Consider the following 56,953-nt stretch of genomic DNA (forward strand, 5'->3'; position numbering starts at 1 on the left):
CGCGGCCATGCTCGGGCCGATCCGGATCGCCGGATGCGGCGTCGAGGTCGACGTCACCCTTCCCTCCGGTGTCTCCACGCAGGAGGTGCAGGGGCGGCGCAGGAAGCTGGCGGAGAACCTGGCCCGGCATGAGCACGAGGTGTTCATCACCCTGCCCACCGCCGCCCGCACCGTCCGCCTGTGGATCGCGGACTCCGGCGCCCTGGACGAGCCGATCGGCCCCTCCCCGCTGGTCACCGACGAGACGCTGACCGCCGACTACACCAAGGGCAAGGCCCCGTGGGGCCAGGACCTGCGCGGCGACGCGGCGGCCCTGAGCCTGTATCAGCGACACCTGCTCATCACGGGCCTGTCCAACCAGGGCAAGACCGCCGCCCTGCGCGCCCTCGCTCTCTGGCTGGCGCTGGACAAGTCGGTGGAGTTCCGGGTCGCGGACCTCAAAGGCGCAGGGGACTGGGCCATGTTCGACGGGCTCGCCACGGTCCTGATCCAGGGCCCGACCGACGAGCACGTCATCGAGGCAACCGAGATGGTCGAGGGCCTGGTGGCGGAGATGGAGCGGCGTCTCCAGGCCCCGCCCGGAACGAAGTTCAACCCGCTCATCGGCCTGGTGGACGAGGCACAGGTGGCGTTCATGTGCCCGGTCAAGGACGACGACGGCCGCCCCTACGGCGGCTCGAAGGCCACTTCCCGGTACTTCATGGCCGCCCGCAAGGTCCACAACCAGGGTCGCGCCGTCGACGTGTTGCTGTACGAGGGGACGCAGGACCCCACCGACCAGAACCTCCCCAAGCTCGTCCGCGAAGGCGCCCACACCCGCATCTCCCTCGCCCTGGGCACCGAATCCCAGGCCCGCATGGCGCTGGGAGACAAGGCGGTCGACGGCGGAGCGGCACCCAACCTGCTCCGCCCCGGCCTGGACAAGGGCACGGTCGTGGTCGCCTCCGACGGCATCAAGATCCCCGCCGGACAGGCCTCCATCACGGTGCGCACGCACTACATCGACACCGAGACCGCGACGGTCATCGCGGAGCGGGCCAAGGCGCTGCGGGACGGGGTCACCACCCTGCACGTCATCGACTCCGGCGAGGAGCGGGACGCGCTCGCGGACATCTTCGGCGTCCTCGGAGACACTCCGCGCGTGCTGACGGCCGATGTCCTCAAGCGGCTGTCCGCGCTCAGCGAGAAGACCTACGGCACCTGGACGCCCGGTGATCTCAAGCAGGTGTTGGAGGAGGCCGGGGCGGGGCCGTACAAGTCCGACGGCCGCATGGTCGTCGGCCGCGAACGCGTCGCCCGCGCCCTGGCCAACCGCGACGACGAAGGTTCCGCTTCCGCCGAAGCCTGACAGGGAAGCACCCCCGAACCGGCAGGGAGGCAGGGAGAACTCCCTCACCCCCTCCCTGACCCACCTCTCTGGGTCTGACCTGCGGAAACAGCGATCTAGGGAGGTAGGGAGGCACCCCGCCGCCACCTGCGGAAACCCCCTCCACGGGCCATCCGGCAGGGGTGCCTCCGCCTCCCTGAACGACCGCAACCACCGATTCCGGTTGCGGTCCCCACGGATGTCGAAAGCGGCCCCCGCCTCGCCAAAGTCTGGGGCCGCTCTCGTCTGCCAGTACCGGACAAGAGAACTGGAGACACCCAGCATGACCCAACCCACCGACATTCGGCGAGAGCACGCCGCCCGACCGTTACTGCTGGACCTGTTCTGCTGCGCCGGCGGCGCGGCCATGGGCTACCGGCGGGCCGGGTTCGACGTCGTCGGCGTCGACATCCGCCCGCGCCCCAACTACCCCTTCGCCTTCATCCGGGCCGATGCCCTGGAGTACCTGGCGGACCTGATCGCCACCGGCGAGATCGAACGGTTCGCCCTCGTCCACACCTCGCCGCCGTGCCAGGCCGGATGCGCGCTGACCGTGGGCACCAACCGGTCCAAGGGTTGGGGCGGTACCCACGTCGACCTCGTCCCGCCCACGCGGGTGCTGTTGGAGGCGTCCGGTCTGCCGTACGTCATCGAGCAGCCCAACGGGCGGGCCAAGATCCGCAAGGACCTGACCCTGTGTGGCGAGCAGTTCTCCCTCGGGGTGCTGCGGCACCGCAACTTCGAACTCGGCCGCTGGTCCGTCACTCGGCCCGCCCATCCCAAGCACCGGGGACGGGTCCGGGGGTGGCGGCACGGCGAGTTCTTCGACGGCCCGTATGTCGCCGCGTACGGCAACGGCGGCGGCAAGCCCTCCGTGCCCGAGTTGCAGGCGGCTATGGGCATCACGTGGACCGACGTCCGCGAGGAACTGACTGAGGCCATCCCGCCCGCCTACACCCACTGGATCGGCGCCCAGTTCCTCGCCCAGGTGCGTGCGGGGGTGACTGCGTGAATAGCATCCCCGTCACCGCCCTCGGCCTCGCCGAAGGCGGCTTGCCGGTGTTGCCCTTGCGGGCCGACAAGCGGCCCTTCGGCAACTGTGGCGCCTGCGAGGACCTCGCCTGCGGCGGACGGCCGAACATGCGGGTCCCCGGCCCGTGCGCCTGCCCGTGGCCGTGCCACGGCTGGGCGGCGGCCACCACCGACCCGAACGTCGTCGGCTCCCCGCAGTGGGCGGCGGCGTGGCGGCGGGCGCGGGCGATCGGTTACCACCCCGGCGGTGCCGGCGTGACCGTGGTCGACCTCGACAACCCGGCCGCCATCGACTGGGCCCGCTCCGTGCTTCCGCCCACCACGACCGTGGCGACCAAGCGCGGGGAGCACTGGATCTACCGGGGCACCGTCCGGTCGGTGAACGCCGTCCGCGACGGCATCGACATCAAGTCCACGATGTCCTACGCCCGCTGGCTCGGACCCGGCACCGGCCCCATGACCGACGTCCCCGCCGCCGTGCACGAGCTGGTGAAGGTAAAGCCCGCCGCCCGGCCCGCACCCCGCGCTGTCACGGCGCCCGCTCCGGCAGGCGGCGGGAAGTGCCAGCACCGCTCACCCGTCTACCTGGAGCGCGGCATCGCCATGGCGGAGCAGCGCATCAGCACCGCCACCAGCGGGGTGCACGCGACGGTGTACCGGACCTTCCTCGCGGTGCTCTCCGCACACGGCCGCTGCGGCTGCCTCACCGAAGCGCACATCGGGCGCCTGTTCATGGCGGCGCAGGTCAAGGGCGAATCCGTCCGGCACTGCGAGACCGCCTGGTCCAACGCCACCACGGCTCTGGGGATGTAGCCATGTCTGAGGACGAGAAGAACCCGGCCCGCCAGATCATCAGCGACTACGCACGGGCCCATTTCCGCTACTTCCGCACGGTCGACGGCACCGTCTACGCCCAGCGCAACGGCCACCCCGTCGCCCGCCCCATCCGCTCCCAGGGCACCACCGGCAGCCACCGGCAGGAACTCATGGTCGGCCTGTTCCGCGACGGGCTCGGCGTCTTCAACGGAACCGCCCTGAAGGAGGCACTCGACTTGATCGAAGCACTCGCGCTCACCGAGGACGTCCAGCCCATCCACATCCGCGTCGCCCCCGGATACGACGGCGCCACCTGGCTCGACCTCGGCCGCGACGACGGCCAGTCCGTCCGCATCCACCCCAACGGCTGGGACATCCGCACCCCCGACCCCCGCGAGGTCTGCTGGCGCCGCACCCAGCTCACCGGCGAACTGCCCCTGCCCGTCAAGGGCACCGACGGCAAGGGCATCGACCGACTGATGCGGCTGTGCAACTTCGCCAACGCCCAGGGCGAGGCCCTCGCCCTCGCCTGGCTGATCGGCTGCCTCGGCCCCGACGCCCCCGTCCCCGCCCCGTTCCTCACCGGGCCGCAGGGGGCGGGCAAGTCCACGGCCGGGAAGATGCTGGTGCGGATCATCGAGGGCATGAGCGGCGATCTCCGGCGGGCTCCGAAGGACGAGGAGAACCTGATCACCGCCGTCGCAGCCGGGTGGATCACCGGCCTGGACAACCTCTCCCACCTCGGCCCCGACCTCTCCGACCTCATGTGCTGCATCGTCACCGGCGCGGAGAACATCAAGCGCGCCCTGTTCACCGACGGAGACGTCGTCCGCTCCCGCTACCGCCGGCCGATGCTGCTCACCGGCATCGACGTCGGCGTCATCCGCCCCGACCTCGCCGAACGCCTCCTCCCCCTCCGCCTGGAACGCCCCAGGGTGCGGCGGACCGAGGCGGAACTGTGGGGCGAGTTCGCCGAAGCCCTGCCCGTGATCCTCGGCTCCGTCCTCGACCTCGCCGTCGAGGTCCGCGCCGCGCAGGCCGACATCCCCACCGACCTACGGATGGCCGACTTCGCCCACCTATGCGCCCAGCTCGACATGGCCCGGAACTTCGGCGCGCTGGACGCTTACCGGGCGAGCCTGGACGACCTGAACGATGACGTCATCGAGGGCGACATCCTCGCCCAGACCGTCCTCAAGCGCGCCGCCGACATCGAACCCGGCAGCGAGCTGCGGATGACGTCGGCCGAGTGGCTGCACGCCCTCACCCAGCTCTACACCGAAGAGGGAGAGTTCCGGCCCCTACCCAAGGGCTGGCCCACCACCGGCAAAGTCCTCTCCGACCGCCTCAAGCGCCTCCAACCCGTCCTGGCCGCACGCGGCCTCCTGGTCGACTGGGGCCGCACCAAGACGGCCCGCTACATCGAGATGACCCGACCCGCGCCCCCGGCCGACGAGCAGCAGCAGGCGTTCTAGAACCCGCGCCACGTGGCTCCGGCCGCACAGGCAAGAGGAGCACGCCGCGCCCTGGCGACGGGGTGCTCCTCTTGCTCTTCGGCGGCTCGCCGCCGCCCAAGGGACGTGCCGCTTCGCGGCTCCCCATTCGCGTCTGAAGGCGCGCACAACAACAAAGACAACCCCGTCTTTTTCCTAAGTAGAAAGACGCTGCGTCACCTACGTCACCACGGCCCCAAAAACCGCACCTGACCTGCACCGACAGGGGTGACGCAGAGCCCGAATTCCTGCGTCATCCTGCGTCATCTGCGTCACCCCGGTGACGGACGAGTGCGTCACGGGTGACACAGGCCTCCAACCCCTGCGTCACCTGAAACCGCAGGTCAGACCCCCGAATGACGCAGATGACGCGATGACGCAGAAATTCCCACCTCGGACACACACGCCGCCTGCGCCCGCAGGCCGTCCCCTCTCGCCCGGAGGAGTGCACCGGATGAATGACCGAGACCTCGACTCGCGAGTCGACCACACGCTCGTCCTGCTGAGGGTCGAGGAGGCCGCCCGCCGCCTCCAGATCGGCCGGACTCTCTGCTACCGCTACATCCGCACCGGAGAGCTGGAGTCCGTCCCCGTCGGCCGACTCCGCCGGGTCCCCGCCGAGGCCGTCATCGAATTCGCCGCCCAGCTTCGCCGTGCCCACCGGCCGGCCGCCTAAAGGGAACACGATGGAAGAACAGAAGAAGCGAACGCGCCGAGCCAATGGCGAATCGGCTATCTACTTCGGCAAGGACGAGCGTTGGCACGCCCGGGTGCCGATGGGTTACAAGGACGACGGAACGCCTTACCGCCGTCACCTGACCCGCCCCACGCGCAAGGAATTGGTGGACGAGGTCCGCCGATTGGAGAAGCAGCGCGACGAAGGTTCGGCGCGCCAGCCCGGTAAGCCGTGGACCGTCGAGAAGTGGCTTCTCCACTGGATCGAGAACATCGCCAAGCCGGTCGTGAGCGAGAACACCTACGACGGGTACGAAGTCGCGGTCCGCGTGCACCTCGTCCCCGGTGTGGGCAAGCACCGCATCGACCGCCTGGAGCCCGAGCACCTGGAAAGCCTGTACCGCCGGATGCAGACGGCCGGCAGCAAGGCGGGCACCGCCCACCAAGCGCACCGCACGGCCCGCACCGCGCTGGGCGAGGCGGTACGGCGCGGCCACGCCAGCAAGAACGCGGCCGCACTCGCCAAGCCCCCGCGAATGGAGGAGGACGAAAAGGAGGTCGAGCCGTACTCCGTGGAGGAGGTCCAACGCCTGCTGCTCGAAGTGAACAAGCGGCGGAACAGTGCCCGCTGGATGCTCGCCCTGGCCCTCGGCCTGCGCCAGGGCGAAACGCTGGGATTGCGCTGGGAGGACGTCGACCTGGACAACGAGTACCTGAAGCTGCGCCGGAACCGGCTCCGCCCGAAGTACGCCCACGGCTGCTCCGACTCCGTCCCCTGCGGGCGGAAGGCGGGCTACTGCCCGGACCGAGTCCAGACCCGGCGCGAGACCAAGAACACAAAGTCCAGGGCCGGGCGTCGGGCGGTGCCCCTTCCCGGGCCGCTGGTCGCGATGCTCCGCTCCCACCGGGACGAGCAGGAACGCGAGCGCAAGATTGCCGGTGACCTGTGGACGAAATCGGACTACGTGTTCACCAAGCCTCTGGGCGGGCCCCTGAGTCCAAACACCGACTACCACGACTGGAAGCGGCTCCTGGAGGACGCGGCGGTCCGTGACGGCCGCCTGCACGACGCCCGGCACACCGCCGGCACGGTGCTGATGCTGCTGAGCGTTCCCGATCGGGTGATCGACCAGATCATGGGCTGGGAGCCGGGAGGGGCCGCGCGGATGCGGGCGCGCTACCTCCACGTCCCCGACCACCTCCTGAAGGAAGTGGCCCGGAAGATCGGCGCGGCGATCTGGGGAGCACCGGAAACAACCGCTGTGGACAAAAACCAGGACAACGGGAGCTGAGGAACGTCGAAGGGCCCCACCGCGAACGGTGGGGCCCTTCGACATCGTGCCCGGTGAGGCACTGGCGGAGGATACGAGATTCGAACTCGTGAGGGGTTGCCCCCAACACGCTTTCCAAGCGTGCGCCCTAGGCCTCTAGGCGAATCCTCCGCCGGGAACATTACATGACCGAGGGGGGTGCTCGCGAACTCGATCCCGGGTGGGGTCGGAGGGGGGTCCGAATGGGAGGTGCGGGCTCCCGGTGCCGTCGGTATCGGGTAGTCTTGGCGAAGCCCCTCACGCGGCGCTATCTGACTGAACTCCCCCAGGGCCGGAAGGCAGCAAGGGTAGGTCGGCTCTGGCGGGTGCGTGGGGGGCGCTTGCGTTCCCGGGGACGATCTCGGGGCCGGCGGGGTCGATCTGCCGGGCGCGCCCTTGCCGAGGGCTGGGGGCTGAGGCGGCCAGGGCCGAGGGGAGCGAGGGGCCGGTGGCTCCGGTCCCTGTGGCCCCGGCGGCCCCTGTGGCCCCGGTCCCGGTGGTTTTCCCGGGTTGTCGGTGCGCGCCTATAACCTCGTACACGTGTCGTCTCTCGCGCTCTACCGCCGCTATCGCCCCGAGTCCTTCGCCGAGGTCATCGGGCAGGAGCATGTCACCGACCCGTTGCAGCAGGCCCTGCGGAACAACCGGGTCAATCACGCGTACCTGTTCAGCGGGCCCCGCGGCTGCGGCAAGACGACCAGTGCGCGGATCCTCGCCCGCTGCCTGAACTGCGAGCAGGGGCCGACGCCCACGCCCTGCGGGGAGTGCCAGTCCTGCCAGGACCTCGCGCGGAACGGGCCCGGGTCGATCGACGTCATCGAGATCGACGCCGCCTCCCACGGTGGCGTGGACGACGCCCGTGACCTGCGGGAGAAGGCCTTCTTCGGGCCCGCCTCCAGCCGGTACAAGATCTACATCATCGACGAGGCCCACATGGTCACCTCGGCGGGCTTCAACGCCCTCCTGAAGGTGGTCGAGGAGCCCCCGGAGCACCTGAAGTTCATCTTCGCCACCACCGAGCCCGAGAAGGTCATCGGGACCATCCGTTCGCGGACCCACCACTACCCCTTCCGGCTCGTGCCGCCCGGCACCCTCCGGGACTACCTCGGCGAGGTCTGCGGTCGCGAGGGCATTCCCGTCGAGGACGGCGTGCTGCCCCTCGTCGTGCGCGCCGGCGCCGGGTCCGTGCGTGACTCGATGTCCGTCATGGACCAGCTCCTGGCCGGTGCCGCCGAGGCCGGCGTGACCTATGCCATGGCGACCTCCCTCCTCGGCTACACGGACGGTTCGCTGCTCGACTCCGTCGTGGACGCCTTCGCCGCCGGTGACGGCGCCGCCGCCTTCGAGGTCGTCGACCGGGTCGTCGAGGGCGGCAACGACCCCCGCCGGTTCGTCGCCGACCTCCTGGAGCGGCTGCGCGACCTGGTGATCCTGGCCGCCGTGCCGGACGCCGCCGAGAAGGGGCTCATCGACGCCCCGGCCGACGTGGTCGAGCGCATGCAGGCGCAGGCCTCCGTCTTCGGGGCCGCCGAGCTCAGCCGGGCGGCCGACCTCGTGAACGCCGGCCTCACCGAGATGCGCGGTGCCACCTCCCCCCGGCTCCAGCTGGAGCTGATCTGCGCGCGCGTCCTGCTGCCCGCCGCCTACGACGACGAGCGCTCCGTCCAGGCGCGCCTGGATCGCCTTGAGCGCGGCGCCGCGACCGCCGCCGCGACCGTCGTGTCCGCCCCCGTGCCCGTCTTCACCCCCGGGCCCCCGGAACACTCCGCACCCTCCGCGCCCACCGCGCCCACCGCTCCCCCCATGGGGTACGTCCCCGGGCCCGGCGCCCACACCCCCGTGGCCCCGCCCCCGCCCCCACCCGTACAAGCGCCGGCGCAGACCCCCGCGCCCGCCGGGCCCCGGCCCGGTGCCTGGCCCGGAGCGGCCGCGCCCGGCGGCGGCAGCACCCCCGGCGCCTGGCCCGGCGCCTCCACGCCCGCACCTGCACCCACCTCCGTACAAGCCCCGCAGACCCCCGCTCCGGCCGCGCCCGCGCCCGCCCCCACCGGCGGCGACACCACCCAGGTGCGGAACCTGTGGCCCCAGATCCTCGAAGCCGTCAAGAACCGGCGTCGTTTCACGTGGATCCTGCTCAGTCAGAACGCGCAGGTCGCCGGCTTCGACGGCACCACCCTCCAGCTCGGCTTCCTCAACGCCGGCGCCCGGGACAACTTCGCGAGCAGCGGCAGCGAGGACGTCCTGAAGCAGGCCCTCGCCGAGCAGTTCAACGTCCACTGGAAGATCGAGGCGATCGTCGACCCCTCGGGCGGTGCCGCGCCGCCGCCCGCCGCCGCCCCCTTCGGCGGCCGCCCGGCAGCCCCGGCCCCTGCCCCGCCGCCCGCCCCTGCCCCGGCGCCCTCCTTCCAGCAGGCCCCGCCGCCCCCGCCCCCCGCGCAGGCGGCCCCCGCCCCCGTACGACCGGAGTCCCCGCCTCCGGCGCAGACGCCGTCCGCGCCCGCGCACACCCCGCCCGCGCCGCAGCCCGTGGCGCCGGAGGACGACGTTCCGGAGGAGGACGACCCCGACCTGGTCGACTCGGCCCTCTCCGGTCACGACCTGATCGTGCGCGAGCTCGGCGCCACGGTTGTGGAGGAATACACGAACGAGTAGCGGCGTCTCGCTCGGTGGCCCGTACGAAGGGCATCCCCTCCCGCGGGCTACCCTGGCTGGCGTGAAGGTCCTCGTCATCGGCGGCGGCGCCCGCGAACACGCCCTGTGCCGCTCTCTCTCCCTCGATCCCGACGTCACCGCTCTGCACTGCGCGCCCGGCAACGCCGGAATCGCGGAGGTCGCCGAGCTGCACGCCGTCGACCAGCTGGACGGCGACGCCGTCGCGCGCCTCGCCACCGAGCTCGGCGCCGGCCTCGTCGTCGTCGGTCCGGAGGCCCCGCTCGTCGCCGGTGTCGCCGACGCCGTCCGCGCGGCCGGCATCCCCGTCTTCGGCCCCTCGCGGGAGGCGGCGGAGCTGGAGGGCTCCAAGGCCTTCGCCAAGGACGTCATGGCCGGCGCCGGCGTGCCCACCGCCCGCAGCTACGTCTGCACCACCCCCGGGGAGATCGACGAGGCGCTCGACGCCTTCGGCGCCCCGTACGTGGTGAAGGACGACGGCCTCGCCGCCGGCAAGGGCGTCGTCGTCACCGACGACCTCGCCACGGCCCGGGCCCACGCGCTCGCGTGCGACCGCGTCGTCATCGAGGAGTACCTGGACGGCCCCGAGGTCTCCCTCTTCGCGATCACCGACGGCACCACCGTCCTGCCGCTCCAGCCCGCTCAGGACTTCAAGCGCGCGCTCGACGGCGACGAGGGCCCCAACACCGGCGGCATGGGCGCCTACTCCCCGCTGCCCTGGGCCGACCCGAAGCTGGTCGACGAGGTCCTGGAGACCGTCCTCCAGCCGACCGTGGACGAGCTGCGCCGGCGAGGCACCCCCTTCTCCGGCCTGCTGTACGCCGGCCTGGCGATCACGAGCCGCGGCGTCCGGGTCATCGAGTTCAACGCCCGCTTCGGCGACCCCGAGACCCAGGTCGTCCTGGCCCGGCTCGCGACCCCGCTCGCCGGCGTCCTGCTGAACGCCGCCAACGGCACCCTCGCCGACCAGGCCCCGCTCCGCTGGCGGGACGACGCCGCCGTCACCGTGGTCGTCGCCTCCCACAACTACCCGGACACCCCGCGCACCGGCGACCGGATCACCGGCCTGGAGGAGATCGCGGAGCTGGACGCCCCGCACGCGTACGTGCTGCACGCCGGTACGAAGCGGGACGGCGACGCCGTGGTGAGCGCGGGCGGCCGCGTCCTCTCGGTCACCGCCACCGGAACGGACCTGGCGCGGGCCCGCGAGCGCGCCTACGCGGCGGTCGGCCGCATCCGGCTCGACGGCTCCCAGCACCGCACGGACATCGCGCGGAAGGCCGCCGAGGCCTGAGCCCGCTGTTCTCCGCGTCTTCTCCGTCTTCTCCGTTTTCTCCATGACCGTTCGTGCGGCCGTGCGGTGCACCGCACGGCCGCACGAACGCCATCACCTTTGCCCAAAGCCATTCCATCGAGTGACGGATGGGCCATCCGGATGACGGCCGCCACCACCCCAACTAGGGTGCGGCGCAGGCGTTCCGGCACTTGGCCCACCGGCATTGCGATGTCAGTGACGGGTGCCACAGTGGGGGAGTGACCAACACCGCCACAGGCAGTCCCGACCAGGGCAGGAGGGGATGATGAGCGGCGTGTCCGGCACCGGTTCCGCCGTCGGCGAGGAGTGGGGTGCGCGCGCCGCGCGCTCCCGGGCCCTCGCCGTCCTCCGCGTCCGCGGCAGGGCACTGGGCCTCGCGGTGCTCCCCGCCGCGGTGGCCGTCGTGCTGTACGCGGGCGAGGTCACCGGCCACTTCTCGGGTACGGGATGGGGCACGGCCCGCTGGGTCGTGACCGTCCTCGCGGTCGTCGTCCTCCTCGCCGCCACGGCCGTCGCCCTCGTCGTCGCCCGGGCCCGCCCGGCCGCCACGCCGACGGTGGAGCTGGCCGAGGCCGCGGCCCCCGACCTGTACCGGCTCGTGCGGGACCTGGCCGACCGGCTCGGCGTCCCGGCGCCCGCCGCGATAGCCCTGACCCCGGACTGCGACAGCTGGCTGGAGGACCGTACGCACCGCGCCCACCGCACGCACCACGCGGGCGGCGGGACCGGCGGCGCCCCCGTCCTGGTCATAGGCTCGCCCTTCCTCTGGTGGATGCGCGTCGGCGAACTGCGGGCGGTCCTCGCCCCCGTCGTCGCCGGCACGGGACCGGCCGCCCACCCCGACATAGCCGCCGCCCGCCGCTTCGTCCGCGGCCTGGACGCCGCGATCGCCGTGCCCCGGACGCCCGGCCTCGACCCGGTCCGCCGCCTCGGCGCCCGGGGCGTCGGGCAGGTCGCCCGCGTCCTGCTGCGCGCCTGTCGCGGACACGCGGCCGAGATGGAGCGCGGGGTCGCCGCCGCGGGCTCGGAGCGCGCCCAGGAGGTCGACTACGGCGTACGGATCGTGGCGCAGGAGCAGGTCGGCCTGGCCTACGCGGGCTGGGACCGCCTCCTGACCCGGGTCGCGCTGCCCGCCTGGCGCATGGGCCGCTGGCCCGTCAAGCTCGACGCGGGCGTGGTCTCCGCCCTGACCGAGCTGTCCCGCCGCGACCGGCTCGCGGACGGCTTCTCCTCGCGGCTCGGCGAACGGCCGGCCTGCGACCTCCTGGAGGAGCCCGGCGCGGTGGACGAGGCCGCCTCGCTGCTCGCCGCCCGCCTCTTCCACGGCGGCCCGGCGGAGCCGGGCCCCGACTGGTCGCCGGTGGAGTGGAGCCAGTACCCGGAAGAGGTCGTGGACCGGAAGTGGCGCACGGACGCGGCCCGGCTCCACCAGGTCCTCGACGGCATCGACGCGGCCGCCGCCGGCCCCGGCGCCCCGCCCCCGACCGACGGCCCGACCCTGACCCGCGTGATCGACCGCTTGACGATGACGGCGCCCGGTCCGGCTGTTGGAGCCACCGCCGAAGCCACCGAAACCCCCATCGAAGCCGCCGCCGATCAGGACGATCACGCCGACCTCGCTGACTCCGCCGACTTCGCTGGCTCCGCCGACCTCGCCGACTTCGACCCTCTCGACGACCTCGACGACGACTCCCCGCCCAACCCCGCCGCCGACGCGCTCGCCGGCGCCCTCAGCGCCCTGCTCGCCCGGGAGGAGGCCGCCCGGGAGGCCCGGGTCGCCGCCGAGAGCGCCCGGGACCGGACGGCGGCCGCCGCCCCGGTCCCGGACCGGGGGGCCACCGCGTACGAGGGCGTCGGCGCGTACGAGGGCGTCAGCGGCCCCGACGGCCCCCTGCCGCTCTTCCCGCTCCAGCCGCCCCGCAGCGGCCGCGACCTGCTCGCCGACCACGTCACCGCGATGGTCTGCTGCGCGGCCGTGGACACCGCCGAGGCGGTTCCCGGACTCGACTGGCTCGACGGGCCCGCCCTGCTCCTCGGGGGCGAGCGGACGACGGACCTCGGCCCCCGCGTCCTCTCCCTCGTGGAGGACGGCGACCCCGAGCCCCTGCGGGACTGGCTCGCGCGCACCGGCGTACGCCCCGAGAAGCCCGTACGGCTCGTCTGACCCACCTCCACCACCGAGGAGCACGCCAGGGGCGCACGCCCCCGGCATAGACCAGGGGCACATGCGGAACCTTGTCTTCCACTCTCGTCAATTCACGACGAACGGTGACGGAGTGCGTGCGTTATGTGATGTGCTGGAGGCCATCACTGACAGAAGCACGAATCCACGGGCACTGACCGGCCGACCGGGGGAGTCGAGGGAGGGGCGCACTATGGGGGCGGATCAGATCAGGCGGTGGGAGTCGGGTGCGCTCGCGCACGCCGTCTCCGATCCCTTCGGCCAGGGCCCGCTGCCCTGGCTGCGCGGCTCGGACAACTACTTCGACGACACCGGCCAGATGGTGCCCTGGTACGCGGACGAGGTCCTGGCCCGGGGCGGCACCGGCGGCCCCCGCACGGCCGACGACGTCCGGCGCCAGATCAAGGGCTTCGCGTCCGACGGCGCCGTCGCGCCGGGCGACTCGATCGACTTCCACGTCACCGTGGACCCGCCGCAGCAGTTCTCGGTCGACATCTACCGGATCGGCCACTACGGCGGGCACGGCGCCGCGAAGATCACCACCAGCCCGCGCCTCTCCGGGATCGTCCAGCCCCCTCCGCTCATCGTCGACCGCACGGTCTCCTGCCACCACTGGTGGCAGTCCTGGCGGCTCCAGGTCCCCAGCTACTGGGCGATCGGCGCGTACGTGGCCGTCCTCACCACCGCCGACGGGCACCGTTCCCACGTCCCCTTCACGGTCCGCGACGACCACCCGGCGGACCTGCTCCTCGTCCTCCCGGACGTGACCTGGCAGGCGTACAACCTCTACCCGGAGGACGGGCGGACCGGCGCCAGCCTCTACCACGCCTGGGACGCGGACGGCCGGCTGCTCGGCGAGGAGGACGCGGCCGTCACCGTCTCCTTCGACCGCCCCTACGCGGGCGCGGGGCTGCCGCTGCACGTCGGGCACGCCTACGACTTCATCCGCTGGGCCGAGCGCTACGGATACGACCTGGCGTACGCCGAGACCCGCGACCTGCACGCGGGCCGCGTCGACCCGGGCCGCTACCGGGGCCTGGTCTTCCCCGGCCACGACGAGTACTGGTCGGCGTCGATGCGCCGGGCCGCCGAACGCGCCCGTGACCAGGGCACCTCGCTCGTCTTCCTCTCCGCCAACACCATGTACTGGCAGGTGGAGCTGGGCCCCTCGGCCTCCGGGGTGCCCGACCGCCTCCTCACCTGTCGCAAGCGCCAGGGACCCGGCCGGCCCTCGCTCTGGCGCGAGGTCGACCGGCCCGAGCAGCAGCTCCTCGGCATCCAGTACGCGGGCCGGGTGCCCGAACCGCACCCGATGGTCGTGCGGAACGCCGAGCACTGGCTCTGGGAGGCCACCGGCGCCGGGGACGGCGACGAGATCCCGGGCCTGGTCGCGGGCGAGGCCGACCGGTACTTCCCGCGCACCGCGCTCCCCGAGCACGAGAGCCGCATCCTGCTCGCCCACTCGCCCTACCGGGACGGCGACGGGATGCTGCGCCACCAGGAGACCTCGCTCTACCGGGCCCCGTCCGGCGCCTGGGTCTTCGCCTCCGGCACCTTCGCCTGGTCGCCCGCCCTCGACCGGCCCGGCCACGTGGACTCCCGGATCCAGCGCGCCACCGCGAACCTCCTCGACCGCATCTGCAAGAGGGACTGACCGGATACCGACCGGGTACGGGGGAGGGACCGGGGGTCCGTACGGAGAGGCCGCCCGCCGGTGATCCGCGCAGGTGCGAGAGAATCGAAGCGCTCCTGGATCAACCTACGCGGAGGAACCGTGTCCGGATTCGTAGAAAAGCCCGAGCCCGTCCAGGTCCCGGGCCTCACCCATCTCCACACGGGCAAGGTGCGCGACCTGTACCGGAACGAGGCCGGTGACCTCGTGATGGTGGCGAGCGACCGCCTGTCCGCGTACGACTGGGTCCTGCCCACCGAGATCCCCGACAAGGGCCGGGTCCTCACCCGGCTCTCCCTGTGGTGGTTCGACCGCCTCTCCGACCTGGTCCCGCACCACGTCCTCTCCACCGAACTGCCGGCCGGCGCCCCCGCCGACTGGGCGGGCCGCACCCTGGTCTGCAAGTCGCTGAACATGGTCCCGGTCGAATGCGTCGCCCGCGGCTACCTCACCGGCTCCGGCCTCGTCGAGTACGACGAGTCCCGCACGGTCTGCGGCCTCGCCCTTCCCGAGGGCCTGAGCGACGGCTCCGAGCTGCCCGCCCCGATCTTCACCCCGGCCACCAAGGCCGCCGTGGGCGACCACGACGAGAACGTGTCGTACGAGGAGGTCGCCCGCCAGGTCGGCGCCGAGACGGCCGCGCTGCTGCGCCAGACGACCCTCGCCGTGTACTCCCGCGCCCGGGACATCGCCCGCGAGCGCGGGATCATCCTGGCCGACACCAAGTTCGAGTTCGGCTTCGAGAGCACCCCGGACGGCGACCGGCTCGTCATCGCCGACGAGGTCCTCACCCCGGACTCCTCGCGCTTCTGGCCGGCCGACCAGTGGCAGCCGGGCCGCGCCCAGCCCTCGTACGACAAGCAGTTCGTGCGCGACTGGCTGACCTCCCCGGCCTCCGGCTGGGACCGCAAGAGCGAGCAGCCGCCGCCGGCGCTCCCGCAGGAGGTCGTGGACGCGACCCGCGCCAAGTACATCGAGGCGTACGAGCTCCTCACCGGCAACACCTGGAGCTAGTACGGGAACGAGAAAACCCCCGGTCGGATCGACCGGGGGCTTCTTCGTGGAGCGGACGACGAGATTCGAACTCGCGACCCTCACCTTGGCAAGGTGATGCTCTACCAACTGAGCCACGTCCGCATGCGCCGTAGCGCGGAGACCACTATACCCAACCTTTCTCCCGCGCGAGACGCACCGCCGCGTGACGGTTCTCGGCACCGACCTTCGCGGCGGCCGACGAGAGGTAGTTCCGGACGGTCCCGGGGGAGAGCGAGGCGCGCCGGGCGATCTCCGCGACGGGGGCTCCGTCGGCGGCGAGTTCGAGCACCTCGGCCTCCCGCACGGTCAGCGGCGAGTCCCCGGACGCTATGGCGTCGGCCGCCAACTCCGGGTCCACGTAACGGTTTCCGGCGTGCACGGTACGGATGAGTTCGGCGAGCCGCTGGGCGCTGACGGTCTTCGGTGCGAAGCCGCGGACGCCCGCGGCGAGGGCCCGCTTCAGGTGCCCGGGACGCCCGTGACTGGTCACGATCATGGCGCGGCACTCGGGGAGTTCGTCCCGCAGGGCAGTGGCGACCATCACACCGTCCAGGCCCGGCATCTGGAGATCGAGCACGGCGACGTCGGGGCGGTGGGCACGGGCCATGGCGAGCGCCTCGGGTCCGGTCGCGGCCTCGGCGACGACCACGAGGTCGTCCTCCAGGGCGAGCAGGGCGGCGAGCGCTCCCCGGATCAGGTGCTCGTCGTCGGCCAGCAGTACGCGTACGGTCACGCGACCGTCTCCTCCTTCTCGTGCGTCCCCCGCTTCTCTTGTCTTCCAGGCCCCCCGTGGCCCTCACGCTTCCCGTACGCCCTGTACTCCTCTTGCTTCCCGGGAGTCTCGGAGTTCTCGCGCCTCTCCGACTTCTCGGGTACGAGGCGTGCCGGGGGTCCGGGTTTTCGCGCGGGTCCGCCCCGCCCCGGGCGGGGCAGCGGGACACGGGCGGTCACGCGGAACGAGTGCGGTGCCGACGGCCCCGCGTCCAGGGTGCCGTCCACCGCGCCGAGCCGCTCCCGCAGCCCGGCGAGTCCGGACCCGGCCCCGCGCCCGCCGTGCCCCGCCCCGCCCGCGGCGCCGGTCGCCCCCGCGCCGGCCGCGGCACCCGCGTCCGCCGCCCCGTCGTTCTCGACGGTGAGCAGCACCGCCCCCGGCTCGGACCGGAGCACGATCGCGCACCGGCGTGCGTCCCCGTGGCGCAGGACGTTCGTCGTGGTCTCCCGGACCACCCAGCCCAGGGCCGACTGCACCTCGGGCGGCAGGTCCAGCGTCGGAGCGTCCACGGCGCAGGCGATCCCGGCGGCCCCGAGGACTCCGCGCGCGCCCTCCAGTTCCACCCGCAGGTCGGCCTCGCGGTAGCCGCGTACGACCTCGCGGACTTCCCGCTGCGACTCCTGCGCGATCCGCTGGACCTCCACCATCTGGTCCACCGCCTCCGGGCGTCCGCGCCGGGAGAGCTGCACCGCCAGCTCGCTCTTGAGCGCGATCACCGACAGGTTCCGCCCCATGACGTCGTGCAGGTCCCGCCCGAAGCGGAGCCGCTCCTCGGCGACGGCCAGCCGGGCCTTGAGGTCCCGGGAACGCTCCAGCTCCTGCACGATCCGGAGCAGCCAGGAGGAGAATCCGCTGGTCACGGAGATGAAGACGCCACCGATGAGTATGCCGACGGCGGAACCGGCCGCCATGTCCAACCCGTTGCCGACCGCCGCCATCGGGGCTCCGGTGGCGAAGGCGGTACCGAGCACCGCGTACGCCATGTGCCGCACCGGACCGAGGCAGAGGACGAGCGCGCAGAGCGTGAAGATCGAGGTCCCCGCGAGGATGCCCACGTTGACTCCCGGCTCGGGCAGCGCCCCGCCCGCCCACAGGAGGTTCAGGGCGAGGTCGACGCCGAAGGTGGTGCCGGCCACCGTGACGGCGAGTCGGACCGGCCGCTCCCGCTTCCCGGTCGTGTGGTCCAGGGCGCGGGAGGCGAGGACCGCGCAGAGCACGGCGTGGACACCGATCCAGAGGAACAGACCGACCGAGGCCTGCACGGGGAGAGGGCCGCGCTCACCGTGGCTGAAGGGGATGCCGCCGAGCACGAACAGCTCGATCGGCACGAAGAGGTGGAAGGTCCACCGTGTGTACAGCTCGACCTTTTCGGCGCTGCTGCGCCCGGACCACCATCCCGTCAGCCTGGACATCAGGCTTCCCCCTCCCGAGCTCTAGCGCCGCGGTTCCCAGCGGAACCACTGGCGGACCGCCCACCCCGTCAGGACGCCCCAGGCCACTGTATTGAGCCCGGCACCCACCAGGCTCTCCGCGTGCGCGGTGCCGAGCCAGCCCGCCCGTACGAACTCCATCACGCCGCTGAGCGGCAGCAGCCCGCAGAGGTCGGCGGCGAGCGGGGGCAGGGCGTCGCGGGGCACGAAGAGGCCCGAGCCGAAGCAGGAGACGAGGAAGAGCGGCAGGGTCGTCAGGCCGGCGCTCTCCACGGAGCGGGTGATCACGGTGGTGAGCGCGGCGAGTCCGGCGAGCAGGACGATCGCGACGGCGACGCCGAGCAGCAGCAGGTCCGGACGGGCGGGGGCGGGCACGTCGAGGACGGCGATACCGCCGGCCGTCAGCACGGCACACTGCGCGAGCGTGATGGCGGTCGCGGGCAGGGCGCAGCCGGTGAGTATCTCCGCGTCGCTCGCCTCGCCGGTCCGCAGCCGCTTGAGGACGAGCTCCTCGCGGCGGGCGACGAGTGCGGAGACGAGGCCCATGTAGGTGACGAGGAGCAGGACCATGCCGGTGCCGCCGATGAGGGTGGCCGCTCCGGCGCCGATCGGCAGGGTCTCCGCGTCGAGCTGGGTGAGCGAGGAGCGCAGCAGGAAGACCATCAGCACCGGCATGAGCAGGGCGATGAAGAGGTTGTTCCGGTTGCGCAGGAGGAGGGTCAGCTCGGCCCGGCCGAGAGCGGTGAGCCGGCCGCGGACGGTGGAGGCGGGCCCGGCGGCCGGGGACGTGGTCGTGGCGGTGCTCATCGGGCGTCGGCCTCCTGCCGGTCGGTACGCGCTGTGGTGTCGTGGGTCTGGACCTTCCCGGCCGGAACGCCTCCCGCCGGAGCGTCCCCTGACCGGGCGTCCCCCGTCAGGACGTCCCCCGGCAGGCCGCCCCCGGACGAGCCGTCGCGCGAGGCGATGTCGAGGAACGCCTCTTCGAGGGAGGCGGAGCGGGCGTCGAGCCCGTCGAGCCGTATGCCGCCCTCCCCGGCCCAGGCGAGGAGCACGGCGAGGTCCTCCTGGAGGTCGCGGGTGCGGATCTCCACGTGGCCGTCGGTCTCGGCGGCCCGCAGGCGCAGCGGGAGCTGCGCGGCCAGAACGCCCTCGGGGAGGGTGAAGCGGATCCGGGCCGGGCGGGCGGCGGTGACCTCGGCCGGCGTGCCGGAGAGCACGATCTCGCCCCGGTGCATGATCGCGAGGCGGTCGGCGAGGGCTTCGACCTCCTCCAGGTAGTGCGTGGTGAGGAGGACGGTGGTGCCGCCGTCCCGCAGCTGCCGGACGAGGTTCCAGGTGTCGCGGCGGCCCTCGGCGTCGAGGCCGGTGGTGGGCTCGTCGAGGAAGAGCACCTCGGGGCGGCCGAGCAGCGCGAGCGCCAGGTCGAGCCGGCGCCGCTCGCCGCCGGAGAGCTGCTTGATCCGGACGCGCTCGCGCCCGGCGAGGCCGGTGGCGGCGAGCGCCTCCCCGACGGGACGGGCACCGCTGGTGCAGCCCGCCCACATTCGTATGGTCTCGGCCACGGTGAGGTCGGAGGGGAAGCCGCCCTCCTGGAGCATGATGCCGATCCGGGGCCGGACGGCGGACCGCTCGCGGTACGGGTCGTGGCCGAGGACGCGGGCGGTGCCGGCGCTGGGGACGGCGAGGCCCTCCAGGAGTTCGACGGTGGAGGTCTTGCCGGCGCCGTTGGTCCCGAGGAGGGCGAAGATCTCGCCCCGTGGAACGGCGAAGGAGATCCCGCGCACGGCCTCGAAGCCGCCGGACCCTCGGCCGGTTCCCCGGCCGGATCCCTCGACGTACGTACGGCGCAGGTCGGTCGCCTCGATCGCAGGTGTCATGTGTCCAGACTCCTGTCGGCCGACGGCCCCCGGCAGTGCGCGCTGTCATGATCCCTTCTGACAAATGTCATGAGGGCGGTGGTCGATAGGGGGGAAGCACGACGAAGGCCCCGGTTCCTGAGAACCGGGGCCTTCGCACTCTGAGCGGACGACGAGATTCGAACTCGCGACCCTCACCTTGGCAAGGTGATGCTCTACCAACTGAGCCACGTCCGCATTGCTCCCGACCAGCTTTCACCGGGCGGTGCGAGCACCACTGTACCTGATCCACAAGAGTGGTCGGTAATGCGATGCAGAGCGGGTGACAGGAATTGCACACTGCGCCTTCCCCCTGGAAGGGGGCTGTTCTGCTACTGAACTACACCCGCACGCTGCTTGGAGTGGGGCCTTCCGGCCTCGCCCCTCGGCGTGATCCAGACTCTAGCCGATCACCTGGGGTGCAATGCAAATCGGTTCGGCCTGCGGTGATGGGCGGGCCGGTCCGCCCGGGGGGCGGGGCCGCCCGGAGAGAGGTCGTCCGGAGAGAGGTCACCCAGAGAGAGACAGTCCGAAGAGGGGGCGCCCGGGGAGAGACCGCCCGGGGAGGGGGGCACCCACGAGCCCGCCGGGGCGCCTCCGCGAGCCCCCGGGCTTCAGCTCGCCTCGCGGAAGGCCTCGTAGACCCGCTTGGGGATCCGGCCCCGGGCGGGCACGTCCATCTTGTTGGACTGGGCCCAGGCGCGGACCGCCGCAGGGTCGGGGGCGAGGTCGGTGTGCGTGTACGTCGCGGCCGCGACCCGGCCCCGGCCACCGCCGACACCGGAACCACCGCCGGCACCGGCACCGGAAGCGCCACCGGCTCCCGCGCCGATCCGCGCGGGGATCTTGCGGCCGGCCGCGAGGTAGGGCGCGAGGGCCTTGCGGAGTTTCTCTGCATTGGCAGCATTCAGGTCGATCTCGTACATCTTCCCGTCGAGGCCGAACGCGACCGTTTCAGCTGCTTCTCCGCCCTCGATGTCATCGGAGAGGGTGACCACCACACGCTGAGCCACGGATATCGGTCCTTTCCTGCGGCTGCCGAGGTCGTAGGGGGCGCTTGTGGCGCCCTTGACGTGCGACGATGCCGACCGTTCGGCTGTGCCGGGACAATGCTGCTTTCTTCTGGAAACCTTTCTACAGCGGCAGGTGTCGCATTGTGAAGCCCTGCCATTTGTTTCAGCGTGTCCCGGTGCAATGCGGTCCGCAATATTTCACGTGAATTTTGCCTTCGAGGGTCGGTCGGGCTGCGGTGGGAGAGAGGGTCGATCACCGGCCTTTTGTAGGATCCTTCAGATCTCTACCCGCGTAGAATTTGGAGGCAGGTACGCTGAAGGAACCGCCCACGCAACACACCACCGGGAGTGCCAGTGGCACGCGTCGTAGTCGACGTCATGCTCAAGCCGGAGATCCTCGACCCCCAGGGGCAGGCGGTGCAGCGTGCACTGCCCCGCCTGGGATTCGCCGGAATCGCCGACGTCCGTCAGGGGAAGCGCTTCGAGCTGGAGGTGGAGGGGCCGGTCGACGACGCCGCCCTCGCCCGCATCCACGAGATGGCCGAAACCTTCCTCGCCAACACCGTGATCGAGGACTTCACCGTGAAGGTGGAGTCCACGGAGACCGCCGGGGCCTCGTCGTGACCGCACGCATCGGCGTCGTCACGTTCCCCGGAACGCTCGACGACCAGGACGCGCTGCGTGCCGCCCGCCTGGCGGGCGCCGAGCCCGTCTCGCTATGGCACCGGGACAAGGACCTCAAGCAGGTCGACGCCGTGGTCCTGGCCGGCGGCTTCTCCTACGGCGACTACCTGCGGGCCGGAGCCATCTCCCGCTTCTCGCCGGTGATGGAGACGATCATCGAGCAGGCGAAGGCGGGCATGCCCGTCCTCGGCATCTGCAACGGCTTCCAGATCCTCACCGAGGCCCATCTGCTGCCGGGCGCGATGCTGCGCAACAACCACCTCCACTTCATCTGCCGCGACCAGAAGCTGCGGGTGGAGAACGCGGAGACCGCCTGGACCTCGGACTACACCGAGGGCCAGGAGATCGAGGTCCCGCTCAAGAACATGGACGGCCGGTACGTCGCCGACGAGCGCGTGCTCGACGAGCTGGAGGCCGAGGGCCGGGTGGCCTTCCGCTACCTGGACGTCAACCCCAACGGCTCGCTCCGCGACATCGCGGGCATCACCAACGCCGCCGGCAACGTGGTCGGCCTCATGCCGCACCCCGAGCACGCCGTCGAGCCGCTGATCGGCACCGGCAAGACGGACGGTCTCGGTTTCTTCACCTCGATCCTCAAGAAGCTGGTCAACGCCTGATGAGCCTCGACACCGTCAAGCACGCGAGCGAGACGCCGGACAGCGAGCAGCCCTGGAAGGAGCTCGGCCTCAAGGAGGACGAGTACGCGCGCATCCGCGAGATCCTCGGCCGCCGTCCCACCGGCGCCGAGCTCGCCATGTACTCCGTCATGTGGTCGGAGCACTGCTCGTACAAGAGCAGCAAGGTCCACCTGAAGCAGTTCGGCGAGAAGGTCCCCGCCAACGACGCCATGCTCGTCGGCATCGGCGAGAACGCGGGCGTCGTGGACGTCGGCCAGGGGTACGCGGTCACCTTCAAGGTCGAGTCGCACAACCACCCCTCGTACATCGAGCCCTACCAGGGCGCGGCCACCGGCGTGGGCGGCATCGTCCGCGACATCCTCGCCATGGGCGCCCGCCCGGTCGCGGTCGTCGACCCGCTGCGGTTCGGCGCGGCCGACCACCCCGACACCAAGCGCGTGCTGCCCGGTGTCGTCGCCGGCATCGGCGGCTACGGCAACTGTCTGGGCCTGCCCAACATCGGCGGCGAGGTCGTCTTCGACTCCTGCTACCAGGGCAACCCGCTGGTCAACGCCGGCTGCATCGGCGTGATGAAGCACGAGGACATCCACCTCGCCAAGGCTTCCGGCGCCGGCAACAAGGTGATCCTGTACGGCGCCCGCACGGGCGGCGACGGCATCGGCGGCGTCTCGGTCCTCGCGTCCGAGACCTTCGACGACACGAAGCCGACCAAGCGCCCCGCCGTCCAGGTCGGCGACCCGTTCCAGGAGAAGCTCCTCATCGAGTGCACCCTGGAGATCTTCGCGGAGAAGCTGGTCGCGGGCATCCAGGACCTCGGCGGCGCCGGGCTCTCCTGCGCCACCTCCGAGCTGGCCTCCGCCGGTTCCGGCGGCATGCGGGTCGACCTCGACCGCGTGCACCTGCGCGACGCGACGCTCTCGCCCGAGGAGATCCTCATGAGCGAGTCGCAGGAGCGCATGTGCGCGATCGTCGAGCCCGGCAAGGTCGACCGCTTCCTGGAGATCTGCGAGAAGTGGGACGTCATCGCCACCGTCATCGGTGAGGTGACCGAGGGCGAGCGCCTGGAGATCTTCTGGCACGGCGAGCAGATCGTGGACGTGCCGCCGCGCACGGTCGCCCACGAGGGCCCGGTCTACCAGCGTCCGTTCGCCCGTCCGGAGTGGCAGGACGCGCTCCAGGCCGACGACGCCGGCAAGCTGCCCCGGCCGCAGAACGGAGAGGAGCTGAAGGACCAGGTCCTCAGGCTCGTCTCCTCCCCGAACCAGGCCTCGAAGTCCTGGATCACGGACCAGTACGACCGGTTCGTGCAGGGCAACACGGTCCTGGCGCAGCCCGAGGACGCGGGCATGGTCCGCATCGACGAGGAGACCAACCTCGGCGTGGCCATGGCGACCGACGGCAACGGCCGGTACGCGAAGCTCGACCCGTACGCGGGCGCGCAGCTCGCGCTCGCGGAGTCGTACCGCAACGTCGCCGCCTCCGGTGCCAAGCCGCTGGCGATCTCCAACTGCCTGAACTTCGGCTCCCCCGAGGACCCGGACGTGATGTGGCAGTTCGCCGAGGCCACCCGCGGTCTCGCGGACGGCTGCTTCCAGCTCGGCACCCCGGTGACCGGCGGAAACGTCTCGCTCTACAACCAGACCGGTGACGTGGCGATCCACCCGACGCCCGTCGTGGCCGTCCTCGGCGTGATCGACGACGTCAACCGCCGCACCCCGATCGCCTTCGCGGAAGAGGGCCAGCTCCTCTACCTGCTCGGCGACACCAAGGAGGAGTTCGGCGGTTCGGCCTGGTCCGAGGTGATCCACCAGCACCTCGGCGGTCTGCCGCCGGCCGTGGACCTCGACCGCGAGAAGCTGCTCGGCGAGATCCTGATCTCGGCCTCCCGCGACGGCATGATCGACGCGGCGCACGACCTGTCCGACGGCGGTCTCGTGCAGGCGGTCGTCGAGTCCTGCCTGCGCGGCGGCAAGGGCGCGCGCCTGGTCGTCCCGGAGGGCCTGGACGCCTTCACCTTCCTCTTCAGCGAGTCGGCGGGCCGCGCGGTCGTCGCCGTCCCGCGCAGCGAGGAGCTCCGCTTCACCGACATGTGCGGTGCGCGGGGTCTGCCGGCGACCCGGATCGGCGTCGTCGACGGGGACGCCGTCGACGTGCAGGGCGAGTTCGCGCTCTCCCTGGAGGAGCTGCGCGCGGCCCACGAGGCGACGATCCCGGGCCTGCTGGCCTGATCGCCTCTGCGGAGCAGGAGCAGTACGTACGGGAGCCCCCGTCCGGACCTTCGGGTCCGGGCGGGGGCTTCGTCGTTTCTCCTCCGATTCACTCTTGCACGGAGTTACGTAGTTACGTAATCTGTACGCATGGAGATGGAAGAGCGGTTCACCGAGCTGGAGCGGCGCATCGCGGCACTGGAGGGCATGGAGGCCCCCACGCGCCCCGAGACCGCCGGAGGGGACTTCTGGGCCCTGGAGGGGTTCAAGGCCGAGCTGGCCGAGGCGGGGCCGCGGGGCGCCGACGGCGGGGTGCTCTTCACGGGTTCGGTCCGGCTGCCCACCGAGGAGCGGTACGAGTGGCAGTTCGGCGCGTTCACCGAGCGGCTGCTCGACGAGGACTGGGCCGAGACCGCGGACTCCTTCGCCGCCCTCGGCCATCCCGTACGGCTCCGGCTGCTGCGGGAGATACTCGGCGGCCGCCGCACCGCCGCCGAGCTGGCCGAGCTCCCGGAGACGGGCACGACCGGCCAGATCTACCACCACCTGCGCCAACTGACCGGCGCGGGCTGGCTCCACGCGTCCGGGCGCGGCCGCTACGAGGTCCCGGCGGCCCGGGTCGTCCCGCTCCTGGTGGCCTTCACGGCGGCCCGCCCATAGCCCTTCGCCCACAACCGCCGGTTCTCCGACCACAGCCGTCGACCACGATCGTTCAGGGGGAACGCTCATGTTCACGCGCAAGACCGCGGTGGTGCTCCACCGCACGCTCTGGCTGCTGTTCTTCGTCCAGATGGCCGTCTCGTTCACCGTCGGACTGCCCTACTCGTACGCCGTGAGCTGGCTGCCGCTGATCGCCGCCGTGGGGGTCGGGATCGCGCTCGCCCGGCACACCGGCAAGGAGATCGAGGCGGCGGCGCGGCCACCGGTCGAGGTGGACCCGCCGGTCGCCGGCCGCTGGACCGCGCTCAACAGCCCGGCGGACCGGACGCCCAGCCACGGCACCCACCAGTACGGCCAGACGTACGCCATCGACATCGTGGCGGAGGCGGAGGACGGAGAGCGGTCCCGGCCCTCCTTCGCGTGGCTGTGGCCGGTGGCCTGCCGGAGCGAGGAGTTTCCGGCCTTCGACGCCCCGCTGTTCGCGGTCGCCGACGCGACCGTCGTGCACGCCGAGGACGGCCGGCGCGACCACCTCAGCCGCAACTCGCTGCCCGCCTTCCTCTATCTGATGCTCTTCGAGGCCACCGTCCGCGTCCTCGCGGGAGCCCGGCGGGTCGTCGGAAACCACCTGATACTCGACCTCGGGAACGGCACCTACGCGGTGTACGCCCACCTCCGGCGGGGATCGCTCACCGTCCGGGCGGGCGACCGGGTCACGGCCGGCCGGCAGCTCGCCCGGTGCGGAAACTCCGGCAACTCCACCGAACCGCACCTGCACTTCCAGCTCATGAACGGCCCTGACCTGGACACGGCCAGGGGGGTTCCCTTCACCTGGCGCGGTGTCGGAGTGCCGAAGAACAAGGAGACGTTCGAGTCGATACCGGCCGCGCACCCCGGCCCGGCCTGACCCCGGCCCGGCCTGACCCCGGCCCGGCCTGACCCCGCCCGGCCTGACCCTCGCCCAGCCTGACGCCCGCTCGGTCCGACCTCCGCCGACCGTCCTCGTCGCCGACTACCCTCGCCCCATGCCACCGGCCAAGAAGCGCACCCGCAGCTACGACCCGGCCAAGACCCGGGCCGCCGTCCTCACCCAGTTCCGGCACGTACGGGAGGCCGTCGAGGCCTTCACGCCCGGACAGCTCGACGGGCCGACCCGGCTCGGGGAGTGGACCGTACGGGACCTGGCGGCGCACCTCGCATGGATGATCGACTCCGTGCCACAGCTGCTTGCCGCGCCCGCGCCGGCCGCGCGGGAACTGGCCCTGCTCGACTGGCCGTCCAGGACCGCGTCGGCGGCCGAGCGGATCGACGCGCACACGCGCGGGATCGATGCCTCCGACCTGCCCGGGCTCTACGCGCGCGTACAGGGCGACTACGAGGAGGCGGTGACGGGTGCGGCCGACGACCGGCTCCTGCCGCTGAGTTTCGGCGCCATGACCCTCGGGGACTTCCTCGTCACCCGGACCGTCGAACTCGTCGTCCACACCGACGACCTGAACGAGGCGACCGGCGCCGGCATCCCGTACGACCGGCAGGCCCTCGCCGCCTGCACCCGTCTCCTCGCGGACGTGCTCGCGGTGGAGGCGCCGGGCGGGGCGGTCGAGGTGCGGGTCCCGCCGTACGCCGTCGTCCAGTGCGTGGAGGGGCCCCGGCACACCCGGGGCACCCCGCCCAACGTGGTCGAGACGGACCCGCTGACCTGGATCCGGCTCGCGACCGGGCGCACGGGATGGGCGGCGGAGCTGGACGCGGCCCGGGTGAGCGCGAGCGGCGAGCGCGCCGACCTGGCGGACCTGCTGCCCCTGATGGGCTGACGACCGGCCGCCGCGGGTCCGTACAGGTAGGTCCGTACAGGCGGGTCCATACCGGCAAGTCCGTACAGGCAGGTTCGTACAGGTGGGCGGGGCCCGTGGAACCGACTCGTCCGGTCGGCCGTCCCATTTCCATGTCGAAGCCACGAGCACTCGTCGTCCTGGTCCCGCTCCTCCCGGCTCTTCTGCTCACCGCCTGCGGTACGGAAGGAGGTCAAGGCTCCGGATCCGGGGCCGGCACCGTCTCCCCGGACCTCCCGCTCACCGGCACGCACTGGACCGTCGACGAGGTCACCGTCGACGGGAGCACGTCCGACGCCCCGGGCGACGCCCGCGTCGCGTTCGGGAAGGACGGCCGCGTCACGGGGAGCGGCGGCTGCAACACCTTCAACGCCACCGTCGCCGTGAAGGGCGACACCCTCACGGCCTCCCCGGGGCCGATGACCGAGATCGCCTGTTCCGAGGACCGGATGCGGTTCGAGAAGCAGCTGGTCAAGGCCTTCTCCGGGGAGCTCAAGGGCACGCTGGAGAACGACACCCTCACCCTGACCTCGCCCGACGGACGGAACGTGCTCGCGCTCACCGCCGAGCGGCCCGCCCCGCTGCGCGGCACCGCGTGGAAGGTCGAGAGCCTGCTCTCCGGGCAGACCGCGTCCTCCCTGCCCGCCGGCAGCGAGGGCAAGGCGCGGATCGTCCTGGGCGAGGACGGCAAGGTCACCGGAAACCTGGGCTGCAACAACTTCTCCGCGACCGCCAGGACCGACGCCACGACCCTCACCGTCGAGGGCCCGGCGGCCACCACCCGGATGATGTGCACGGGCCCCCAGATGAAGCTGGAGACCAAGCTGTACGAGCTCCTCGACGGGCCGCTCACCTATCGGGTCGACCACCGGACCCTGACGCTCACCGACGCCTCCGGCGAGGGCCTCACCGCCACCGCCGAGCCGGCCGGACGCGCGTAGCGTCCGGGACCGCACTCCCCGCCGATTGCGAACTCCGTCACATCGCGGGCCGGCTCCGGAGCCGGTATGAGCGTCCGCTTTTCGCGGCTCCGGAGCCGGAATCCCTTCCCCTGCCTGGTTTGTAGCCCTCTCCAAGCGCGAGATGATCATTTCGTGCGATCGCACGAGTGGGGCCGACCCCGGATTTCCTCAATTCGGACCAGTGGTCGAGCCCGTCTACACTCGGAAACGTGCCACGTGGTGACGGTCGACTCAATCACGATCTGCTTCCCGGCGAGAAGGGCCCCCAGGACGCTTGCGGCGTCTTCGGTGTCTGGGCTCCGGGTGAAGAGGTCGCAAAGCTCACGTACTTCGGGCTCTACGCCCTCCAGCATCGGGGCCAGGAATCCGCGGGAATCGCGGTCAGCAACGGCTCCCAGATCCTCGTCTTCAAGGACATGGGCCTTGTGTCCCAGGTCTTCGACGAGACCTCTCTCGGTTCCCTCCAAGGTCACATCGCGGTCGGTCACGCCCGCTACTCGACCACCGGGGCCTCCGTGTGGGAGAACGCGCAGCCGACGTTCCGGGCGACCGCCCGCGGCTCGATCGCGCTCGGCCACAACGGCAACCTGGTGAACACGGCGCAGCTCGCCGAGATGGTCGCGGACCTGCCCAAGAAGGAAGGGCGCGCGACCCGGGTCGCCGCCACCAACGACACCGACCTGGTCACCGCGCTCCTCGCGGGCCAGGTGGACGAGGACGGCGAGCCGCTCACCATCGAGCAGGCCGCCGCGAAGGTCCTCCCCGAGGTCCGGGGCGCCTTCTCCCTCGTCTTCATGGACGAGCACACGCTCTACGCGGCCCGCGACCCGCAGGGCATCCGCCCGCTGGTCCTCGGCCGCCTGGAGCGCGGCTGGGTGGTCGCCTCCGAGTCCGCCGCCCTCGACATCTGCGGCGCCAGCTACGTCCGCGAGGTCGAGCCGGGCGAGATGATCGCGATCGACGAGAACGGCATCCGCACCTCTCGATTCGCGGAAGCGAAGCCCAAGGGCTGTGTCTTCGAGTACGTGTACCTGGCCCGCCCGGACACCGACATCGCCGGCCGGAACGTGTACCTCTCCCGCGTGGAGATGGGCCGCCGCCTCGCGAAGGAGGCGCCCGTCGAGGCCGACCTGGTGATAGCGACCCCGGAGTCCGGCACCCCGGCCGCCATCGGCTACGCCGAGGCCTCGGGCATCCCCTTCGGCGCCGGCCTGGTGAAGAACGCCTACGTCGGGCGCACCTTCATCCAGCCCTCCCAGACCATCCGCCAGCTGGGCATCCGGCTGAAGCTGAACCCCCTCAAGGAAGTCATCAAGGGGAAGAGGCTCGTGGTCGTCGACGACTCGATCGTCCGCGGCAACACCCAGCGGGCCCTGGTCCGGATGCTCCGCGAGGCCGGCGCCGCCGAGGTCCACATCCGGATCTCCTCCCCGCCGGTCAAGTGGCCCTGCTTCTTCGGCATCGACTTCGCGACCCGCGCGGAGCTGATCGCCAACGGCATGTCGGTCGAGGAGATCGGCAAGTCGCTGGGCGCGGACTCGCTCTCGTACATCTCCCTGGAGGGGATGATCGAGGCGACCACGATCCAGAAGCCGAACCTCTGCCGCGCCTGCTTCGACGGCGAGTACCCGATGGAGCTGCCGGACCCCGAGCTGCTCGGCAAGCAGCTCCTGGAGACCGAGCTGGCCGCCGGCCCGGCCGCCACCGCGGCCTCCGACGCGCTCCGCCGCCCGTAAGACCGTCCGTAAGACCCCGTCGCAACCGCTGCAACCGCAGTACGACACGAAAGTTCCCAGCATGTCTGAGTCCCTCAGTGCCGAAGGCGGCGCCAGCTACGCGTCCGCGGGCGTCGACATCGAGGCGGGCGACCGCGCGGTCGAGCTGATGAAGGAGTGGGTGAAGAAGACGAAGCGCCCCGAGGTCCTCGGCGGCCTCGGCGGCTTCGCCGGCCTCTTCGACGCCTCCGCCCTCAAGCGCTACGAGCGCCCGCTGCTCGCCTCCGCGACCGACGGCGTCGGCACGAAGGTCGACATCGCCCGCCAGATGGGCGTGTACGACACGATCGGCCACGACCTGGTCGCGATGGTCATGGACGACATCGTCGTCTGCGGCGCCGAACCGCTCTTCATGACCGACTACATCTGCGTGGGCAAGGTCCACCCGGAGCGGGTCGCGGCCATCGTCAAGGGCATCGCCGAGGGCTGCGTCCTGGCCGGCTGCGCCCTGGTCGGCGGCGAGACCGCGGAGCACCCGGGCCTCCTCGGCCCGGACGACTTCGACGTCGCCGGCGCGGGCACGGGCGTCGTGGAGTACGACCGGCTGCTCGGCTCGGACCGCATCCGTACGGGTGACGCGGTCGTCGCCATGGCCTCCTCCGGCCTTCACTCCAACGGGTACTCGCTCGTGCGGCACGTGGTCTTCGACCGTGCCGGCATGGCCCTCGACCAGCGGGTCGACGAGCTCGGCCGGACGCTGGGTGAGGAGCTCCTGGAGCCCACGAAGATCTACTCGCTCGACTGCCTGGCCCTCACCCGGACCACGGACGTCCACGCCTTCAGCCACATCACGGGCGGCGGCCTGGCGGCCAACCTGGCCCGGGTGATCCCGGACGGCCTGCACGCCACCGTGGACCGGTCGACCTGGGCCCCGGGCGCGATCTTCGACCTGGTCGGCAAGGCCGGACAGGTGGAGCGCCTGGAGCTGGAGAAGACCCTGAACATGGGCGTCGGCATGATGGCCGTCGTGCCGGCCGACTCCGTGGACGTGGCCCTGGCGACCCTGGCGGACCGCGGGGTCGAGTCCTGGGTGGCGGGCGAGATCACCGAGCGCGGCGACCGCGCCACCGGCGCCGAGCTGGTCGGGGACTACGCGAGCTGACCGGCCGGAGGACGTACGTCGTCGGGGGTGCCTCCAGGGGCGCCCCCGATCGCCGTCTCCGCCCGCGTCCCGCCTCCGCACGCGATGCGGCCGCGCGGACAGCACAGAAACCCGGCCGGGTGTACCGGACCGGGTTTCGGTGGTTCAGAAGGTCAAGCGCGACGCGAGGAGGATGAAGAGGGACCGGACTGGTCGTCCTCGTCCTCGTCGTCCGTGTTGTAGAGATCCGCGTACTGGGCGTACGGGTCGTCTTCCTCGTCGTCGTCCTCGAACGGCTCGCCATTCGGCGGCTGACTCGAAGTCGAAGCGCCCAGCTCATTGGCCAGACGCGTCAGGTCCGTCCCGCCGCTGCTGTACTTCAGCTGGCGGGCGACCTTGGTCTGCTTGGCCTTTGCCCGGCCGCGCCCCATGGCTCGACCCCCTCGGTGACGGGGCTCGATGGCCCCAGAGTCTTGACACGCGTTCATGATTCGGAGCGGGCTCTCGAAGGAGAGACCGGCCCGTAGGGCTTCAACGGTACCTGTTTCCGTGGGTCTACGGTACGCCGTGCGCATCACATACCCCGGTACAGAACCTTCGAGGTGCCCTTTCCTCGCTGGTCAGTCGCGATTTTAACCTCTTCTGGGGGTACGACCCGCCGACAAGGGTGAGGGAAGTCTCTCCAGCACCCCCGCGGAGGCGGGCCGCCCCCGGCCCGGCTCAGCCGCGCCGCGCCTCCGCCATGCGCTGCTCGGCGATCCGGTCGGCCGCCGCGGCCGGCGGAATCCCGTCTTCCTTCGCACGTGCGAAGATCGCGAGCGTGGTGTCGAAGATCTTCGTGGCCTTCGCCTTGCACCGGTCGAAGTCGAAGCCGTGCAGCTCGTCCGCGACCTGGATCACGCCACCGGCGTTGACCACGTAGTCGGGCGCGTAGAGGATGCCGCGCTCCTCCAGGTCCTTCTCGACGCCGAGGTGGGCGAGCTGGTTGTTGGCCGCGCCGCAGACGATCTTGGCGGTGAGGACCGGGACGGTGTCGTCGTTCAGGGCGCCGCCGAGCGCGCAGGGCGCGTAGACGTCCAGGCCCTCGACGCGGATCAGCGCGTCGGTGTCGGCGACCACCTTCACCTGCGGGTGCTTGTCGGTGATCCGGCGCACCGACTCCTCGCGCACGTCGGTGACGTACACCTCGGCGCCGTCCTCCAGGAGGTGCTCGACGAGGTAGTGGCCGACCTTGCCGACGCCCGCGACGCCGACCTTGCGGCCGCGCAGCGTGGGGTCGCCCCACAGGGTCTGCGCGGAGGCGCGCATGCCCTGGAAGACGCCGAAGGCGGTGAGGACGGAGGAGTCGCCGGCGCCGCCGTTCTCGGGGGAGCGGCCGGTGGTCCACCGGTTCTCGCGGGCGACGACGTCCATGTCGGCGACGTAGGTGCCGACGTCGCAGGCCGTGACGTACCGGCCGCCGAGGGAGGCGACGAAGCGCCCGTAGGCGAGGAGCAGCTCCTCCGTCTTGATCTGCTCGGGGTCGCCGATGATGACGGCCTTGCCGCCGCCGTGGTCGAGACCGGCCAGGGCGTTCTTGTACGACATGCCGCGCGCCAGGTTGAGGGCGTCGGCGATCGCCTCGGCCTCGGTGGCGTACGGGTAGAAGCGGGTGCCGCCGAGGGCGGGGCCCAGGGCGGTGGAGTGGAGGGCGATGACGGCCTTGAGGCCGGTCGCGCGGTCCTGGCAGAGCACGACTTGCTCGTGGCCACCCTGTTCCGAGCGGAAGAGGGTGTGCAGCACGTCTGCGGGATCGACAGGAACGCCGGTCACATCGGTCACGGTGGTGACTCCCAAGTACGAAGCGGCGGTTTCGACCCTCCCTGCGGGTGGGGGAGGGACCAGTTCGGCAAGAGGGTAAGCGCTACCTGGGCGTAGATCAGCCGCAGTGCGCAGGATCACCCCCTCGGGGAGCACCTCCGTGGAAGGATCGCGACATGTCGGTCGCCTCCTCGGTCCTCGTCCCCTACGCGTCCTATCTGCGGGTGTACGAGCCGCTGGCCGCGTTCCCCGAACCGGAGCGGTCCCACTGGGCCCGGTACGCGCGGCGGCCCCGCACCCCGGGGGCGCAGGAGGAGCTGCGCCGGTCGCTCGCGGACCTGCTGCCGACGCCCCCGGTGCCGGTGCCGGTGCACGAGAGCGGCGAGGCCTTCGTCGCGCACCTGGACGGGGTGGTGGTGATCTGCCCGTGGCGGACCCGGCTGCGCGGCTGGCTGGCCCTGGAGGAGCTGGTGGCGGAGGGGTATCCGGGGCCGGTGCTCGACGCGATGCTGCCGCCGGTGGTGCGCGCCCAGGTGGCGGCGGACCACGAGCGCTGGCTGGCGCGGAACCCGGACGCGCGCCCGTGGATCCGTACGGCGGTCTGGCAGGTGCCGGTGCGCTGGTTCGCTCTTTTCGGTGACGAGGACCGGCAGTACGAGCCGGGCGTCCGGAAGGGCGGGGCAGGGGAAGAGGCCGGGGCCGGCGCGGGCCGGGCGCCGGTGCTGCGGTACCGGACGACGATGGCCCAGGCGCGGCGCCGGCTCGCGCGGACCCTGCGGGCGCTGCGGGAGTCGATCGACGACGGTCCCATGACGGAGGGTCTGATCGAGGTGGGGCGCTGGCTGGAGGAGTTCCACCCGCGCGCCCTGGTGGAGCTGGACTTCGGCGGTCTGGTGCACGCGGTGCCGGAGGAGTGGCTGGCGGAGGAACGGTCGGCGGCCCAGCTCGCGGAGGGGATCGCCGCACTGCGGGCGGGGGACGGCGAGGCGGCGGGCGAGGCGTACGGGCGTCTGGCCGAGCGCTGGCGGACCATCAGGGACCTGCGGTTCGCGAACTGACGACCGCTCGGAGTGAGTACGGCCCCTTGGGTCGCAGGGGTACGACTCCCTCGCAGGGGGTACGGGCGTCGGGAATCGGCGACCGTGGCCGGAAGCCGCCGTGCGCGAACTGACACCAGTCGGGCATCTTCGTCAGGTCGGTATCGACAAGACATGTCCGACCGGTGTAAATGATCTTCGAGGTCTCCGGAGCCACCGGCCCCGGGGGCTCCTCCGCGTCCCCTCCCTCCGGTCCACGGGTCCTTCGGCTCCCGCCCGGCGGGGGACGTTGGTCCCGATCCGGGCCTTTGGCTCAAGCGTGACGGACAGCACTTAACGCACCCTTGCGCCGATCACCCATCCTCGTGCCAAAATAGGACAAGGAGTCCGGGGAGGGTTCCTTCCGCCCAACTTTGGGCGGAACGCTCAGCATTGCACTCTATGGGGGGTCTGAGGACTCCTGATCGCCCTGTGACTGATCGTCACAGACGCGTGACTGTCCGTTATGGCATGGTCCATCGACTTCCGCCGCTGATGAACACCTGCGAGGGCAATTCCATCGGTTTGGCCGACGTGGCTGGACGGATGGTGTAGTTGTAGTGCCGAGGACAAGCCGTTCGTCCTATAACCGACTCGGCCCGCTTCTGCCATTTCGGGCAACGCGGGTCAAGGTGCAGAATTTAGAGGAAAGAACCGAGATTGGTTCGGTTCTCCCGAGGAGGCCGCTCATGACCGCTCGCACCCCTGATGCCGAGCCGCTGCTGACCCCTGCCGAGGTCGCCACGATGTTCCGCGTGGACCCGAAGACGGTGACCCGTTGGGCCAAGGCGGGCAAGCTCACGTCCATCCGCACCCTGGGTGGACACCGCCGGTACCGCGAGGCCGAGGTCCGCGCGCTGCTGGCGGGCATTCCGCAGCAGCGCAGCGAGGCCTGAGGTCGCGTGACACCCCGCAGTACCCCGTAACACCGGGCCCTTCCGGATCCCCCAATCCGGTGGCCCACCCCTAGCTCTGCCGGCGAACACCTGCCCCAACAGGTCTTCGTCACATGATCGCGCTGGACTCCGCCGGGTCCAGCGCGATTTTTTGTGTCCGGCGTCACCCGGTGGACGCTGGTGCAATTGCACCGATTAAATCGGACCGGTGTAGGGAGGGTGTAAGTGAAGGGGTTTCTGAAAGACCTTCAGTGACACCCGTCACACGGGCGAACTCTTGCCAAGGTCAAGGCCGCCACTCCGGGCAGGGCGCACGACGCGCCGTCGGTCACGGGTCGGCAGGGCCTTCGTCCTCCACGGCCGGCGCCTGAGCCTGGGCCCGCTCCTCGGCCTCGGAGGTCTCCGAGGTCTCCGGGGCCTCCATGGCGAGCCTCAGCAGGCGGTGGCAGATCACGCAGTGGCGCGTGAGGTGCCCGTACCGCGACGCGGCCGCCAGATGGGCGCGCAGCAGTGCTCGTGTGTCGTGCCGTGCTGCGGACGCCGCGGCCATGCGCGACCACCTCCAGTCGGGCCCCCGATTCCCTGAAGACCGGAGTACCGGCGGGCGCGGGCCCCCGTCAAGACACCGGAACGCAACGAAGGCCCGCATCTCACGATGCGGGCCTTCGTCTTCGAGGCGATCCTGACGGGACTTGAACCCGCGACCTCCACCTTGACAGGGTGGCGAGCTAACCAACTGCTCCACAGGACCTTGCTCGCAGCCCTCTTTCAAGCGGCTGCGAGAGAGACTGTACAGCAGGTCAGCGGGTCCGGTCGAACTCACCGACCGCGAGGACCCGGCTACCGGTCCACGTGGTTCCAGGGCTACGGGCCTACGGGGCCATCGCGTCGATCGCCTTCACGATCCGCTTGTCCGAGACCGGGTACGCCGTCCCCAGGGCGTGCGCGAAGTAACTCACCCGCAGCTCCTCGATCATCCAGCGGATGTCGGTGACCTCGGCCGGCACCGGCCGCCCCTTCGGGAGCTGTTCGAGCAGCCAGGCGTACTCGTCCTGCATCTCCTGGACCTTCTCCATCCGGGTGGTGTCCCGCTGGACCCCGGTCGGCATCTGCTGGAGCCGCCGGTCCACCGCCACCAGGTAGCGCATCAGGTCCGGAAGCCGCTTCAGCCCCGTACGGGTGACGAAACCGGCGGGAACCAGCCAATTCAGCTGCGCCCGCACGTCCTGGAGGTTCGGAAGGAGCGCCGGGCTGCTCGTGGCCTTCAGGCGCCGCTCGCAGGCCTGCCAGGCCGCCAGGATCTGCTGGACCTGGCCCACCGTCCGCACCGTCGTGTCCACCAGGTCCGCGCGGACCTTGTCGTACAGCTTCCGGAAGGACTCCTCGTCCCAGGCCGGGCCGCCGTGGTCCGCGATCAGCTTGTCGGCGGCGGCGGTCGCGCAGTCGTCGAAGAGGGCCTGGATCGAGCCGTGCGGGTTCGAGGACAGGGCCAGCTTCTGCTGGTTGGTCAGCTTGTCCGAGGCGAACTTCGCCGGATTCACCGGGATGTTCAGCATGATCAGCTTCCGGGTGCCCCGCCACATCGCGAGCGCCTGCTCGGCCTCCGTGTCGAAGAGCCGCACGGCCACGGTGTCGCCCTCGTCCACGAGCGCCGGGTACGCCTTGACCGGCTGGCCCGCCCGTCTGGTCTCGAAGACCTTCGTGAGCGTGCCGATCGTCCAGTCCTTCAGACCCGCGCGCTCCAGGGAGGGGCCGGAGCCGTCCGGGCCGCCCGTGGCCGCCGCGGCGGCCTTGGAGAGGGCCTGGCGGGCCTTGGGCCGCAGTTTGAGCCGCAGCGTCTCCAGGTCCTTGGCCTCGGCCAGCTTCCGGCGCCGCTCGTCCACGATCCGGAACGTCACCTTGAGGTGCTCGGGCACCTTCGACCAGTCGAAGTCCTCGGCCGTCAGCGGCACTCCGACCATCCGCTGGAGCTCGCGCGCCAGCGCCGTCGTCAGCGGCTCCTGCACGGGCACGACCGCGTCGAGGAAGCGGCCCGCGAAGTTGGGCGCCGGGACGTAGTGGCGGCGGATCGGCTTCGGCAGGGAGCGGATCAGCTCCGTGACGACCTCCCCCCGCAGGCCCGGGATCTGCCACTCGAAGCCCTCGTCCGTCACCTGGTTGAGCACCTGGAGCGGTATGTGGACGGTCACGCCGTCCGCGTCCGCGCCCGGCTCGAACTGGTACGTCACCCGGAACTTGAGCGGGCCCTGCCGCCACGAGTCCGGGTAGTCGTCCTTGGTGACCGCCCCCGCCTTCTCGTTGATGAGCATCTCGCGCTCGAAGTCGAGGAACTCCGGTTCCTCGTGGCGCTTGTGCTTCCACCAGGAGTCGAAGTGCGCGCCGGAGACGACGTGCTCGGGGACCCGCTTGTCGTAGAAGTCGAAGAGCGTCTCGTCGTCCACCAGGATGTCCCGGCGCCGGGCCCGGTGCTCCAGCTCCTCGACCTCGGTGAGCAGCTTGCGGTTGTCGGCGAAGAACTTGTGGTGGGTGCGCCAGTCGCCCTCGACAAGGGCGTTCCGGATGAACAGGTCCCGGGAGACCTCCGGGTCGATCCGCCCGTAGTTCACCTTCCGGTCGGCGACGATCGGGACGCCGTACAGCGTCACCTTCTCGAACGCCATCACGGCGGCCTGGTCCTTCTCCCAGTGCGGCTCGCTGTACGTCTTCTTCACCAGGTGCTGGGCGAGCGGCTCGATCCACTCGGGCTCGATCCGGGCGTTCACCCGGGCCCAGAGGCGCGAGGTCTCCACCAGCTCGGCGGACATGACGAAGCGCGGGGGCTTCTTGAAGAGCGCGGAGCCGGGGAAGATCGCGAACTTGGCGCTGCGGGCGCCGAGGTAGTCGTTCTTGGCTCCGTCCTTCACGTCCTTGAGACCGATGTGGGACAGCAGACCCGCCAGGAGCGAGACGTGCACGGACTGCTCCGGCGCGTCCTCCTCGTTGAGGTGGATGCCCATCTGCTTGGCGACCGTCCGCAGCTGGGCGTAGATGTCCTGCCACTCGCGGATCCGCAGGAAGTTCAGGTACTCCTGCTTGCACATGCGGCGGAAGGAGCTGGAACCCCGCTCCTTCTGCTGCTCGCGCACGTACCGCCACAGGTTCAGGTACGCGAGGAAGTCGCTCGTCTCGTCCTTGAACCGGGCGTGCTGCTGGTCGGCCTGCGCCTGCTTCTCCGCCGGCCGCTCCCGCGGGTCCTGGATGGAGAGCGCCGCCGCGATCACCATGACCTCGCGGACGCAGCCGTTCCGGTCCGCCTCCAGGACCATCCGGGCGAGCCGGGGGTCCACGGGCAGCTGGGACAGCTTGCGGCCCTGCGGGGTGAGCCGCTTCTTCGGGTCCTTCTCGGCCGGGTCGATCGCGCCCAGCTCCTGGAGGAGCTGCACGCCGTCCCGGATGTTGCGGTGGTCCGGCGGGTCGATGAAGGGGAACTTCTCGATGTCGCCGAGCCCGGCGGCGGTCATCTGGAGGATGACGGAGGCCAGGTTCGTCCGGAGGATCTCGGCGTCCGTGAACTCGGGGCGGGACAGGAAGTCGTCCTCCGAGTACAGCCGGATGCAGATGCCGTCGGACGTACGGCCGCAGCGGCCCTTGCGCTGGTTGGCGCTGGCCTGGCTGACGGGCTCGATCGGCAGCCGCTGCACCTTGGTCCGGTGCGAGTAGCGCGAGATGCGGGCGGTGCCCGGGTCGATCACGTACTTGATGCCGGGGACGGTCAGGGACGTCTCGGCGACGTTGGTGGCGAGGACGATCCGGCGGCCGGGGTGGGGCTGGAAGACGCGGTGCTGCTCGGCGTGCGACAGGCGCGCGTAGAGGGGGAGGACCTCGGTGTTGCGCAGCTTCCGCTTGAGCAGGGCGTCCGCCGTGTCGCGGATCTCGCGCTCGCCGGAGAGGAAGACCAGGATGTCGCCCGGCCCCTCGCCCTGGAGCTCGTCGACGGCGTCGCAGATCGCGGTGATCTGGTCGCGGTCGGACTCCTCCGAGTCCTCTTCGAGGAGGGGCCGGTAGCGCACCTCCACGGGGTACGTGCGGCCGCTGACCTCGACGATCGGGGCGTCCCCGAAGTGGCGGGAGAAGCGCTCCGGGTCGATGGTCGCGGAGGTGATCACGACCTTGAGGTCGGGGCGCTTGGGGAGCAGCTGGGCCAGGTAGCCGAGCAGGAAGTCGATGTTGAGGGACCGCTCGTGGGCCTCGTCGATGATGATCGTGTCGTACGCGCGCAACTCGCGGTCCGTCTGGATCTCGGCGAGCAGGATGCCGTCCGTCATCAGCTTCACGAAGGTCGCCTCGGGGTTCACCTGGTCGGTGAACCGGACCTTCCAGCCGACGGCCTCCCCGAGGGGGGTCTTCAGCTCGTCGGCGACCCGCTCGGCGACCGTGCGGGCGGCGATGCGGCGGGGCTGGGTGTGCCCGATCATGCCCCGGACGCCCCGGCCCAGCTCCATGCAGATCTTCGGGATCTGGGTGGTCTTGCCGGAGCCCGTCTCACCGGCGACGATCACGACCTGGTGGTCGCGTATCGCCTCCAGGATCTCGTCCTTCTTCTGCGAGACGGGGAGCTGTTCGGGGTAGGTGACGGCGGGCACGCGCGCGGCGCGCGCGTCGACGCGTTCCTTGGCCTTGGCCGCCTCTGCGGCGATCTCGTCCAGGACGGCCGCGCGGGCCTCGGGCTTGCGGATGCGGCGGGCGCCTTCGAGACGACGGCCGAGCCGGTGGGAGTCCCGCAGCGAGACCCCGGCCAGGACGGACTGGAGGGCGGCGAAGGAAGTAGACATACGGAATCCAGGATCGCACCTGCGGACGAGAAGCGGCGAACCGATTTACGAGCGGTGCCCCCGGGGGCGGTCGCGCGGGGTGCGTACTATTTCGGGCACGCCGACCGGACCGGAGAGGTTTCGCATGTTCCGCACCACCCGCGCGCCGGCGGCGTTCGCCGCGCTCCTGGGGCTGGTGCTGGGGCTGCTGGTGTGGGGGGTGCCGGGGGAGCGGGCCGCCGCTTCCACCGTTCCCCCGGCTTCCGTGGCCCCCGCGACCCCTGTGGTCTCCATGGTCTCCGCTCCCGGGGCCGCCGTGCCCGGCTGTGATCCGGGGCGTCCCGCCGAGGCGGGGGCCGGCGCCCCCGTCGTACCGCCGCGTGCGCACGGCTTCGCGGAGCTGCTGCCCGTCCTCGCCGCCGACCGGGCGCCGGGCGGGGTCCGGGCCGTGGTCGCGGCCGGTGCCCGGTCGGCGGCGCCGGGGCGGGAGCCGCCCGACCTCGTACCGCCGTCGCCGGTGGAGCTGTCGGTCCTGAGGGTGTAGACGGACGGCCGCCGCCCTTCGCCGTCCTCTTCTTCCTTCCCCTCTTCCAGGAGCGCTTCCGCATGTCCGCATCCACCTCCCCCAAGGCTTCCTCCAAGGCCAAGCCGGTCGCGATCGTCGCCGGAGTGGCGGCCGCCGCCGTGCTGCTCGGCGTCGTCTCGTACACCGCCACCAAGCCCGCGACCCCCGGCGCCTCCGGTTCGTCCTCCGCCGCGGAGGTCTCCGCCGACCCGGCCGCCGGCGTCTATCCCGAGCTGGAGGCGTACGCCCGCCGGGACGCCTCCGACGGGCTCGCCCTGGGCCGGGCCGACGCGCCCGTGGTGCTCATCGAGTACGCCGACTTCAAGTGCGGCTACTGCGGGAAGTTCGCCCGGGACACCGAGCCGGTCCTGGTGGAGAAGTACGTGAAGAACGGGACCCTGCGCATCGAGTGGCGGAACTTCCCGATCTTCGGCGAGGAGTCCGAGGCCGTCGCCCGCGCCTCCTGGGCGGCCGGGCAGCAGGGCCGGTTCTGGGAGTTCCACCGGGCCGCCTACGCGGAGGACGCCAAGGAGAAGGGCTTCGGGAAGGACCGGCTCGCCGCCCTCGCGAAGGAGGCGGGCGTACCCGACGCGGCCCGGTTCGCGAAGGACTCCGAGGGGGCGGAGGCCCGCGCGGCCGTCCGCAGTGACCAGGAGCAGGGGTACGCGCTCGGCGCCAGCTCGACGCCGTCCTTCCTCGTCAACGGGCGCCCGATCGCGGGCGCGCAGCCCCTGGAGACCTTCACGGAGGCGATCGAGGCGGCGGCGAAGACGGCGAAGCGCGCGAAGACGCAGCAGCCTGCGACGCCCTCCGCGTCCGCGACCCCGTCCTCGTCCGGGGCCGGCCGGTGACCTCCGGCATCGGATACTTCGCCGCCTTCCTCGGCGGACTGCTCGCCCTGCTCAGCCCGTGCAGCGCCCTGCTCCTGCCGGCCTTCTTCGCGTATTCCATCGACACGCGCGCGAAGCTGGTCGCCCGGACCGGCATCCTCTACGCGGGCCTGGCGACCACCCTCGTCCCGCTCGGTGCGGCCGGCTCCTTCGCGGGCCGGTTCTTCTACGGCCACCGGGACCTGCTCGTCGCGGTCGGCGGCTGGCTGATCGTGGGGCTCGGCGTCCTCCAGATCCTCGGCCTGGGCTTCACCTCCCGCCGGATCGCGGAGGCGAGCGGCCGCATCCGGCCCACCTCGGCGCTCTCCGTCTACGCCCTGGGCCTGGTCTACGGCCTCGCGGGCTTCTGCGCTGGCCCGATCCTCGGCAGCGTCCTGACGGTGGCGGCGCTGAGCGGCAGCCCGGCGTACGGGGGGCTGCTCCTCGCGGTGTACGCGCTCGGGATGGCGGTGCCGCTGTTCGTCCTGGCGCTGCTCTGGGAGCGGTACGACCTGGGCCGGCGGCGCTGGCTGCGCGGGCGGCCCCTGCGGGTCGGCCGGCTCGCGCTCCACTCGACCTCGGTGCTCTCGGGCCTCTTCTTCGTGGCCCTGGGCACGCTGTTCCTGGTCTTCGACGGGACGACCGCGCTGCCGGGCCTGCTGTCGGTGGACGACTCGTTCGCAGTGGAGGAGCGGGTGGCCTCCCTCGGCCGGGCGGTGCCGGACTGGGCGCTGCTCGCCGCGGTCGTGGCCGTGGTGGCGACGGCGCTCGCGGTGCGGGGCCGGCGGGGGAGCCGTACGGACGGTGGGGACCGTACGGAGGAGCGCGAGGAGGTGTGACGCGTACGGGGGAGGGGCGCGGGCTCCTTCCCCGTACCGCCGCCGCTTTCGTTTACAGAGGGCTTCTCCGGACACGACGAAGGCCCCGTTCTTTCGAACGGGGCCTTCTGCCTGTGGCTGGGGCCGGGGTCGAACCGGCGACCTATCGCTTTTCAGGCGATCGCTCGTACCAACTGAGCTACCCAGCCACGAGACCGTTTCCGGTCTCGGCGATCCTGACGGGACTTGAACCCGCGACCTCCACCTTGACAGGGTGGCGAGCTAACCAACTGCTCCACAGGACCTTGTGGTGTGTCGAGACAAGTCTCGCACACGTTTGAAACGTGCCCCCAACGGGATTCGAACCCGTGCTACCGCCTTGAAAGGGCGGCGTCCTGGGCCACTAGACGATGAGGGCTAGGGGCTCACCTGGGCGCTTCGTCAGCGCGTCGGGGACGTGAGAAGCATATGGGATGCCGGCCGCTATCGCCAAAACGGTTTCCGTCCGGGGGAGAATGGGCGCGTGCTGGAGATGACGCGCGAGGAGTTCGAGGAGCTTGTCGCCGAAGCCCTGGACCGGATCCCGCCGGAGCTGACGCGGCTGATGGACAACGTCGCCGTGTTCGTGGAGGACGAGCCGCCCGCCGACGATCCCGAGCTGCTCGGGCTCTACGAGGGGACGCCGCTGACCGAGCGGGGCGAGTGGTACGCCGGGGTCCTCCCGGACCGGATCACGATCTACCGGGGGCCGACGCTGCGGATGTGCGAGTCGCGCGAGGACGTGGTCGCGGAGACCGAGATCACGGTGGTGCACGAGATCGCCCACCACTTCGGCATCGACGACGAACGACTGCACGCGCTGGGCTACGGCTGACGGGCGCGGCCGTGTGAGCGCGGTCGTGGGAGTGGGCCGTGCGGCGAGTGGGGGCGTACGGCGAGTGGGGCGTGCGGGGGCGCGGGTTCCGTTTCCCTGGCGTGGGGGCCCGTGTCCCTTGCGGGGGCGGGGGAGTTGGGCAGTGCGACGCGTTCCGTTCCTGCCTGTTGTGTCCTGGAGGTGCCCCCGTGCGCCATTTGCCCACCCCGGTGAGATGGGTCGCCACCGTGCTGACCGTCGCGGCCTGCGCCGGCCTGAGCGGCTGTATGAGTGTGAGCGACGACGGGGCGAAGCCGGGGCCCGGCGCGTCCGGGGGGAAGCGGGGCGCGGCGGCCGAGTCCGACGGCGGCGCGGGCCTCCCGGACGGGGGCGGCGGCTCCTGGAACGGCCGGCCGGACGGGGGAGGGCCGGACGTGACGGGGGCGGGCAGGGGCACCCCGGTGCCGAGCGGCTCGCCGTCCGGCGGCGCGCTGCCCACGGAGGGCGCGGCCCCGTCGGGCGTCGGTCCTTCCGGCGGTACGGCGAAGCCGCAGCCGTCCGGCGGCCACGAGGAGCCGGGTGGCGGCGCGGGCGGCAGCGGCGGGGACGGCGGGAACGGGGGCGGGAGCGCGGGCGGCGGAACCGGTGGCGCCGACGGCGGGACGGGAGGGCCGGGCGGCGGGGGCACGCCTGTCCCGGAGCCGACGCAGCCGCCCGTCGAGCCCACGCCGGAGCCGCCGGTTCCGACTCCGGAGCCGACGCCCGAGCCGACCTCGGACCCCACCGATCCGCCGGCCCCGGGCCCCGAGGTCCGGACGGGCGCCGTGCGGGCCGCGGAGGGGGAAGGCGTGGACACGTCCCCGGAACCGATGGCGTCTCCGCAGGTGGGGCCGGTGTGAGGGAGTCCGATTTGCCATAGGTGGGGGAGGGTGCGTATGGTGGTAGATCGTTTGATCCCATTGCCCGGCGCCGACACAGAAGAGCGCCGTGTGGCGCGTACTCTCCCTAGCCGTGGCTGGACCGCATTGAGGCGGTCGATTTGCGTTAACACGGAGTTGACGGGCGCGTGCCGAGACTCCGGAAGGTTTCGCATTTCGCATGTCCATTTTCAGTTCTGACCACGCCGTCATGCCCGAGAACGACGAGATCGTCGAGGCCGCAGAGGCCACCGAGACCGTCGCGATCGACGCCGAGGCCCAGGCCCTGATCGAGGCCGACACCCTCGCCGAGGCCGAGACCGAGTTCCAGGCCGACGACTCCGCCGAGGAGTCCGAGGAGCCCGCCGAGCCCACGATCACCTTCGCGGACCTCGGTCTGCCGGAGGGCGTCGTGCGCAAGCTCGCGCAGAACGGCGTGACCACCCCCTTCCCGATCCAGGCGGCGACCATCCCGGACGCCCTGGCCGGCAAGGACATCCTCGGCCGCGGCCGCACCGGCTCCGGCAAGACCCTCTCCTTCGGTCTGCCGCTCCTCGCCACCCTGGCGGGCGGCCACACCGACAAGAAGAAGCCCCGCGGCGTCATCCTCACCCCGACCCGTGAGCTCGCGATGCAGGTCGCGGACGCCCTCCAGCCCTACGGCGACGTGCTCGGCCTCAAGATGAAGGTCGTCTGCGGCGGTACGTCCATGGGCAACCAGATCTACGCCCTGGAGCGCGGCGTCGACATCCTCGTCGCCACCCCGGGCCGTCTCCGCGACATCATCAACCGCGGCGCCTGCTCCCTGGAGGCCGTGAAGATCGCGGTCCTCGACGAGGCCGACCAGATGGCCGACCTGGGCTTCCTGCCCGAGGTCACCGAGCTGCTCGACCAGATCCCCGAGGGCGGCCAGCGCCTCCTCTTCTCCGCCACCCTGGAGAACGAGATCGACAGCCTGGTCAAGCGCTACCTGGTGAACCCGGTCACCCACGAGGTCGACCCGTCCGCCGGTGCCGTCACGACCATGACCCACCACGTCCTCGTCGTGAAGCCGAAGGACAAGGCGCCGGTCACCGCCGCGATCGCCGCCCGCAAGGGCCGCACGATCATCTTCGTCCGCACCCAGCTGGGCGCCGACCGCATCGCCGAGCAGCTCCGCGAGTCGGGCGTGAAGGCCGACGCGCTGCACGGCGGCATGACCCAGGGCGCCCGTACGCGGACCCTGGCCGACTTCAAGGACGGTTACGTCAACGCGCTCGTCGCGACCGACGTCGCCGCCCGCGGCATCCACGTCGACGGCATCGACCTGGTCCTGAACGTGGACCCGGCCGGCGACCACAAGGACTACCTGCACCGCTCGGGCCGCACCGCCCGCGCCGGCCGCTCCGGCGTCGTGGTCTCCCTGGCCCTGCCGCACCAGCGCCGCCAGATCTTCCGCCTGATGGAGGACGCGGGCGTCGACGCCTCGCGCCACATCGTCGGCGGAGCCGGCGCCTTCGACCCGGAGGTCGCCGAGATCACCGGCGCCCGTTCGCTGACCGAGGTCCAGGCCGACTCCGCGAACAACTCCGCCAAGCAGGCCGAGCGCGAGGTCGTCGACCTCACCAAGCAGCTGGAGCGCCTCCAGCGCCGGGCCGTCGAGCTCCGCGAGGAGGCCGACCGCCTGGTGGCCCGCGCCGCCCGCGAGCGCGGCGAGGACCCGGAGGCGGCCGTGGCCGAGGTGACCGAGGCCGCAGAGGCCGAGGTCGCGGCGGCGGCCGTCGAGGCCGAGCGCGCCGCGCGCGCCGAGGAGCAGCAGCGCCGCGAGGAGCGCCCGTCCTTCCGCGACGAGCGGGGCAACTTCGAGCGCCGCGACCGCGGCGGCGACCGGGGCGGTGACCGTGGTGGGTTCCGCCGCGACGACCGCGGTGGTGACCGTGGCGGCTTCCGCCGCGACGACCGCCCGTCCGGTGGTTTCCGTCGTGACGACCGTCCGTCGGGCGGTTTCAACCGTGACGACCGTGGTGGCCGTTCCTTCGAGCGTCGTGACAACGACCGTCCGTCCGGTGGTTTCCGTCGTGACGACCGTCCCTCGGGCGGCTTCAACCGCGACGACCGCGGTGGTGACCGTGGCGGCTTCCGCCGCGACGACCGCCCGTCCGGTGGTTTCCGTCGTGACGACCGTCCGTCGGGCGGTTTCAACCGTGACGACCGTGGTGGCCGTTCCTTCGAGCGTCGTGACAACGACCGTCCGTCCGGTGGCTTCCGTCGCGACGACCGTCCGTCGGGCGGTTTCAACCGTGACGACCGCGGCGGCCGTTCCTTCGAGCGTCGTGACGACCGCCCCTCCGGCGGCCACCGCGGCAGCGACCGCCCGTTCAACCGCGACCGTCGCGACGACCGTCCGGCCGGCGGCTTCCGCTCGGGCGGCGACCGCCCGTACGGCCGCCGTGACGACCACCGCGGCTCCGGCCCGGCCGGCGGCTCCTTCCGCCGCGACGACAAGCCGCGCTGGAAGCGCAACGGCTGACACGGCTGATTCCGCGTAGGACCCCGAACAGGGCCCGTACGAGCACTCCGGTGCCTGTACGGGCCCTGTCCCCGTACGGACGTCCCCTCCTCCCGTACGCGCGCCTCCGCGCCCGCCGACCCCTCCGGTCGGCCCGCAGCGCGCCCGGTGTCGGATACCCGATCGGCTCCGGCTGTCTCTCGGGCTATGCTGCACGGGTGTGTTCGTCCACGGGCCGTTAGCTCAATTGGTCAGAGCAGCGGACTTTTAATCCGTTGGTTGTGGGTTCGAGTCCCACACGGCCTACCGACAGCGGGGCGAGGAAACCTCCTCCGACCTGCTACTTGGCGCCTCGACCGGCTTCGGCCGGCCGGGGCGCTTCGTCGTACCCGGACGCGTGCGTGGGCGGATGGCAGACGTTCACCGCTTCGGGAAGCGTCTCGGCCTGGTTCCTGCTCGGGGTGCCGCTAGCCGCCGGCGCGGACCAGACCCGTCTCGTAGGCGAGGATCACCAGTTGGGCGCGGTCGCGGACGCCGAGCTTGGCGATCGCGCGGGTGACGTGGGTCTTGGCGGTGAGCGGGCTGATGAAGAGCTGTGAGGCGATCTGGTCGTTGGACAGGCCGGTCGCGATCAGACGGGTCACTTCGAGTTCCCGCGCGGTGAGCACGGCGAGTTGTCCGGCGGTGTCGGTGGGGGCTGCCGGACGGTGTGCGAACTGCTCGATCACCCGCCGGGTCGCGCTCGGCGAGAGCAGCGCGTCGCCGGCCGCCACCGCTCGGACGGCCTGGCGCAGGTCGTCCGGTTCGATCTCCTTGGTGAGGAAGCCGCTCGCGCCCGCGCGCAGGGCCGCGAAGACGTACTCGTCGGTCTCGAAGGTGGTGAGGACGATGACCCGGCAGGCCGTCAGTTCGGGGTCCTCGACGATCGTCCGGGTGGCGGTGAGACCGTCCGTGCCGGGCATGCGGATGTCCATGAGAACGACGTCGGGGCGGACGGCGCGGGCCGTACGGACCGCCTCGTCGCCCGTGCCCGCCTCGCCGACGACCTCGACGTCCTCGGCACGGGCGAGGAGGCTGCCGAATCCCGCCCGTACCAGGGCCTGGTCGTCGGCGAGGAGCACCTTGATCGTCATGGGCGGAAGCCTGGCACAGGGATGGCGGCCCGCACGACCCATCCGTCGCCCTTGCCGTGCGGTCCGGCGGAGAAGTCGCCCCCGAGCGCCCGGACCCGTTCGTCCATCCCGCGCATCCCGTGCCCGGTGGCCCCCGGCGTCCGCGCCGAGGCCCGGCCGTCGTCGGTGACGCTCACCTCCACCCGTCCGCCGCCGCACCGGACGGTGACGTCGGCTCGTGACGCCGCTGCGTGACGGACCGTGTTGGTGAGGGCCTCCTGGACGATCCGGTGGACGGCGAGGGAGACCGGTGCGGGGACGGAGGCGAGGTCGCCGGCCGTCTCCAGCCGGATGTCCAGCTCCGCCGACCGCATCCGGTCGACGAGCACCGCGACCTCCGGGACCCCGGCCGCGGGGTCTTCCGGGACCTCCCCCGGCGCGCGCAGCACGTGGACGAGCGCGCGGAGGTCCCGTACGGCCTCGCCGCGGACCTGCTGGGCGGTGGTGAGCGCGGCCCGCGCCTCCTCCGGCGAGTCGTGCAGGGCCTCGGCCGCGACCCGGAGCTGGATCCCGACGACGGTGAGGGTGTGCCCGACGACGTCGTGCAGTTCGCGGGCGATGTCCAGGCGGGCCTCCGCGATCCGCCGGCCTGCCTCCAGGTCCCGCTCCCGGGCGACCCGTAGCAGGCGCTCGTCGAGTTCGGCGCGCCAGCGGAGGCGGTTGCGGTAGGCGGTCGCGGCGGCGAGGAGCACCGCCAGCCACAGGGCCTCGGCGCCCAGGGAGACGAGGGCCTCGCGCGGGGTGGCACCGCCGACCGCCGTCTCCCAGGTCGCGGCGAAGGCCAGTTCCGCCAGGCCGACACCGGCTGCCCACGGCAGACCGGGGCGGCCGGGCCGGTCGTCGGCGGCCAAGGTGGCGTACGCGACGGAGACCGGCCACACCCAGCCGGCATCGGTGAGTCCGGAGGTGCGGAACACGATGACGGCCTGCACGCTCAGCAGCAGCACGGCGAGCGGCCACCGGCAACGCCCCAGAAGAAGCAGGCCCAGCCACAGGGAGAGCGACAGGGCTCCCGCGGCTTCCAGCCGGCCGCCGAGCCGGGCGGTGTTGGCCAGGACGGCGACGGCGGTGCCGACCGCGAGGAGCCCGTCGATGAGCCGTACCGCTCGGGGACCGGCAGGGGCGGGGACGGCAGGTCGGTCCATGCGCCGATCATGCACGACGGTTCCGCCCCTGTCCGTTGCGGGGGCCCGCCGCGACCAGGGCGAGCGCGACCCACCCCAAGTCGGCGGCGAGTACCAGGCGTTCGACGAGTCCGACGAGCGTGGGGGCGCCGCCCAGTCCCAACGACGGGCCGCCGTCCATCACGTCGACCAGGAAGACGGCGAGCGCCGCCGTGGCCGTGACCGAAGCCGTGGTGAGGGCGTTCAGCGCCGTGCGCAGGCCGGGCCGCCGCGCCACGAGCGTCCTGCGGAGCAGTACGGCGGCGGTCGGAAGGGCGGCGAAGGCCAGGAAGGCGGCGTTGCCGTGGACGAGTTCGGAGAGGGACGGACGTCTCCAGTGGCCGGGCGGGTCCGCCGGGAAGAGGCCCGCGACCAGGATGCCGGCCGTCCACACCACGAGCGCGGCCCGCCCCGCCCGTCGGGTCCCGGCACCCAGCCGTACCGCGAGGACGGCGGAGGCGGCGCCGACAGCCAGCAGCGCCGCCGGGAGCAGCCAGCCGGCCGTGCCGTGTACGTACCGGCTGAGGGTCTCGCTCACCAGGTCGTACCGGGGGTTGAGCGTCTCCACCGCCACCATCGCCAGGGCCCCCGTGCCGATCAGGGTGAGCGGAGCCCGTACCCCTGCTGCCGGAGCCGTGTTCGTCGCCGTCATGCCGTCCTCCTCGGTGTCGTTCCGGTGTTCCAGAACCTAGGGAGGGAGTGGGGGCGGCCGCGTCGTCCCGATGCGGACATCCGGTCGTACACCGGACGGTGTCGTCAGCCGGGCCGGCTGCACCGTTCGGTGTACGCGCCGGGGCAGCCGGGGCGCCATCGGCACTGTCGCCCCGTAGGCGTCGGTCGTGCCTTCGTGAGCTTCGCCGCCGGGTGTGTCCCGGTGAGTGTGCGGCCACGGTTGCCGGCGACCCGAAAAAGATTCGTCCGCAGAGAACGGTGTCCCTACGCTTGGCCGGAGCGGGAGTGCGCGCGTTTCCGCAGGTTGCGGTGTTGTGGCAGAGCGGTCCATTGCGATCGCCGTGGGCGAGGTCCCTCCCACGGCGAGTGACGGGGACGGGGCGGACCTGCTCCCATCTGTCTCGCGGGTTCGAATCCCGTCGGCACCGCAACCGACCAGGAGGTGGTGCAACGCACGGATCTGCCGCCTCCGCCACGGCACGGGCGATCCCCGGGACGAGCCTTGCCCCGACCGGTTCCGGCCGGCGGGGCGCTTCGGCGTTCCCGGCCGGGGGGGGGATCGGGGCGGCGGGTCTTCGGTCAGCGGGTTTCCGGTCAGTGGGTTTCCGGGCGGCCGGTTTCCGGGCGGCGGTAGACGCAGACGTTCACGCCGTGGGGGCTGGTCGTGGTGGAGACCGGTTCGAGGGTGCGCAGGACGCCGTCCGCCGGGAAGATCGACTTTCCGCCGCCGAGGAGCACCGGCATGACGACCAGGCGCAGTTCGTCGACCAGGTCCTCGGCCAGGAGCGTGCGGACGAGGGTGGGGCTGCCCAGGACGAGGAGGTCGCCGCCGGGGGCCTCGTGGAGTTCGCGGAGGCCGTCCACGGCCTTGTCGCCGTGGACGAGCCGGGTGTTGTGCCAGCCGAGGTCGGCCTCGCCGAGGGTGTGGGAGACGACGTACTTCGGGAGCGCGTTCATCCGGTCGGCGAAGGGGTCGCCGGCCCGCTCCGGCCAGGCGTTCGCCATCGCCCGCCAGGTGCGGCGGCCGAGGAGCAGGCCGTCCGCCCGCTCCGTCGCCTCGGCGAACGCGCCGCCCACCACCTCCGGGTCGAAGAAGGGGTGCGACCAGCCGCCGTGGGCGAAACCGCCGTCGGTGTCCTCCTCGGGGCCGCCCGGGGCCTGGACGACGCCGTCGAGGCTGATGAACTCGCTGATGACGATGCGCATGGGGTCGGTCCTCTTCCTGGCTCTTGGCTCTTGGGGCTCGGTTGCTCTGGTGGTTCTTGTTTCCTGCGGTCCGGTGCCGGCGCCGGTGCCGATTCCCGGTCGCCGGTGCCGATTCCCGGTCCTGGTGTCGGTCCCGGTTCCCGGTTCGCCGGGAATCCGGGTTTTCCCGGGGGCCGGGGTGCCCGGGCCCTCCGGGTACCCCCCGTGTTCTCCCTGATCCGCCGGTTTTCCCGGGTGCCTTCCCCGCCTCGGGGTAGGAAATCCGCGGGGTACGGGAGGGAGGACGGCCCGGCGGTCGGGAACTCATCGCTGCCGGAAGGTCTTTCCCGCGCGGACCCCTTCCGCCGAACGGCTTCGTCCGGGGCGCGGGGCGCGGAGGGGTGGGGAAAGGTGGAGGCGGAACGTGGAGGTGGGGACGGTGACGGCGAGCGGAACCGGTGGTCCGGCGAAGACGGCCCGGCGGCTGGCGCGCTGCGCGCTGCTCGCGGCGGTGGCCGCGGTCGTGGTGCTGCTGACGGCGCTGGGCGGCGGCGGGGTGCTGATCCTGGTGAGCGGGCTCGCGGGGCTCGCCCTGTCGGCCGTGGGCATCTGGTGGTTCCTCGCCCACCGGGGGCCGCTGCGCCTGCTCGGCGCGCTGCTCGCGGTGGCCGCGCCCGCCGCGGTCCTCACCCTGTACGTCGTCGGGGGCGTCTGGCTGAACGCCCTCGTGGCGCTCGCGCTCTGGGGCGTGGCCCTCTTCTGCTCCCGGTCCGCCCTGCGCCGGCCGGAGGAGGACGGGGGCGGGGTGATGCGGGGCGTGCCCGCGGCCCGGCCCGAGAAGGCCGTCCTGATCATGAACCCGAAGTCCGGCGGCGGAAAGGTCGAGCAGTTCGGGCTCGTCGAGCGGGCCGAGGAGCTGGGCGCCCGGGTGATCCTCCTCGACCCGTCCGCCGACACCGACGTCACCGAACTCGCCCGGCGGGCGGTGGCCGAGGGCGCCGACCTGCTCGGCGTGGCCGGCGGCGACGGCACGCAGGCGCTGGTCGCCGCCGTGGCCGCCGAGCACGACCTGCCGTTCCTCGTCATCTCGGCCGGCACCCGCAACCACTTCGCCATGGACCTCGGCCTCGACCGCACCGACCCGTCGACCTGCCTGAACGCCCTGACCGACGGCGAGGAGCTCCGGGTCGACCTCGGCTCGGTCTCCGGCCGCGCCTTCGTCAACACCGTCTCCTTCGGGGTGTACGCGGACGTGATCCACCACCCCGAGTACCGCGACGCCAAGGCCGGCACCGCCCTCGACGCCCTGCCCGACCTGCTCCAGGGCGGCGAGGGCGACCGCGTCGACGCGGTCGTCGACGGCACCGTGCTCGACGCGCAGCAGGCGCTCCTGGTCAGCAACAATCCGTACGCCACCCCCGATCCGCTCAGTGCCGACCCCGCCCGAAGACCCCGCCTCGACGGGGGTGAGCTCGGCGTGATCGGCGTCCGGGTGGAGGGGGCGATGCAGGCCGCCGAGCTGGCGGTACGGGGCACCCAGGCGGCCGCCCTGAACGTCCTGACGGCCCGCAGGGTCGAGGTCACCTGCGACAACGGTGACGGCGCCCTCTCCGTCGCCGTCGACGGCGAGGCGCTGGTCCTGCCCGCCCCGGTCGTCTGCGTCCTCCGCCCGCACGCCCTGCGGGTGCTCGTGCCCCGGGACCGGCCGGGCACCACGCCCCCGCGGCCGCCCCTGGACTGGCGGCGCATCACCGAACTCGCCTTCCCCACCCACCACCGACCCCCGAGGAGCGGCGCATGACCCACGACACGCCCACCGAGACCGTCCGAGCCGTGCTGCACGATCTCCGGGCCGTCGACGGTGCCGTGTACGCCGCCGTGGCCGCCACCCCCACGCCCACCCTGGACACGGCCCTGCGCCGGCTCTCCAGGACGGCCGACCACTCCAAGATCTCCTTCTCCGTCGCGGCCGTGCTCGCCCTCTTCCCGGGCCGCCCGCGCCGGGCCGCGCTCGCCGGGGTCGGGGCGATCGGGGTGGCCTCGGCCGCGGCGAACCTGCTGGGCAAGCGGCTCGTGCGCAGACCCCGGCCGGACCGGGAGGCGGCCCGGGTGGTGGCGGGCCGGCACGTCCCCATGCCCGACTCGGCCTCGTTCCCCTCGGGGCACACCGCGTCGGCGGTCGCCTTCGCCACCGCCGTGGGGGTGGTGCTGCCCGCCGCCGCCGCCCCCCTCGGGATCCTGGCGTCGACGGTGGGGTACTCCCGAGTCCACACCGGCGTGCACTATCCGGGCGACGTCGCCGCGGGCGCCGTCCTCGGCGTCGCCAGCGCCGCCGTCTCCCTGACGGCCGGAGCCTCCCTGGCCCGCCGGCGGAGATAGCGACCGGGAGTCCCACCGGAAGCGTTCAGTACGCCGCCCGCGCCAGTTCCTCCTCCGTGAGGCCGAGCGTTGCGAGCCGTTCCGGGTCCGCCAGGATGTGGAGCTCGACGATCCGGTCACCGGCGACCGTGAACACCATGAGGGCGGCCGGGCGCCCGTCGACGACCGACAGGACCGCGGGCTCGCCGTTGGCCACGACCCGCAGCGCCGCCTTGCGGAACCGGGAGTACGCGAGGGCCTGCGCGACGACGGTCTCGGCGCCCCGCACCAGCTTGGAGGCGCCGGCCATGAGCCGCCCGCCGTCCGCGCGCAGCACCACGTCCGGGTCGAGGACCGCGAGGAGGCCGTCGAAGTCGCCGCCGTTCGCGGCGGTCAGGAAGGCGTCCGCGATCTCCCGCCGGCGCCGCGCGTCCGGGGCGGGGCCCGGGGAGGCGTCCCGCACCCGGCGGCGGGCGCGGCTGGCGAGCTGGCGGGTCGCGGCCGGGCTGCGGTCCACGACCTCCGCGATCTCGTCGAAGGAGACGGCGAACATGTCGTGCAGGACGAACGCGAGCCGTTCGGCCGGCGACAGGGTCTCCAGGACGACGAGGAGCGCGAGGCCGACGGACTCGGTGAGCTCGGCCGCGCGCTCGGGGTCGGTGGCGGCCGCGGCGTCGGCGGCCCCACCGACCCGGACCACCGGATCGGGGACGTAGTACTCCAGCGGGGACTCGCGGCGCGAGCCGCGCGAGCGCAGCATGTCCAGGCAGACGCGGCCGACGACCGTCGTCAGCCAGCCGCTGAGGTTCCGCACCTCGCCGACGTCGGCGCGGCTGAGCTTGAGCCAGGTCTCCTGGACGGCGTCCTCGGCCTCGCTCAGCGAGCCCAGCATCCGGTACGCCACCGCCCGCAGGTGCCCCCGGTCGGCGTCGAAGCGCCGGGCCAGGAGTTCCTCGTCGCCGTGCGGGTTCACGTTCATGTCCACCAGGTCCACCGTGCCCATCATGCCCACGTCCACGCTCGCCTCCGTCATGCCTCCATGACGGATCGGAGCCCGTCCATGTGACAGGGGGAGCGGGGCCGGGGTTTCGGTGCATGAGATTCCCGCCGTCCCGGCACGAACGCCCGGGATTCCCCGGCCGGAGCAGCCGACCTCCGTGGTTTCCCCCTTCAGCGGGGTGCCTGTCGGCCCTAGTTTGCTCATCATGACGACGACACCGCAGGTCAACCCCGTACTCCGCACCCCGCCGGCCTCGCCCGCCGCCGCTGCCGCGTACTTCTCCGCGAGCCTCGCCTTCCACGCCGACGTCTCCGACGTGGCCTCCGTCCTCGCCGCCGCGGCGGCCGAGGGCACCGACCCCGGCTTCGTCCTGGTCGACACGCGGTCCACCGCCTCCTGGGACCAGGGGCACGTCCCCGGCGCCGTCCACCTGCCGACCGCGCTGATCCCCGAGCGGGCCGAGGAGCTGCTCGACCGGTCCGTGCCGGTCGTCACGTACTGCTGGGGCCCCGGCTGCAACGGAGCCACCCGCGCCGCGCTCGCCCTCGCGGAGCGGGGCTTCCGGGTCAAGGAGATGCTGGGCGGCTTCGAGTACTGGGTGCGGGAGGGGTTCGCGTACGAGACCTGGGAAGGCCCCGCGGAAAAGGCCGCCGACCCGCTGACGGCCCCGGTCGACACCGGCGACTGCGGCTGCTGAGGCAGACCGTCGGGAGGGCGGCGGAAGGGCCGGTAGGAGGGCCGCCGGGAGGGGCCGAGGAAAACCGATTTCAGGATCGCCCCGGTCATGCCGTAGAGTCGTGTTCACCGACGCGGGGTGGAGCAGCTCGGTAGCTCGCTGGGCTCATAACCCAGAGGTCGCAGGTTCAAATCCTGTCCCCGCTACTCAGTAGCGAACGAAGGCCCGGATCCTCTTGGATCCGGGCCTTCGTCGTTCCCCCGGCGTTTCCGGTTGACCTTGACGCAACGTCAAGATCTAGCGTTCTCGACATGGAGTGGTCGATCCAGGAGATCGCCAAGAAGGCCGGCACCACCAGCCGCACCCTCCGGCACTACGGAGAGCGCGGACTGCTGGAGCCGAGCCGGATCGGCGCGAACGGTTACCGGTACTACGACCAGGCGGCGCTCGTGCGGCTGCAGCGGATCCTGCTGCTGCGCGAGCTGGGGCTCTCGCTGCCCGCCATCGCCGAGGTCCTCGCGGGCCAGCGGGACACCTCCGCCGCCCTGCGCACCCACCTCGCCCTCCTGGAGCAGGAGCGCGAGCGCATCGGACGCCAGATCGCGTCGGTGCGGACCACCCTCCACAAGACGGAGAACGGAGAAGAGCTCATGGCGGACGAAGTGTTCGACGGTTTCGACCACACGCGGTACGAGGAGGAGGTCACCCACCGCTGGGGCCGCGAGGCCTACGAGCAGGGCGACCGGTGGTGGCGCTCGCTGGACGAGGAGCAGAAGCGGGCGTTCATCGAGGAGCAGGCCGGCATCGCCCGCGACTTCGGACGGGCGGCGCGGGACGGCCTGGCCGCCGACAGCGACGAGGTGCAGGCCATCGCGCGGCGCCACGTCGCGTGGCTGTCGACCACCACGACGCCGACCAAGGAGTACGTGGTCGGCCTCGGCCGGATGTACGTCGACGACCCCCGGTTCACCAAGAACTACGACAAGCACGGCGAGGGCACCGCGGTCCTCGTCCGGGACGCGCTGGCGGTCTACGCCGAGCGGAACATGTAGCCGCCGGGCGGCCCCCACCGGCTTCCCGGACGGTCCCGTACGCCGGTCGGCCGTGCGGAGTCGCCGTCCGCCGGGGCGGCGGCCACCCTGGAAGGGCGCGGTACGGGGCCGCGGCCGGGCGGACCGGGCAGGAGAGAACGGTGGGGCACCCCCTAGGAGCGGCGGGCGGCGGGAGACGGGGCGGTGGGGGCCGTCCCGCGTACCGGGGCGCCCGGCGGTTCCTCCGCGCGCTGCCGCCGCTGATCATCGCGGGCGGCGTCCTCTTCGACGTGGCGACCCCCGCCCCGTACACCGCCTCCCCGATGCTCGCCGCCGCCCCGCTGGTCGCCGCGCCCTTCTTCTCCCTGCTCGTCACCCTCCTCACCGGGATCGCCGCCGTCCTCGCCTCGGTCGGCCTCTACCTCTTCAGCGACGACGTCACCCGCGCCCCGGCCGTCGCCGAGACCCTGACCGTGTTCACGGTCTCCGTACTCGCCCTCCTCATCAACAGGGTGGTGCGCCGCAGCGGCGAGCGGCTCGCCTCGGCGCGGGTCATCGCGGAGACCGCGCAGAAGGCGGTGCTGCCGACGCCCGCCGAGCGGATCGGCGGGCTGCGGTGCGCGGCCCGCTACGAGGCGGCGCAGGCGGACGCGTTCATCGGCGGCGACCTCTTCGCCGTGCAGGACACCCCGCACGGGGTGCGGCTCGTGGTCGGGGACGTGCGGGGCAAGGGCCTCGACGCGGTCGAGGCCGTCGCCGTCGTCATCGGGGCCTTCCGGGAGGCGGCCGAGCAGGAACGGACCCTGGAGGGCGTGGCGCAGCGGCTCGAACGGGCGCTGGACCGGGAGGGCACCCGGCGGGACAGCCTCGACGCCGTCGAGGGGTTCACCACCGCCGTCCTGGCCGAGATCCCGCGCTCCGACGGCAGCGGCACCTTCGACGGGTTCGTACGGGTCGTCAACCGGGGGCACCCGTCCCCGCTGATGCTGCACGGGGACGGGCGGGTCGAGTCGGTCGACCCGAGCCGGCCGGCGCTGCCCCTCGGCATGGGGGACCTCGCGTCGTGGCCGGACCGGGCCGAGGCCCGGCCGTACCCGCCGGGCACGACGCTGCTCTTCTACACCGACGGCCTCTCGGAGGCGCGGAACGCGCGGGGCGTCTTCTACGACCCGGCGGAGCGGCTGGCCGGACGGGTCTTCCCGGGCCCGGAGGAGATGCTCGACGCGCTCGTGGACGACGTACGGCTCCACACGGGCGGCGGGGCGACGGACGACATGGCGCTGCTCGCGCTGAACCGCCCGACGGCGGGGCAGCCGGAGCGGCGCCGCACGATGCCGGTGGTGCCGCCCGGCGGGTCCGGATCCCGGCGCTGACCGCCCGCCCGGCCGGCCGGCCGCCCCCCGATCGCCCGATCACCCGGAGGACCCCGTCACCGGGGGTAGTCGAAAGGTCTCCCTGCGATAACAATTGATGAACCGTCAGAAATCGAAGGTTTCGTCGCTCCCGGATCCGGCCTTGCTGAAGGGGGGTCAAGTCGGACCAATCCCTCCCAATTCAATGAACGATCAAGAGGAGCGGCTTGGAATCGGGACCCCCTGTCTATTAACGTTCGATAACGCAGCGCGGTCGTCCCAGCCGTCGCAAGAGACGGCACCGTGCGCACGCGCCGAATCCCGAAAGGGAACCGGGGAACCACCATTTGGGGTGAATCGAGCCCTTCGCACCCGTGCGACCGGGCCCGTAGGAGACCTTCCTGCTCCGAACCCGTCAGCTAACCCGGTAGGCGAGAAGGAAGGAAAGGAGCGCGCCTCCGTGGCGTCCAACACCCCTGCCCCCGAAGCCCCCTTCGACGCTTTCGGCGGCGGTGCGGCCCCCTCCGCCCCGGACACCGAGTGGAACCCCACCGAGGACTCCCTCCGCGACCGGGCCCGCTCCGGCGGTCGGCACCGGGTCGTCAAGCAGCGCTCCAACTTCGCCCGCTCCTCCACCGTCCTCGGCGTCGGCGTCATCGCCGCCGTCGGCGCGGGCGGCCTCGCCACCGCGCAGGACAAGCCCCCGGTCGCCATATCGCTCCCCGACCTCAACCTGCCCGACGCCCACGACCTCCCC

48 protein-coding genes, 11 tRNA genes, 1 other RNA gene and 1 riboswitch (2 of these 61 running past the window's edge) are annotated in these 56,953 nt (G+C 72.1%); of the genes, 38 read left to right on the top strand and 22 right to left on the bottom strand.

What is annotated here, in order from left to right:
- From CP977_RS18305 to CP977_RS18330, 6 genes are all read left to right on the top strand, one after another.
- On the top strand, positions 1–1,348 hold the 3' portion of the coding sequence (locus tag CP977_RS18305) for an FtsK/SpoIIIE domain-containing protein (RefSeq protein ID WP_152370492.1). The gene continues 776 nt to the left of window position 1, outside the view; only the last 1,348 of its 2,124 coding nucleotides appear in the window; its start codon lies off the left edge, out of view; the stop codon is at positions 1,346–1,348.
- Between the two features lie 301 nt (positions 1,349–1,649).
- Positions 1,650–2,378: a DNA cytosine methyltransferase gene (locus tag CP977_RS18310; protein ID WP_152370493.1), complete on the top strand. Its 729-nt coding sequence runs from the start codon at positions 1,650–1,652 to the stop codon at positions 2,376–2,378.
- Complete coding sequence (locus CP977_RS18315) at positions 2,375–3,211, top strand: bifunctional DNA primase/polymerase (RefSeq protein WP_152370494.1); 837 nt, start codon at positions 2,375–2,377, stop codon at positions 3,209–3,211. Before CP977_RS18310 ends, CP977_RS18315 begins: the two co-directional genes overlap by 4 nt.
- 2 nt (positions 3,212–3,213) lie before the next feature.
- Entirely contained in the window at positions 3,214–4,689 is a 1,476-nt protein-coding gene (locus CP977_RS18320; RefSeq protein WP_152370495.1) for an ATP-binding protein, read from the top strand.
- 472 nt (positions 4,690–5,161) lie between these two features.
- Positions 5,162–5,383 carry a helix-turn-helix domain-containing protein gene (locus CP977_RS18325; RefSeq protein WP_152370496.1) on the top strand — a complete coding sequence of 74 codons (222 nt, stop codon included), beginning with the start codon at positions 5,162–5,164 and terminating at the stop codon, positions 5,381–5,383.
- 10 nt (positions 5,384–5,393) lie between these two features.
- A complete protein-coding gene (locus CP977_RS18330) occupies positions 5,394–6,674 on the top strand; it encodes a tyrosine-type recombinase/integrase (RefSeq protein WP_152370497.1) in 1,281 nt (426 codons plus the stop codon).
- Between the two features lie 62 nt (positions 6,675–6,736).
- Here the strand turns inward: CP977_RS18330 and CP977_RS18335 are convergent.
- Positions 6,737–6,824, bottom strand: a tRNA-Ser gene (locus CP977_RS18335).
- A 117-nt stretch (positions 6,825–6,941) separates the two neighbouring features.
- On the opposite strand from CP977_RS18335, the gene ffs reads away from it, so the two are divergent.
- The 6 genes from ffs (at position 6,942) to CP977_RS18365 (ending at position 15,545) form a co-directional block, all read left to right on the top strand.
- Positions 6,942–7,040: signal recognition particle sRNA small type (gene ffs / locus CP977_RS18340), an RNA gene on the top strand.
- A gap of 192 nt (positions 7,041–7,232) precedes the next feature.
- A complete protein-coding gene (locus tag CP977_RS18345) occupies positions 7,233–9,344 on the top strand; it encodes a DNA polymerase III subunit gamma and tau (RefSeq protein ID WP_152370498.1) in 2,112 nt (703 codons plus the stop codon).
- Between the two features lie 61 nt (positions 9,345–9,405).
- Positions 9,406–10,656 (top strand): phosphoribosylamine--glycine ligase, encoded by a 1,251-nt coding sequence (gene purD, locus CP977_RS18350; RefSeq protein WP_062753548.1) that lies wholly within the window; start codon positions 9,406–9,408, stop codon positions 10,654–10,656.
- 286 nt (positions 10,657–10,942) lie between these two features.
- The gene (locus CP977_RS18355; RefSeq protein WP_152370499.1) at positions 10,943–12,841 is read left to right on the top strand and encodes a M48 family metalloprotease; all 1,899 of its coding nucleotides are present in this window, start codon (positions 10,943–10,945) and stop codon (positions 12,839–12,841) included.
- Between the two features lie 211 nt (positions 12,842–13,052).
- Complete coding sequence (locus CP977_RS18360; RefSeq protein WP_062753544.1) at positions 13,053–14,513, top strand: N,N-dimethylformamidase beta subunit family domain-containing protein; 1,461 nt, start codon at positions 13,053–13,055, stop codon at positions 14,511–14,513.
- Positions 14,514–14,633: 120 nt separating this feature from the next.
- Positions 14,634–15,545 (top strand): phosphoribosylaminoimidazolesuccinocarboxamide synthase, encoded by a 912-nt coding sequence (locus CP977_RS18365; RefSeq protein WP_109186715.1) that lies wholly within the window; start codon positions 14,634–14,636, stop codon positions 15,543–15,545.
- 47 nt (positions 15,546–15,592) lie between these two features.
- On the opposite strand, the gene CP977_RS18370 is transcribed toward CP977_RS18365, so the two are convergent.
- The 8 genes from CP977_RS18370 to CP977_RS18405 all read right to left on the bottom strand — a co-directional run bounded on the left by CP977_RS18370 (position 15,593) and on the right by CP977_RS18405 (position 20,676).
- Positions 15,593–15,668: transfer RNA gene (locus CP977_RS18370), tRNA-Gly, on the bottom strand.
- Positions 15,669–15,690: 22 nt separating this feature from the next.
- A complete protein-coding gene (locus CP977_RS18375; protein ID WP_062753538.1) occupies positions 15,691–16,299 on the bottom strand; it encodes a response regulator transcription factor in 609 nt (202 codons plus the stop codon).
- Positions 16,296–17,750 (bottom strand): sensor histidine kinase, encoded by a 1,455-nt coding sequence (locus CP977_RS18380; protein ID WP_152370500.1) that lies wholly within the window; start codon positions 17,748–17,750, stop codon positions 16,296–16,298. The genes CP977_RS18375 and CP977_RS18380 overlap by 4 nt, the downstream gene beginning before the upstream one ends.
- 21 nt (positions 17,751–17,771) lie before the next feature.
- On the bottom strand, positions 17,772–18,575 hold the full coding sequence (locus CP977_RS18385) for an ABC transporter permease (RefSeq protein ID WP_062753536.1): 804 nt from the start codon (positions 18,573–18,575) through the stop codon (positions 17,772–17,774).
- A complete protein-coding gene (locus tag CP977_RS18390) occupies positions 18,572–19,645 on the bottom strand; it encodes an ABC transporter ATP-binding protein (RefSeq protein WP_109186713.1) in 1,074 nt (357 codons plus the stop codon). The genes CP977_RS18385 and CP977_RS18390 overlap by 4 nt, the downstream gene beginning before the upstream one ends.
- Positions 19,646–19,788: 143 nt before the next feature.
- Positions 19,789–19,861: transfer RNA gene (locus CP977_RS18395), tRNA-Gly, on the bottom strand.
- An 80-nt stretch (positions 19,862–19,941) separates the two neighbouring features.
- A tRNA-Gly gene (locus tag CP977_RS18400) sits at positions 19,942–20,013 on the bottom strand.
- 264 nt (positions 20,014–20,277) lie between these two features.
- Positions 20,278–20,676, bottom strand: coding sequence for a histone-like nucleoid-structuring protein Lsr2 (locus tag CP977_RS18405; protein WP_183953322.1), 399 nt, complete (start codon positions 20,674–20,676; stop codon positions 20,278–20,280).
- A gap of 348 nt (positions 20,677–21,024) precedes the next feature.
- On the opposite strand from CP977_RS18405, the gene purS reads away from it, so the two are divergent.
- The 9 genes from purS to purM all read left to right on the top strand — a co-directional run bounded on the left by purS (position 21,025) and on the right by purM (position 30,536).
- On the top strand, positions 21,025–21,300 hold the full coding sequence (purS, locus tag CP977_RS18410) for a phosphoribosylformylglycinamidine synthase subunit PurS (RefSeq protein ID WP_078489458.1): 276 nt from the start codon (positions 21,025–21,027) through the stop codon (positions 21,298–21,300).
- A complete protein-coding gene (gene purQ / locus CP977_RS18415; protein WP_030496512.1) occupies positions 21,297–21,977 on the top strand; it encodes a phosphoribosylformylglycinamidine synthase subunit PurQ in 681 nt (226 codons plus the stop codon). Before purS ends, purQ begins: the two co-directional genes overlap by 4 nt.
- The gene (gene purL, locus CP977_RS18420; protein ID WP_062753534.1) at positions 21,977–24,226 is read left to right on the top strand and encodes a phosphoribosylformylglycinamidine synthase subunit PurL; all 2,250 of its coding nucleotides are present in this window, start codon (positions 21,977–21,979) and stop codon (positions 24,224–24,226) included. The genes purQ and purL overlap by 1 nt, the downstream gene beginning before the upstream one ends.
- Positions 24,227–24,355: 129 nt before the next feature.
- Positions 24,356–24,865, top strand: a complete 510-nt coding sequence (locus tag CP977_RS18425) for an ArsR/SmtB family transcription factor (protein WP_062753531.1) — start codon at positions 24,356–24,358, stop codon at positions 24,863–24,865.
- A gap of 67 nt (positions 24,866–24,932) precedes the next feature.
- A complete protein-coding gene (locus CP977_RS18430) occupies positions 24,933–25,772 on the top strand; it encodes a M23 family metallopeptidase (RefSeq protein ID WP_062753528.1) in 840 nt (279 codons plus the stop codon).
- Between the two features lie 118 nt (positions 25,773–25,890).
- The gene (locus tag CP977_RS18435) at positions 25,891–26,679 is read left to right on the top strand and encodes a maleylpyruvate isomerase family mycothiol-dependent enzyme (RefSeq protein WP_152370501.1); all 789 of its coding nucleotides are present in this window, start codon (positions 25,891–25,893) and stop codon (positions 26,677–26,679) included.
- A gap of 131 nt (positions 26,680–26,810) precedes the next feature.
- Positions 26,811–27,638, top strand: coding sequence for an META domain-containing protein (locus CP977_RS18440; protein ID WP_152370502.1), 828 nt, complete (start codon positions 26,811–26,813; stop codon positions 27,636–27,638).
- Between the two features lie 230 nt (positions 27,639–27,868).
- Complete coding sequence (gene purF, locus CP977_RS18445; protein ID WP_062753519.1) at positions 27,869–29,395, top strand: amidophosphoribosyltransferase; 1,527 nt, start codon at positions 27,869–27,871, stop codon at positions 29,393–29,395.
- 61 nt (positions 29,396–29,456) lie between these two features.
- Positions 29,457–30,536: a phosphoribosylformylglycinamidine cyclo-ligase gene (gene purM / locus CP977_RS18450; protein ID WP_062753516.1), complete on the top strand. Its 1,080-nt coding sequence runs from the start codon at positions 29,457–29,459 to the stop codon at positions 30,534–30,536.
- 152 nt (positions 30,537–30,688) lie between these two features.
- On the opposite strand, the gene CP977_RS18455 is transcribed toward purM, so the two are convergent.
- The gene (locus CP977_RS18455; RefSeq protein ID WP_062753514.1) at positions 30,689–30,946 is read right to left on the bottom strand and encodes a DUF3073 domain-containing protein; all 258 of its coding nucleotides are present in this window, start codon (positions 30,944–30,946) and stop codon (positions 30,689–30,691) included.
- A gap of 289 nt (positions 30,947–31,235) precedes the next feature.
- Positions 31,236–32,336 (bottom strand): Leu/Phe/Val dehydrogenase, encoded by a 1,101-nt coding sequence (locus tag CP977_RS18460; RefSeq protein WP_079131306.1) that lies wholly within the window; start codon positions 32,334–32,336, stop codon positions 31,236–31,238.
- A 155-nt stretch (positions 32,337–32,491) separates the two neighbouring features.
- Between CP977_RS18460 and CP977_RS18465 the strand changes: the two genes are divergently transcribed.
- Entirely contained in the window at positions 32,492–33,373 is an 882-nt protein-coding gene (locus tag CP977_RS18465) for a DUF8083 family protein (RefSeq protein WP_152370503.1), read from the top strand.
- 707 nt (positions 33,374–34,080) lie between these two features.
- The gene (gene bldC, locus CP977_RS18470; protein WP_003949541.1) at positions 34,081–34,287 is read left to right on the top strand and encodes a developmental transcriptional regulator BldC; all 207 of its coding nucleotides are present in this window, start codon (positions 34,081–34,083) and stop codon (positions 34,285–34,287) included.
- A 328-nt stretch (positions 34,288–34,615) separates the two neighbouring features.
- Here the strand turns inward: bldC and CP977_RS18475 are convergent, their stop codons facing one another.
- The 3 genes from CP977_RS18475 to hrpA form a co-directional block, all read right to left on the bottom strand.
- Entirely contained in the window at positions 34,616–34,837 is a 222-nt protein-coding gene (locus tag CP977_RS18475; RefSeq protein WP_152370504.1) for a DUF6274 family protein, read from the bottom strand.
- Positions 34,838–34,964: 127 nt separating this feature from the next.
- Positions 34,965–35,038, bottom strand: a tRNA-Asp gene (locus tag CP977_RS18480).
- Between the two features lie 121 nt (positions 35,039–35,159).
- Positions 35,160–39,098 carry an ATP-dependent RNA helicase HrpA gene (hrpA, locus tag CP977_RS18485; protein WP_152370505.1) on the bottom strand — a complete coding sequence of 1,313 codons (3,939 nt, stop codon included), beginning with the start codon at positions 39,096–39,098 and terminating at the stop codon, positions 35,160–35,162.
- A 124-nt stretch (positions 39,099–39,222) separates the two neighbouring features.
- Here hrpA and CP977_RS18490 point away from each other — a divergent pair, with 124 nt between their 5' ends.
- The 3 genes from CP977_RS18490 to CP977_RS18500 all read left to right on the top strand — a co-directional run bounded on the left by CP977_RS18490 (position 39,223) and on the right by CP977_RS18500 (position 41,350).
- A complete protein-coding gene (locus CP977_RS18490; RefSeq protein ID WP_062753506.1) occupies positions 39,223–39,621 on the top strand; it encodes a hypothetical protein in 399 nt (132 codons plus the stop codon).
- A gap of 62 nt (positions 39,622–39,683) precedes the next feature.
- Positions 39,684–40,493, top strand: a complete 810-nt coding sequence (locus CP977_RS18495) for a DsbA family protein (RefSeq protein ID WP_109186704.1) — start codon at positions 39,684–39,686, stop codon at positions 40,491–40,493.
- The gene (locus tag CP977_RS18500) at positions 40,490–41,350 is read left to right on the top strand and encodes a cytochrome c biogenesis CcdA family protein (protein WP_062753502.1); all 861 of its coding nucleotides are present in this window, start codon (positions 40,490–40,492) and stop codon (positions 41,348–41,350) included. Before CP977_RS18495 ends, CP977_RS18500 begins: the two co-directional genes overlap by 4 nt.
- A gap of 114 nt (positions 41,351–41,464) precedes the next feature.
- Here CP977_RS18500 and CP977_RS18505 read toward each other — a convergent pair.
- The 3 genes from CP977_RS18505 to CP977_RS18515 all read right to left on the bottom strand — a co-directional run bounded on the left by CP977_RS18505 (position 41,465) and on the right by CP977_RS18515 (position 41,747).
- A tRNA-Phe gene (locus CP977_RS18505) sits at positions 41,465–41,538 on the bottom strand.
- Positions 41,539–41,560: 22 nt separating this feature from the next.
- A tRNA-Asp gene (locus tag CP977_RS18510) sits at positions 41,561–41,634 on the bottom strand.
- A gap of 40 nt (positions 41,635–41,674) precedes the next feature.
- Positions 41,675–41,747 (bottom strand) — tRNA-Glu (locus tag CP977_RS18515).
- A 105-nt stretch (positions 41,748–41,852) separates the two neighbouring features.
- On the opposite strand from CP977_RS18515, the gene CP977_RS18520 reads away from it, so the two are divergent.
- From CP977_RS18520 to CP977_RS18535, 4 genes are all read left to right on the top strand, one after another.
- Positions 41,853–42,203 (top strand): metallopeptidase family protein, encoded by a 351-nt coding sequence (locus CP977_RS18520; protein WP_030209692.1) that lies wholly within the window; start codon positions 41,853–41,855, stop codon positions 42,201–42,203.
- A 188-nt stretch (positions 42,204–42,391) separates the two neighbouring features.
- Positions 42,392–43,081, top strand: coding sequence for a hypothetical protein (locus CP977_RS18525; RefSeq protein ID WP_167308888.1), 690 nt, complete (start codon positions 42,392–42,394; stop codon positions 43,079–43,081).
- A 199-nt stretch (positions 43,082–43,280) separates the two neighbouring features.
- Positions 43,281–45,608, top strand: coding sequence for a DEAD/DEAH box helicase (locus CP977_RS18530; protein WP_152370506.1), 2,328 nt, complete (start codon positions 43,281–43,283; stop codon positions 45,606–45,608).
- A 211-nt stretch (positions 45,609–45,819) separates the two neighbouring features.
- A tRNA-Lys gene (locus CP977_RS18535) sits at positions 45,820–45,893 on the top strand.
- A 161-nt stretch (positions 45,894–46,054) separates the two neighbouring features.
- On the opposite strand, the gene CP977_RS18540 is transcribed toward CP977_RS18535, so the two are convergent.
- The 3 genes from CP977_RS18540 to CP977_RS18550 are packed head-to-tail and all read right to left on the bottom strand — an operon-like array spanning position 46,055 to position 48,574.
- Entirely contained in the window at positions 46,055–46,720 is a 666-nt protein-coding gene (locus tag CP977_RS18540) for a response regulator transcription factor (RefSeq protein WP_062753496.1), read from the bottom strand.
- Positions 46,717–47,904 carry a sensor histidine kinase gene (locus tag CP977_RS18545; protein ID WP_152370507.1) on the bottom strand — a complete coding sequence of 396 codons (1,188 nt, stop codon included), beginning with the start codon at positions 47,902–47,904 and terminating at the stop codon, positions 46,717–46,719. The genes CP977_RS18540 and CP977_RS18545 overlap by 4 nt, the downstream gene beginning before the upstream one ends.
- A gap of 7 nt (positions 47,905–47,911) precedes the next feature.
- Complete coding sequence (locus CP977_RS18550) at positions 47,912–48,574, bottom strand: DUF998 domain-containing protein (RefSeq protein WP_062753492.1); 663 nt, start codon at positions 48,572–48,574, stop codon at positions 47,912–47,914.
- 328 nt (positions 48,575–48,902) lie between these two features.
- On the opposite strand from CP977_RS18550, the gene CP977_RS18555 reads away from it, so the two are divergent.
- Positions 48,903–49,022, top strand: a tRNA-OTHER gene (locus tag CP977_RS18555).
- 166 nt (positions 49,023–49,188) lie between these two features.
- Here the strand turns inward: CP977_RS18555 and CP977_RS18565 are convergent.
- Positions 49,189–49,800: a dihydrofolate reductase family protein gene (locus CP977_RS18565; protein WP_152370508.1), complete on the bottom strand. Its 612-nt coding sequence runs from the start codon at positions 49,798–49,800 to the stop codon at positions 49,189–49,191.
- Between the two features lie 409 nt (positions 49,801–50,209).
- Here CP977_RS18565 and CP977_RS18570 point away from each other — a divergent pair, with 409 nt between their 5' ends.
- On the top strand, positions 50,210–51,580 hold the full coding sequence (locus tag CP977_RS18570) for a diacylglycerol/lipid kinase family protein (RefSeq protein ID WP_372460712.1): 1,371 nt from the start codon (positions 50,210–50,212) through the stop codon (positions 51,578–51,580).
- Complete coding sequence (locus CP977_RS18575) at positions 51,577–52,158, top strand: phosphatase PAP2 family protein (protein ID WP_062753488.1); 582 nt, start codon at positions 51,577–51,579, stop codon at positions 52,156–52,158. Before CP977_RS18570 ends, CP977_RS18575 begins: the two co-directional genes overlap by 4 nt.
- Before the next feature lie 25 nt (positions 52,159–52,183).
- Here CP977_RS18575 and CP977_RS18580 read toward each other — a convergent pair whose 3' ends face one another.
- Positions 52,184–53,140, bottom strand: coding sequence for a sigma-70 family RNA polymerase sigma factor (locus CP977_RS18580; protein WP_372460713.1), 957 nt, complete (start codon positions 53,138–53,140; stop codon positions 52,184–52,186).
- A gap of 202 nt (positions 53,141–53,342) precedes the next feature.
- Here CP977_RS18580 and CP977_RS18585 point away from each other — a divergent pair, with 202 nt between their 5' ends.
- From CP977_RS18585 to CP977_RS18605, 5 genes are all read left to right on the top strand, one after another.
- A complete protein-coding gene (locus CP977_RS18585; RefSeq protein ID WP_062753486.1) occupies positions 53,343–53,834 on the top strand; it encodes a rhodanese-like domain-containing protein in 492 nt (163 codons plus the stop codon).
- Between the two features lie 111 nt (positions 53,835–53,945).
- Positions 53,946–54,019 (top strand) — tRNA-Met (locus CP977_RS18590).
- 105 nt (positions 54,020–54,124) lie between these two features.
- The gene (locus CP977_RS18595; RefSeq protein ID WP_062753484.1) at positions 54,125–54,865 is read left to right on the top strand and encodes a MerR family transcriptional regulator; all 741 of its coding nucleotides are present in this window, start codon (positions 54,125–54,127) and stop codon (positions 54,863–54,865) included.
- A 140-nt stretch (positions 54,866–55,005) separates the two neighbouring features.
- Positions 55,006–56,217, top strand: a complete 1,212-nt coding sequence (locus tag CP977_RS18600; protein ID WP_079131101.1) for a PP2C family protein-serine/threonine phosphatase — start codon at positions 55,006–55,008, stop codon at positions 56,215–56,217.
- Between the two features lie 281 nt (positions 56,218–56,498).
- Positions 56,499–56,645: riboswitch (cyclic di-AMP (ydaO/yuaA leader) on the top strand.
- An 11-nt stretch (positions 56,646–56,656) separates the two neighbouring features.
- Positions 56,657–56,953, top strand: partial view of a M23 family metallopeptidase gene (locus CP977_RS18605; protein WP_062753482.1) — the start only. Its footprint extends 828 nt past the window's final position; the window shows 297 of its 1,125 coding nt (coding positions 1–297); the start codon lies at positions 56,657–56,659; its stop codon lies off the right edge, out of view.

It is taken from the genome of Streptomyces cinereoruber, assembly GCF_009299385.1.
Lineage (GTDB): Bacteria > Actinomycetota > Actinomycetes > Streptomycetales > Streptomycetaceae > Streptomyces > Streptomyces bikiniensis.

Coding starts and splice junctions, on each gene's coding strand:
- CP977_RS18455 (WP_062753514.1), bottom strand. CDS start 30,946: ATGGGGCGCGGCCGGGCAAAGGCCAAGCAGACCAAGGTCGCCCGCCAG.
- CP977_RS18425 (WP_062753531.1), top strand. CDS start 24,356: ATGGAGATGGAAGAGCGGTTCACCGAGCTGGAGCGGCGCATCGCGGCA.
- CP977_RS18390 (WP_109186713.1), bottom strand. CDS start 19,645: ATGACACCTGCGATCGAGGCGACCGACCTGCGCCGTACGTACGTCGAG.
- CP977_RS18325 (WP_152370496.1), top strand. CDS start 5,162: ATGAATGACCGAGACCTCGACTCGCGAGTCGACCACACGCTCGTCCTG.
- CP977_RS18585 (WP_062753486.1), top strand. CDS start 53,343: ATGACGACGACACCGCAGGTCAACCCCGTACTCCGCACCCCGCCGGCC.
- CP977_RS18440 (WP_152370502.1), top strand. CDS start 26,811: ATGTCGAAGCCACGAGCACTCGTCGTCCTGGTCCCGCTCCTCCCGGCT.
- bldC (WP_003949541.1), top strand. CDS start 34,081: ATGACCGCTCGCACCCCTGATGCCGAGCCGCTGCTGACCCCTGCCGAG.
- CP977_RS18540 (WP_062753496.1), bottom strand. CDS start 46,720: ATGACGATCAAGGTGCTCCTCGCCGACGACCAGGCCCTGGTACGGGCG.
- CP977_RS18580 (WP_372460713.1), bottom strand. CDS start 53,140: ATGGGCACGGTGGACCTGGTGGACATGAACGTGAACCCGCACGGCGAC.
- CP977_RS18495 (WP_109186704.1), top strand. CDS start 39,684: ATGTCCGCATCCACCTCCCCCAAGGCTTCCTCCAAGGCCAAGCCGGTC.
- CP977_RS18545 (WP_152370507.1), bottom strand. CDS start 47,904: ATGGACCGACCTGCCGTCCCCGCCCCTGCCGGTCCCCGAGCGGTACGG.
- CP977_RS18490 (WP_062753506.1), top strand. CDS start 39,223: ATGTTCCGCACCACCCGCGCGCCGGCGGCGTTCGCCGCGCTCCTGGGG.
- CP977_RS18550 (WP_062753492.1), bottom strand. CDS start 48,574: ATGACGGCGACGAACACGGCTCCGGCAGCAGGGGTACGGGCTCCGCTC.
- purM (WP_062753516.1), top strand. CDS start 29,457: ATGTCTGAGTCCCTCAGTGCCGAAGGCGGCGCCAGCTACGCGTCCGCG.
- CP977_RS18330 (WP_152370497.1), top strand. CDS start 5,394: ATGGAAGAACAGAAGAAGCGAACGCGCCGAGCCAATGGCGAATCGGCT.
- hrpA (WP_152370505.1), bottom strand. CDS start 39,098: ATGTCTACTTCCTTCGCCGCCCTCCAGTCCGTCCTGGCCGGGGTCTCG.
- CP977_RS18320 (WP_152370495.1), top strand. CDS start 3,214: ATGTCTGAGGACGAGAAGAACCCGGCCCGCCAGATCATCAGCGACTAC.
- purL (WP_062753534.1), top strand. CDS start 21,977: ATGAGCCTCGACACCGTCAAGCACGCGAGCGAGACGCCGGACAGCGAG.
- CP977_RS18575 (WP_062753488.1), top strand. CDS start 51,577: ATGACCCACGACACGCCCACCGAGACCGTCCGAGCCGTGCTGCACGAT.
- CP977_RS18475 (WP_152370504.1), bottom strand. CDS start 34,837: ATGGCCGCGGCGTCCGCAGCACGGCACGACACACGAGCACTGCTGCGC.
- CP977_RS18360 (WP_062753544.1), top strand. CDS start 13,053: ATGGGGGCGGATCAGATCAGGCGGTGGGAGTCGGGTGCGCTCGCGCAC.
- CP977_RS18465 (WP_152370503.1), top strand. CDS start 32,492: ATGTCGGTCGCCTCCTCGGTCCTCGTCCCCTACGCGTCCTATCTGCGG.
- CP977_RS18355 (WP_152370499.1), top strand. CDS start 10,943: ATGAGCGGCGTGTCCGGCACCGGTTCCGCCGTCGGCGAGGAGTGGGGT.
- CP977_RS18565 (WP_152370508.1), bottom strand. CDS start 49,800: ATGCGCATCGTCATCAGCGAGTTCATCAGCCTCGACGGCGTCGTCCAG.
- CP977_RS18435 (WP_152370501.1), top strand. CDS start 25,891: ATGCCACCGGCCAAGAAGCGCACCCGCAGCTACGACCCGGCCAAGACC.
- CP977_RS18380 (WP_152370500.1), bottom strand. CDS start 17,750: ATGTCCAGGCTGACGGGATGGTGGTCCGGGCGCAGCAGCGCCGAAAAG.
- CP977_RS18530 (WP_152370506.1), top strand. CDS start 43,281: ATGTCCATTTTCAGTTCTGACCACGCCGTCATGCCCGAGAACGACGAG.
- CP977_RS18595 (WP_062753484.1), top strand. CDS start 54,125: ATGGAGTGGTCGATCCAGGAGATCGCCAAGAAGGCCGGCACCACCAGC.
- CP977_RS18385 (WP_062753536.1), bottom strand. CDS start 18,575: ATGAGCACCGCCACGACCACGTCCCCGGCCGCCGGGCCCGCCTCCACC.
- CP977_RS18430 (WP_062753528.1), top strand. CDS start 24,933: ATGTTCACGCGCAAGACCGCGGTGGTGCTCCACCGCACGCTCTGGCTG.
- CP977_RS18310 (WP_152370493.1), top strand. CDS start 1,650: ATGACCCAACCCACCGACATTCGGCGAGAGCACGCCGCCCGACCGTTA.